Origin of the sequence: Alkalicoccobacillus porphyridii, assembly GCF_007293315.1 — a bacterium.
Taxonomy (GTDB): Bacteria; Bacillota; Bacilli; order Bacillales; family Bacillaceae_D; genus Alkalicoccobacillus; species Alkalicoccobacillus porphyridii.
Genome location: NZ_VLXZ01000013.1, coordinates 56671 through 114341 on the forward strand (window position 1 = coordinate 56671; position 57671 = coordinate 114341).

46 protein-coding genes (1 of these 46 running past the window's edge) are annotated in these 57671 nt (G+C 40.7%); 6 read left to right on the forward strand and 40 right to left on the reverse strand.

Annotation, left to right across the window (positions count from 1 at the left end):
- Positions 1 to 319: 319 nt before the first annotated feature.
- Complete coding sequence (locus tag FN960_RS17395; protein ID WP_143850135.1) at positions 320 to 718, reverse strand: thiol-disulfide oxidoreductase DCC family protein; 399 nt, start codon at positions 716 to 718, stop codon at positions 320 to 322.
- A 215-nt stretch (positions 719 to 933) separates the two neighbouring features.
- Between FN960_RS17395 and mreBH the strand changes: the two genes are divergently transcribed.
- The gene (gene mreBH / locus FN960_RS17400) at positions 934 to 1941 is read left to right on the forward strand and encodes a rod-share determining protein MreBH (RefSeq protein ID WP_143850136.1); all 1008 of its coding nucleotides are present in this window, start codon (positions 934 to 936) and stop codon (positions 1939 to 1941) included.
- A gap of 19 nt (positions 1942 to 1960) precedes the next feature.
- On the opposite strand, the gene FN960_RS17405 is transcribed toward mreBH, so the two are convergent.
- From FN960_RS17405 to FN960_RS17550, 30 genes are all read right to left on the reverse strand, one after another.
- Positions 1961 to 2218: a protein YuzH gene (locus tag FN960_RS17405; RefSeq protein WP_143850137.1), complete on the reverse strand. Its 258-nt coding sequence runs from the start codon at positions 2216 to 2218 to the stop codon at positions 1961 to 1963.
- A gap of 120 nt (positions 2219 to 2338) precedes the next feature.
- Positions 2339 to 3265, reverse strand: coding sequence for an ectoine hydroxylase (gene thpD, locus FN960_RS17410; RefSeq protein WP_143850181.1), 927 nt, complete (start codon positions 3263 to 3265; stop codon positions 2339 to 2341).
- Positions 3266 to 4025: 760 nt separating this feature from the next.
- Positions 4026 to 5921, reverse strand: coding sequence for a PTS fructose transporter subunit IIABC (locus tag FN960_RS17415; protein WP_143850138.1), 1896 nt, complete (start codon positions 5919 to 5921; stop codon positions 4026 to 4028).
- A gap of 40 nt (positions 5922 to 5961) precedes the next feature.
- Positions 5962 to 6873, reverse strand: coding sequence for a 1-phosphofructokinase (gene pfkB, locus FN960_RS17420; RefSeq protein WP_143850139.1), 912 nt, complete (start codon positions 6871 to 6873; stop codon positions 5962 to 5964).
- The gene (locus FN960_RS17425; RefSeq protein WP_143850140.1) at positions 6870 to 7625 is read right to left on the reverse strand and encodes a DeoR/GlpR family DNA-binding transcription regulator; all 756 of its coding nucleotides are present in this window, start codon (positions 7623 to 7625) and stop codon (positions 6870 to 6872) included. Before FN960_RS17425 ends, pfkB begins: the two co-directional genes overlap by 4 nt.
- Before the next feature lie 154 nt (positions 7626 to 7779).
- Positions 7780 to 9669 carry an ABC-F family ATP-binding cassette domain-containing protein gene (locus FN960_RS17430; protein ID WP_143850141.1) on the reverse strand — a complete coding sequence of 630 codons (1890 nt, stop codon included), beginning with the start codon at positions 9667 to 9669 and terminating at the stop codon, positions 7780 to 7782.
- Between the two features lie 21 nt (positions 9670 to 9690).
- Positions 9691 to 10764 (reverse strand): nitric oxide synthase oxygenase, encoded by a 1074-nt coding sequence (locus FN960_RS17435; protein WP_143850142.1) that lies wholly within the window; start codon positions 10762 to 10764, stop codon positions 9691 to 9693.
- A 90-nt stretch (positions 10765 to 10854) separates the two neighbouring features.
- Positions 10855 to 11331, reverse strand: coding sequence for a glutathione peroxidase (locus tag FN960_RS17440; RefSeq protein WP_143850143.1), 477 nt, complete (start codon positions 11329 to 11331; stop codon positions 10855 to 10857).
- 74 nt (positions 11332 to 11405) lie between these two features.
- Positions 11406 to 12131: a trehalose operon repressor gene (treR, locus tag FN960_RS17445; protein WP_306461626.1), complete on the reverse strand. Its 726-nt coding sequence runs from the start codon at positions 12129 to 12131 to the stop codon at positions 11406 to 11408.
- A 19-nt stretch (positions 12132 to 12150) separates the two neighbouring features.
- Positions 12151 to 13830, reverse strand: a complete 1680-nt coding sequence (treC, locus tag FN960_RS17450; protein WP_143850145.1) for an alpha,alpha-phosphotrehalase — start codon at positions 13828 to 13830, stop codon at positions 12151 to 12153.
- Positions 13831 to 13902: 72 nt separating this feature from the next.
- Positions 13903 to 15324 (reverse strand): PTS system trehalose-specific EIIBC component, encoded by a 1422-nt coding sequence (gene treP / locus FN960_RS17455; protein WP_143850146.1) that lies wholly within the window; start codon positions 15322 to 15324, stop codon positions 13903 to 13905.
- A 1306-nt stretch (positions 15325 to 16630) separates the two neighbouring features.
- Positions 16631 to 17740, reverse strand: coding sequence for an ABC transporter permease (locus FN960_RS17460; protein WP_143850147.1), 1110 nt, complete (start codon positions 17738 to 17740; stop codon positions 16631 to 16633).
- A complete protein-coding gene (locus tag FN960_RS17465) occupies positions 17737 to 18963 on the reverse strand; it encodes an ABC transporter permease (RefSeq protein WP_143850148.1) in 1227 nt (408 codons plus the stop codon). The genes FN960_RS17460 and FN960_RS17465 overlap by 4 nt, the downstream gene beginning before the upstream one ends.
- A 12-nt stretch (positions 18964 to 18975) precedes the next feature.
- Positions 18976 to 19905: an ABC transporter ATP-binding protein gene (locus tag FN960_RS17470; protein WP_143850149.1), complete on the reverse strand. Its 930-nt coding sequence runs from the start codon at positions 19903 to 19905 to the stop codon at positions 18976 to 18978.
- A 148-nt stretch (positions 19906 to 20053) separates the two neighbouring features.
- Positions 20054 to 20686, reverse strand: coding sequence for a response regulator transcription factor (locus FN960_RS17475; protein WP_143850150.1), 633 nt, complete (start codon positions 20684 to 20686; stop codon positions 20054 to 20056).
- Complete coding sequence (locus FN960_RS17480) at positions 20687 to 21808, reverse strand: sensor histidine kinase (RefSeq protein ID WP_185971089.1); 1122 nt, start codon at positions 21806 to 21808, stop codon at positions 20687 to 20689.
- An 87-nt stretch (positions 21809 to 21895) separates the two neighbouring features.
- Positions 21896 to 22165: a DUF6171 family protein gene (locus FN960_RS17485; protein WP_143850152.1), complete on the reverse strand. Its 270-nt coding sequence runs from the start codon at positions 22163 to 22165 to the stop codon at positions 21896 to 21898.
- Positions 22166 to 22177: 12 nt separating this feature from the next.
- Positions 22178 to 23641, reverse strand: coding sequence for an alpha-N-arabinofuranosidase (locus tag FN960_RS17490; protein WP_143850153.1), 1464 nt, complete (start codon positions 23639 to 23641; stop codon positions 22178 to 22180).
- 553 nt (positions 23642 to 24194) lie between these two features.
- Positions 24195 to 25526: an oligosaccharide flippase family protein gene (locus tag FN960_RS17495; RefSeq protein WP_143850154.1), complete on the reverse strand. Its 1332-nt coding sequence runs from the start codon at positions 25524 to 25526 to the stop codon at positions 24195 to 24197.
- Positions 25527 to 25641: 115 nt separating this feature from the next.
- Positions 25642 to 26190: a glycerol-3-phosphate responsive antiterminator gene (locus tag FN960_RS17500; protein ID WP_143850155.1), complete on the reverse strand. Its 549-nt coding sequence runs from the start codon at positions 26188 to 26190 to the stop codon at positions 25642 to 25644.
- Between the two features lie 28 nt (positions 26191 to 26218).
- Entirely contained in the window at positions 26219 to 27859 is a 1641-nt protein-coding gene (locus FN960_RS17505; RefSeq protein WP_143850156.1) for a glycerol-3-phosphate dehydrogenase/oxidase, read from the reverse strand.
- Positions 27860 to 28063: 204 nt separating this feature from the next.
- The gene (gene glpK / locus FN960_RS17510) at positions 28064 to 29569 is read right to left on the reverse strand and encodes a glycerol kinase GlpK (RefSeq protein WP_143850157.1); all 1506 of its coding nucleotides are present in this window, start codon (positions 29567 to 29569) and stop codon (positions 28064 to 28066) included.
- A 25-nt stretch (positions 29570 to 29594) separates the two neighbouring features.
- Positions 29595 to 30416: an MIP/aquaporin family protein gene (locus FN960_RS17515; protein ID WP_143850158.1), complete on the reverse strand. Its 822-nt coding sequence runs from the start codon at positions 30414 to 30416 to the stop codon at positions 29595 to 29597.
- Between the two features lie 693 nt (positions 30417 to 31109).
- Positions 31110 to 32372 (reverse strand): ATP-binding protein, encoded by a 1263-nt coding sequence (locus FN960_RS17520; RefSeq protein ID WP_143850159.1) that lies wholly within the window; start codon positions 32370 to 32372, stop codon positions 31110 to 31112.
- Positions 32373 to 32571: 199 nt separating this feature from the next.
- Positions 32572 to 34404 carry an ABC transporter ATP-binding protein gene (locus FN960_RS17525; RefSeq protein ID WP_143850160.1) on the reverse strand — a complete coding sequence of 611 codons (1833 nt, stop codon included), beginning with the start codon at positions 34402 to 34404 and terminating at the stop codon, positions 32572 to 32574.
- A 2-nt stretch (positions 34405 to 34406) separates the two neighbouring features.
- Entirely contained in the window at positions 34407 to 36122 is a 1716-nt protein-coding gene (locus FN960_RS17530) for an ABC transporter ATP-binding protein (RefSeq protein ID WP_143850161.1), read from the reverse strand.
- 252 nt (positions 36123 to 36374) lie between these two features.
- Positions 36375 to 37361 (reverse strand): sensor histidine kinase, encoded by a 987-nt coding sequence (locus FN960_RS17535; RefSeq protein WP_143850162.1) that lies wholly within the window; start codon positions 37359 to 37361, stop codon positions 36375 to 36377.
- On the reverse strand, positions 37358 to 38062 hold the full coding sequence (locus tag FN960_RS17540) for a response regulator transcription factor (RefSeq protein WP_143850163.1): 705 nt from the start codon (positions 38060 to 38062) through the stop codon (positions 37358 to 37360). The genes FN960_RS17535 and FN960_RS17540 overlap by 4 nt, the downstream gene beginning before the upstream one ends.
- Before the next feature lie 43 nt (positions 38063 to 38105).
- Complete coding sequence (locus FN960_RS17545) at positions 38106 to 40034, reverse strand: ABC transporter permease (protein WP_185971090.1); 1929 nt, start codon at positions 40032 to 40034, stop codon at positions 38106 to 38108.
- The gene (locus FN960_RS17550; protein ID WP_143850165.1) at positions 40006 to 40776 is read right to left on the reverse strand and encodes an ABC transporter ATP-binding protein; all 771 of its coding nucleotides are present in this window, start codon (positions 40774 to 40776) and stop codon (positions 40006 to 40008) included. Before FN960_RS17550 ends, FN960_RS17545 begins: the two co-directional genes overlap by 29 nt.
- A gap of 631 nt (positions 40777 to 41407) precedes the next feature.
- Here FN960_RS17550 and FN960_RS17555 point away from each other — a divergent pair.
- The 3 genes from FN960_RS17555 to FN960_RS17565 are packed head-to-tail and all read left to right on the forward strand — an operon-like array spanning position 41408 to position 44364.
- On the forward strand, positions 41408 to 41983 hold the full coding sequence (locus tag FN960_RS17555) for a TetR/AcrR family transcriptional regulator (protein WP_143850166.1): 576 nt from the start codon (positions 41408 to 41410) through the stop codon (positions 41981 to 41983).
- An 18-nt stretch (positions 41984 to 42001) separates the two neighbouring features.
- A complete protein-coding gene (locus tag FN960_RS17560) occupies positions 42002 to 43348 on the forward strand; it encodes an MATE family efflux transporter (RefSeq protein ID WP_143850167.1) in 1347 nt (448 codons plus the stop codon).
- A 50-nt stretch (positions 43349 to 43398) separates the two neighbouring features.
- On the forward strand, positions 43399 to 44364 hold the full coding sequence (locus tag FN960_RS17565) for a D-2-hydroxyacid dehydrogenase (protein WP_143850168.1): 966 nt from the start codon (positions 43399 to 43401) through the stop codon (positions 44362 to 44364).
- A 266-nt stretch (positions 44365 to 44630) separates the two neighbouring features.
- On the opposite strand, the gene glsA is transcribed toward FN960_RS17565, so the two are convergent.
- Both glsA and trhO read right to left on the reverse strand, forming a co-directional pair.
- Positions 44631 to 45632, reverse strand: a complete 1002-nt coding sequence (gene glsA / locus FN960_RS17570; protein WP_143850169.1) for a glutaminase A — start codon at positions 45630 to 45632, stop codon at positions 44631 to 44633.
- 149 nt (positions 45633 to 45781) lie between these two features.
- Positions 45782 to 46756: an oxygen-dependent tRNA uridine(34) hydroxylase TrhO gene (gene trhO, locus FN960_RS17575; RefSeq protein WP_143850170.1), complete on the reverse strand. Its 975-nt coding sequence runs from the start codon at positions 46754 to 46756 to the stop codon at positions 45782 to 45784.
- 240 nt (positions 46757 to 46996) lie between these two features.
- Here trhO and FN960_RS17580 point away from each other — a divergent pair, with 240 nt between their 5' ends.
- Positions 46997 to 48112, forward strand: a complete 1116-nt coding sequence (locus FN960_RS17580; RefSeq protein ID WP_143850171.1) for a glycerol dehydrogenase — start codon at positions 46997 to 46999, stop codon at positions 48110 to 48112.
- A gap of 182 nt (positions 48113 to 48294) precedes the next feature.
- On the opposite strand, the gene gucD is transcribed toward FN960_RS17580, so the two are convergent.
- The 7 genes from gucD to FN960_RS17615 all read right to left on the reverse strand — a co-directional run bounded on the left by gucD (position 48295) and on the right by FN960_RS17615 (position 57061).
- Entirely contained in the window at positions 48295 to 49731 is a 1437-nt protein-coding gene (gucD, locus tag FN960_RS17585; RefSeq protein ID WP_260682050.1) for an alpha-ketoglutaric semialdehyde dehydrogenase GucD, read from the reverse strand.
- A 21-nt stretch (positions 49732 to 49752) separates the two neighbouring features.
- Complete coding sequence (gene kdgD, locus FN960_RS17590; RefSeq protein ID WP_143850173.1) at positions 49753 to 50679, reverse strand: 5-dehydro-4-deoxyglucarate dehydratase; 927 nt, start codon at positions 50677 to 50679, stop codon at positions 49753 to 49755.
- Positions 50680 to 50829: 150 nt separating this feature from the next.
- Positions 50830 to 51525: a FadR/GntR family transcriptional regulator gene (locus tag FN960_RS17595; RefSeq protein ID WP_143850174.1), complete on the reverse strand. Its 696-nt coding sequence runs from the start codon at positions 51523 to 51525 to the stop codon at positions 50830 to 50832.
- 127 nt (positions 51526 to 51652) lie between these two features.
- A complete protein-coding gene (locus FN960_RS17600) occupies positions 51653 to 53005 on the reverse strand; it encodes an enolase C-terminal domain-like protein (protein ID WP_143850175.1) in 1353 nt (450 codons plus the stop codon).
- Between the two features lie 97 nt (positions 53006 to 53102).
- The gene (locus tag FN960_RS17605) at positions 53103 to 54044 is read right to left on the reverse strand and encodes an aldo/keto reductase (RefSeq protein WP_143850176.1); all 942 of its coding nucleotides are present in this window, start codon (positions 54042 to 54044) and stop codon (positions 53103 to 53105) included.
- A 24-nt stretch (positions 54045 to 54068) separates the two neighbouring features.
- Positions 54069 to 56039 carry a TRAP transporter permease gene (locus FN960_RS17610; RefSeq protein ID WP_221936815.1) on the reverse strand — a complete coding sequence of 657 codons (1971 nt, stop codon included), beginning with the start codon at positions 56037 to 56039 and terminating at the stop codon, positions 54069 to 54071.
- A gap of 20 nt (positions 56040 to 56059) precedes the next feature.
- Positions 56060 to 57061, reverse strand: a complete 1002-nt coding sequence (locus FN960_RS17615) for a TAXI family TRAP transporter solute-binding subunit (RefSeq protein WP_143850177.1) — start codon at positions 57059 to 57061, stop codon at positions 56060 to 56062.
- A 167-nt stretch (positions 57062 to 57228) separates the two neighbouring features.
- Here FN960_RS17615 and FN960_RS17620 point away from each other — a divergent pair, with 167 nt between their 5' ends.
- Positions 57229 to 57671 carry the beginning of a mandelate racemase/muconate lactonizing enzyme family protein gene (locus FN960_RS17620; RefSeq protein ID WP_143850178.1) on the forward strand. The gene runs 760 nt beyond the window's last position, so 443 of the gene's 1203 nt are visible here — the first part of the coding sequence; it begins with the start codon at positions 57229 to 57231; the stop codon falls past the right edge of the window.

A 57671-nucleotide genomic window follows, 5' to 3' on the forward strand; every position in this document is an offset into this window, starting at 1 on the left:
CAAGGCTACTGAAAAACGATCTTTAGTAAGACTGCGAACGTTCTTCAATTGTTTAAGTCAGAACGGTTAGCGGAAGGAGAAACCGTAGACTCCTACGGAACAGAACGCGTCTGAAGACATTGAAGTGGCGCACTTCCACTTCAATGGCTGAGGCCGTTCCCGTGGAAAGCGTAGGTTTCTCCTGTAGCGGCGCCATTCAGCTCATTCTTACATTACTTTTTCAGTGGTCTCCTTTTTATCCCGCAGGTGTCTACCCTCCTATTTTGTCCGCTTGTTTTAGGATAGGCATTTGTTTGCATAATAATTTTGAACTTAACAATTAAAGAAATAGTTCTTTTTCCTCCTGAGTTGGCAGTCTACATGATTCTTTTTTGCCGAATAAACGGTATCTATTTCGCGCTAACCATTTATAGAGCTTATGCCTCCAGGTTGGGGGAAATGCATACGCAATTAAAAACACTCTCCACCCAAAAGGTAGTTTTGGAATAATTTTCAGCACGGCTTGATCATGAATATATGCACGCTCATTTTCAATCACAACAATTGAATCTATTTCAGCTGAAACTCCATGCTTTTCCAGCAGCTCTTTACCTTTTTCAGATTGCAATGACGCAAAGTGGTAGTATCTTTGATGATCTCTTTTAATAATAAAATCAACCGCATTGTTACAAAGGTTGCATACCCCATCAAATAATATAACCCCACGTATCTCGTTCATTCCTTACACCAACCATCTGCTTTAGAGTTAATTTAAGTATAACAAAATTACCTTTCATATCCGAATTCTATTATTCACTCATCATGACCTATGAAAATATCCTCAGTTAATCTCACATTCTTACATAGTAGATAAGCGTTCCGACCCTTTTTTTGCGTGTCATAAATTGATAGAATGAAGCCTAATGAGTATTTCTAAGAAAAGTTGGTGAACGAATGTTTTCAAATGCAGAGATAGGAATTGACTTAGGAACTGCAAATATTCTTGTTTATAGTAAAGATAAAGGGATCATATTAAATGAACCATCTGTAGTAGCGCTTAATACTGAGTCGCGTGATGTACTGGCAGTTGGAGCAGAAGCTAAAAGTATGGTTGGAAAAACCCCTTCACATATTGTTGCTGTACGTCCACTTCGCGATGGAGTTATTGCAGACTTTGATGTAACAAGCAGTATGCTTAAAGCCATTATGAAAAAAGCGAGTAAACAAATTGGTTTATCTTTACGTAAACCAAATGTGGTTGTATGTGCCCCATCTGGCTCTACTTCGGTTGAACGACGTGCCATCCTTGATGCCGTTCGCAGCTGTGGAGCAAAAAGTGTTCATATCATTGAAGAGCCCGTTGCAGCAGCTATTGGTGCTGACCTACCTGTTGAAGAACCTACTGCTAACGTGGTTGTTGACATTGGTGGAGGAACAACGGAGGTAGCGATCATTTCATTTGGCGGCGTTGTTTCTTGTAATTCGGTTAGAATTGGTGGAGATAAACTAGACGAAGCCATCATTCAACATGTTCGCAAGCAATACAATGTTTTAATTGGCGAGCGAACAGCAGAACAAATTAAAATGGAGATTGGTTATGCACCGATCGATCATGACATTTTAAGCATGGAAGTGCGGGGTCGTGATTTAGTGAACGGGCTTCCTAAAACAGTGGCTCTTCAATCTGACGAAATTCGTCATGCGATTAGTGAGCATCTTCTTCAAATTCTTGAAGCAATTCGTTCAACATTAGAGGATTGTCCCCCTGAGCTAAGTGGCGACATCGTTGATCGTGGAGTTCTAATTACTGGAGGCGGAGCCCTACTTAAAGGAATGCAGGATTGGTTATCGACAGAAATTTCTGTGCCTGTTCACCTTGCTCCAAACCCGCTTGAATCCGTTGCTATTGGTACGGGAAGATCTCTGAAATTTATTGATAAGCTACAAAAAGCGACAGTATAACGATTGAATTCAGGATGATTTAGACATAATAATCGTCCTGAATTCTTTTATTTTTTCTTTTTAAATACAATTCTTCGGTACCCATCTCTCTATTGAGCAAAATCTCCATTTCTGTTAAATCAGACCTCATCACGATAGGATCTCCCTCTGACCATTTCACATAATAAATAAAATAAAAACCATTTATCTTTCTAAATATTGCAGGAGACGCTGAAAAACGATCATATATTGCCTTCATACCGCCCTTTTTTTGATAGGAATAAGAAATCAGCCTCATGTAAGTCCCTCCATGATTACTCTTATTCCCTGAGAATTCGCCATTCTAACCCTTTTCTCGTATTTCCCGGGCAAGAAAAAGAGAGGTATATCCAGTATACCCCTCTAATAGCTTTATTTCCTAATAGGTCTTTTGTTTTTGTAGAAAATCTGAAGGTACAGCTTCGATTGGCTCAATACGTTCTCTATTCGCTACAAATTCTGGTCTCGGTTCTTGACCTGAATAAGGTTTTCCTAAGGGATTTTTGATTGAATTAAAAACAAAAAATACATTGCTGCGCGGATACGGTGATAGATTCCCATTTGAACCATGCATCGTATTGCATTCGAAAAATAACACAGATCCCGCTGGCCCTGTAGCTCGATCAATACGACCATCTGCTTGTTCCGTTAACCAGCTCAAGCTCTCATTATCTGGTGTACCAGCCTCTTGTTTTTGCAATGAGGACTTAAAGTTATCGTCAGGTGTGCTTCCAGCGCAGGAAACATACCATTTGTGTGATCCCGGAATGAGCATTAACGGCCCATTAAATTCATAATTATCCGTTAAGATGATGGAGCAGCTTACAGCACGCATATGCTGCATGCCATCCTCTACATGCCACGTTTCAAAGTCCGAGTGCCAATAAAATTCCTTACCTTTAAAGCCGGGTTTAAAATTAATTCTTGATTGATTAATATAAACCTGACTACCTAATAACTGTTCTGCAATTTTTACGATACGTTCGTTTTTAGATAGCAATTCAAAAAAACCACTGTCCTTATGAATTTCAAAAACGGAACGGATTTCATTACTTCCAGGTTCTTTAATCACATCTGCTGTATCTTTAGATTGGTTATCTTTCATTGTTTTCTCGAGCTCTTTTGTCATGAGCTTAACTTCTTCATCTGTAAACAATTTTTCTTTCATTAAATAACCGTTGTCTTCGTAAGATGTTAGCTCTTCTTTATTAAGTGGTCCTTCACCATTAGAATGAATGATTGGATCTTTTCTTTCTTTTATTGTAGCCTTATTACTTACTCTTGAAGGATACAAATCAATGTTCATGTCCATTTTACTTACCTCCTAGTAAATTCACGAGCTTGGTTAGAAAAATAATTTATCGTTCGTTTTACTTCTCGTTCATTTAAAGCACTATTTAACAGTAAAATTGCTTGTCGTCACTGCTAAAATACATAGCAGCACCAACACATGTACATTGCGCAATCCCTCCTCACACTTAATACACTGTATACAGAACCCTTTTTCTAGAGGGAGTAAACATGCTTTTTTGACAAAAAATGCTGTAAGTACGTTCATGGTTGAGCAACAGCATTTTAAAATTTTTTGTAACTAAGCGGTTTCAGTAAATACACTCTTACTTTTCATCGAGGCCACTGAGAAAGTCATGTAAGAATAAGCTGAATGACGCCGCTACAGGAGAACCCTACGCTTTCCGCGGGAACGGCCTCAGCCCTTGAAGTGGAAGGGCGCCACTTCAATGTCTTCAGACTCGTTCTGTTCCGCAGGAGTCTACGGGTTCTCCTTCCGCTAACGTTCTGGCTTAAACAATTGAAGAAAGTTCGCAGTCTTAGAAAGATCGTTTTCAGTGGCCTCCTTTTCATCCCTTAGGTGTTGGCCCTACATTTTCGTCCGTTACCCTCTATTCTCTATTCAAAGTAAATTATCAAAAGCATTGGGTCTATTAACTCATAACGCCGGAACCAGTGTTCTATAGCAGGAGCGCTGGCAATACTGCTCACGTACACAAAAAAGCTTGTCGAGAAAGTTTGTACTTTCATCGACAAGCTAGTTTACGTATCGTTATTTACTCTTCAATTACTTTCTTCTTTAGAATACCAAGCAGAATGGCTGTTAGGGCTGCGCCTAATATAACTGCTAGCAGGTATAGGAAGGCGTATGGCCAGATTTGGTTTCCACCATTAACAAAAGTGAATACAAACAATCCGCCATGAGGCACTGGTAAAAGAATACCGAAAAATGCAGTGAGTCCACCAGCTAGAGCAGATCCGGCGATTGCCGCGGGAATGACACGTGCTGGGTCAGCAGCAGCAAACGGAATAGCTCCTTCTGTAATAAATGATAAACCTAAGATATAGTTTGTTAAACCAGATTGACGGTCCTTCTTTGAAAACTTACTACGGAAAAAGGTTGTAGCTAAAGCAATACCAATTGGAGGTGCCATGCCTCCGGCCATAACCGCCGCTTGAGGACCGAAGTTGCCAGCCTCAATCATAGCAATACCAAAGGTAAAGGCTGCTTTGTTAACAGGTCCACCCATATCAACTGCCATCATTCCACCTAGAACAATACCTAATATAATCATATTGGCTGTACCTAATCCATTCAGCCAGTTCTGAAGTCCAAGGTTCACACTCGCAAGTGGGGCGACTAGGACCAACATCAACATTCCGGAAATAAATAAATTCAAAATTGGCGTAAATAAAATGTTACCGATTCCTTGAAGCATCTGTGGAAGCTTATTAATTAGCATACGAACGAGGAGCGCAATATAACCAGCTAAGAAACCTGCAATTAATCCACCTAGAAATCCAGTTTCTCCATTCATAGCAATCATACCAGCCACTAAACCAGCTGCAAAACCAGGTCTATCAGCGATACTCATAGCAATAAATGCCGCTAGTACAGGCACTAATAAGCCAAACGCCGTTCCCCCACCAATTTCTGCAAGCATCTGAGCAAATGTACCTTCCTGTTCATATCCTCCAAATAAGAAGGAAAGGGCGATAAGAATCCCACCACCAATAACAAATGGTAGCATATTCGACACACCGTTCATGATATGCTTATAGATACCCAATCCTTTTTTCTCTGATTCCGGTGAATTTGATCCAGCTTCTGATTTTCCAGATCCGTTATAAATGGGCGCATTCTCAGAAAGTGCACGATCAATCAAATCCTTGGGTTTACGTACCCCATCTGAAACCGGTGCCTGAATCACTTTTTTGCCAGCAAAACGGTCCATCTCAATTTTTGTATCCGCCGCAACAATAATTGCATCAGCTGCCTCAATTTCAGAGGCTGTTAATTTATTCTTTGCCCCTCCAGAGCCATTGGTTTCTACCTTAATAGAAATGCCAAGCTCTGCTGCTTTGTTTTTTAAGGCATCAGCTGCCATATAGGTGTGAGCAATACCAGTTGGACATCCTGTTACACCTAGCAGGCGAGGGCTGTTTGTTTGAGTTTGTTCCGTCTCTTGTGCCTCTGCCGCCTCTTCTTTTTCTTTCTCTGCATCCTTTTGATCAATAGCTGCGAGAATTTCGTTTTCAGATGTCGCATTTAAAAGCGTTTGGCGGAAGCTCTCATCCATTAAGAAGGTCGTTAAACGAGATAATGTTGCTAGATGCTCATTATTTGCCCCTTCACTTGCTGCAATCATAAAAAACAAGTGGCTAGGCTGACCATCTAATGCATCATAGTCGACACCTTGTTTTGAACGACCAAAGCTAATAGATGGCGTGCGAACTGCTGATGTTTTGGCATGTGGTATCGCAATTCCATCACCTAAACCTGTGGTACTTTGTGCTTCTCTCGCCAATATGGCTTCCTTATAAGCGGCTTTGTCTGTTAGACGACCCGCACGATTAAGCTTATCAATTAGCTCATCAATCACTGCTTCCTTCGTTGTTGCGCGTAGGTCTAAAATCATCGTGTCCTTTTTTAGTAAATCAGAGATCTTCATATAGATCCCCCTTCCCCCAATTTGTGTGAAACGTTTCTCTTTACCAAGTAGATATAGATATCTGCTTGGTTAATTCTTGTACATGCGTTAGTTCACAAAACCCTTTTGAAAAAGCAGTTGAGCTACCGGCTGCCACCGCAAAACGGAAGGCATCCTCTAGTGAGTCATTTTTCTCTAATGATGCAAGAAAGCCTGCTAGCGTCGAATCTCCTGCTCCAACAGAGTTTATAACGGTGCCTTTAGGCGTTGTTGCAAAAAGTACCTTTTCCTTTGTCCCTAGAAGTGCGCCATCACCTGCAAAGGTTACAAAAACATACTCAATTCCTTCATTTACTAGTTGCTTGACGTAGGGAAGAGCTTCCTCAGGTGTTTGTATAGCTACCCCAACCAACTCTGATAGTTCATGATGATTCGGTTTAATAAATGTGGGCTTTGCATTAACCGCATCAATTAATGGCTCACCACTAGTGTCGAGATAAACTTTCACACCATTTTTCTTCACGCGTTGAATCCATTGTGTATAGATTGTTTTATCAAGCGTTCCAGGCACACTTCCTGCTAGAACAAGCGTATCGTCTTTTGTTAAATGGTCCATTTGGTCCATGAGCTGGTCCAAATGATTCTTTGTTACTTCAGGTGAGCTCCCATTTAACTCGGTTTCCTCCGCTCCCTTCATCTTGATATTAATTCGAGTGTCTCCATCAACTTGAACAAATCTTGTAGCAATATCCTCTTGCTCTAAAGTGTTTATGATGTAATCACCTGTAAACCCTCCAATAAACCCTAACGTTTCACTGGAATGTCCCAAGCGCTTTAATACTCTAGAAACATTTATTCCTTTACCTCCAGGAGCTTTGTGCTCGCCCTTTGAGCGATTCACCTGTCCAGGCTTCAACTCATCCAGCTCCACAAAATAATCAACTGCTGGATTGAGCGTAACCGTGTATATCATATTGAAACCACCTTTATATCTGTTAACTCTTTTAATTTCCTTTGGATTTGCTCATCAAGATATGAGCTGGTGATCAATGTCACTTCATGGATCTCAGCAAACTTCGAGAAGGATAGATCGCCATATTTTGAATGGTCGGCTAACACGTAACAATTTCTTGATCGCCTCTTGGCATAGGATTTAACAAAAGCCTCTTGTGGATCCGGCGTTGTATAACCATCTTCAAGTGTGATTCCATTTGCCCCCAAGAAAGCCAAATCAAAACGGAATGACTCCAACGTTTCAATTGCACTTCGCCCAACAAAAGCTCTTGTACCAGGTTTCACCTGGCCACCAATTACATGGGTTTCGATACCTGCCTCAACGAGTTTTACTATATTACTCAGTCCATTTGTGACGACAACTACGTGTTTATCTTTAAGAAATGGAATCATTTCTATTGTTGTTGTACCAGCATCTAAAAAGATACAATCACCTTTTTCAACAAATGATGCTGCGTATTCAGCAATTCGTAGCTTTTCCTGACTGTTTTTGAGTGTTTTCTCCGCTACAGTTGGTTCTGAACTTTTCTTTTGAAGGAGTGTTGCCCCTCCATGAATACGCTTTAATTTCTTTGCATCTTCAAGCTCTGTTAAATCTCTTCGAATAGTAGATTCAGAAGCACCGGTTGCTTCAATTAGTTCAATAAGCTTAACAACCTGTTTTTCTTTTACTAGCTGCACAATGATTTCTTGACGCTCCAGAGTTAACACTGGCTTCACTCCTCTCTCGTCAAACATAGTATACCTTTAAAAACATTCATAATCAATCATATTTAATCAAAAACATTCAAAATACCAATGATTACATTGAACAATTAAAAAACCTCTTACACGATCCAAACGTGTTAAGAGGTTAAGAGCCGATCTATTCATTTGCTGCTTCAACAATTTCTGCGAGTTCACTCCAGCGGTTCATTGTGCTCTCGAGTTCATTTTCCAAACGTTCTTTCTCTGCTAATTGTTTTTCAATGAGTGTGTAGTCACTACCCGCTTCGGCAATAAGTAGGTCTGCTTCTGCAATTTGCTGCTCAAGCTTCTCCATCTTATCTTCAATGCCTTCCCACTCTTGTTTCTCCTTATAGCTGAGTCTTCGTGGTTGAGGCGATTTTACTTTACCTTTATCGTGATCCTTCTTTACCAACTCTTGTTCTACCCTTTTTTGTTGCTGTTGATGCAAGAACTCACTATAATCTGCCTGATAGCTTTGCGCGTAACCAGAGCCGTCTAAATAAAGGAGGCGATCAACGGTTTTGTCGAGAAAATATCGATCATGCGACACGGTAATAACGACACCAGGAAATTGATCGATATAATCTTCTAATACAGATAGGGTTTGGATATCAAGATCGTTGGTTGGCTCATCTAAAAAAAGGACATTGGGCTCCCCCATTAGAATTTTAAGTAAATATAAACGGCGTTTCTCTCCACCAGATAAGCGCCTAATATAGGTCCATTGCATACTTCTTGGAAATAGGAAGCGTTCAAGCATTTGCTCTGCAGTAACTGTTTGCCCATCTGACGTATAAACAACTTCTGCGATTTCTTTAATGTACTCAATGACTTTTAGATCGCCATCAATTTCTTCATCTTCTTGTGTATAATAACCAATTCGAACCGTACTGCCTTGTTTGACTATGCCATTGTCAGGCTCTGTTCTTCCAGCCATGATGTTGAGAAGTGTTGTTTTTCCTGTGCCATTTGCGCCGATGATCCCAAGTCGCTCAAAGGGCACGACCAAATAGTTGATTTGTTGAAAGAGGTCTTTGCCTTCAAAAGACTTGCCAATCTCCTGAAGCTCCAGAACATCATTGCCAAGACGCTTTGAGCCAATTGAAAAATCGAGATTAGATTTTTTAGATAAGCCATCCTGATCTCTTAAGCTCTCTGCTCGCTGAACACGAGCTTTTTGTTTGGTTGTGCGGGCTTTAGCTCCTCTCCTTAGCCATTCTAACTCACGCCTAAGAAGATTCTGTCTTTTATTTTCCTGCTGCACTTCTAACTCTTCACGCTCAGCACGTTTTTGTAAATAAGTTTCAAAATTACCCTCGTATTGATATAGCTTTCCTTGATCTAATTCATACATTTGATTGGTTACACGGTTCAAGAAATAACGGTCATGCGTAATCACAATAAGTGCACCCTTATAGTTAGCTAAATACCCCTCTAACCATTCAACCGTTTCATGATCTAGGTGGTTTGTCGGTTCATCCAAAAGGAGCAAATCAGCGGGTCTGATCAATGCTTCTGCAATGGCCACTCTTTTTTTCTGTCCACCAGATAAGGCACGAATTTGCTGGCTTACATCCTTGATTCCTAATTTGGTGAGTATGGTTTTTGCCGTAGTATTAGCCTCCCATGCAGATTCCTGGTCCATTTTTTGCTGAGCCTGCATAAATTGCTTTTGAACCTTAGAGTCCTCTGGTTGCTTTTCCAGGTCAATTAACGCTTGCTCATACGCTCGCATAGTTTTCATAATCGTTGATTCACCATGATAAATTTGCTCTAAAACCGTTCGATCTTCCATTAATTCAGGTTGCTGCGGAAGATAGGTAACATTAAAGTCATTTGCATGATAGAGCGTAACATCCTCGGCTCCCTCAAGACCTGCTAACACTTTTAATAACGTTGATTTACCCGTTCCATTTACCCCAATTAAACCAATTCGTTCTTTAGCTTCAATGGTAAAAGTAAGTCCATCAAAAAGCGTTTTCTCACCGAACGTTTTTCTCAAATTCTCTACTCTCAGTAAACTCATGAGGTTTAACCTCCTTATTCTTTATTCATAGGGCTTAGGCTGATAGAGATAATTAGGCAGCACCTTTTGATCCTTATACCCTTTGCGGAAGATGTGTGTGGTAGCTGGGCTAACAGGTGGAATCAGCCATGACCACTTCCCTGTCACTTCTCGCCCTGCTTTCAGCTCTCTCTCTTCAAACCTTGCAAACTGTTTGGCAGCGGTGTGATGATCAACTATGCTGACTCCTGCCTTTTTGTAAGAATAAAGGACTGCTTTATTTAACTCTACTAATGCTTCATCACGCCATAGGGTAGACTCTCTCGTTGTATCTAATTGAAAGCATTCTGCGACCTTTGGAAGCATATTATATCGATCCGTGTCAGCTAGATTTCTCGCACCAATCTCTGTGCCCATATACCAACCATTAAAAGGAGCAGCCGGATACTCAATGCCACCAATGTTCAATTTCATATCTGAAATAATTGGAACAGCGTACCATTTTAATTGTAACTGATCAAATGTTGGTTCACTTGGATGAGTCAGCGTTACTTCTTTAACGAACTCAGGCGGTATAGAAAAAAAGCTAGGGGCCTTGTCCCCTATTTGAATGACAAGAGGCAGGATATCAAATGCCCCTCCTTCTCCCTTCCAACCTAAGGACGTACATACCTGAGTAAAATCAAGGGAAGCCGGGTCACCAATAATACTTCCATCCGCTGATCTATACCCCGCATAACGAACTAATTGATGATTCCAAATACGAACAGAAGAGGGTAGCGCCGTTAGAATCGGGACGACGTTTCCGTTATTTGTCGCTTGTTTTATATGCGTAATAAGGGCGTCTGCAATCGCTGCCTCGTCCTGAAGTCCTCTACAGTCATAGACTTTTAACGTCTCCCAAAAAAAGCGTCCAATGCAACGGTTACTATTCCTCCAAGCCATTCTCGACCCATGAACTAATTCTTCATATGTATGTGTATACGTGCCCGTTTCACGTATCTCCTGACCCACTTCTTCAAGGCGCTTTTCTAACAACTCCGATGGTATCTCTAACTCATGATAACATTGAATCAAAAATTCTTCTGCCTGTTTATATTGTTCACTTACGTTCATCCTGATGACCTCCAACTATACTTGGCTCCACCCTAGAAAAAAGCTGTGCTTTCACCTAGGGTGTCCGCACAGCCATTCACCTATCAATTTTTATTTTAGCAGCTTTTCAATTTCAGGTTGAATCTTTTCAGGCTTTGTTGTGGGAGCAAACCTCTCAATAACCTCGCCCTGTTGATTAACAAGAAACTTGGTGAAGTTCCACTTAACATCTGACCCAATCGTGCCTTTTTGTGACTTTTTGAGATGTTGATATAGCGGATGGGCGTCACTTCCATTTACATCAACTCTGGCGAATAAAGGAAAATTCACACCAAAGTTTACTTTGCATACATTCTCCATCTCATCATCTTCAACTGGCTCTTGATTCATGAATTGATTACAAGGGAAGCCAAGTACTTCAAATCCTCGGTCCGCATAATCCTGATGCAGCTTTTCCAGACCATCAAACTGTGTAGCAAATCCACATTTTGTAGCTGTATTTACAATAAGCAGTGCTTTTCCTTCGTATTGCGACAATGAGATCTCTTCGCCTTTAGAGGATTTTACGGTAAAGTCATAGACAGACATAAGCAAGCCTCCTAATAGTATCAAGCATTTACTTGCATTATACCGCTTATTAAGCCTATCTACTAACGATTTGCTTACACCTGCTCTCTTCTAGCAAAGTTCACAAAGCGAAATTTGTCTGGTCGGTGCCGGGATTCAGTATATTGAAAGATTTTTGCATCATCTAGATACGTTTGTCCTCTAACCACAACCACATTAGAAAAGCCGTCCAAATCTAGAAGAGCTCGGTCTTCTTCCGTAGGTTCTTCCACCACAATCTCTTTTCTTGCAAAACTGATCACTAACCCAAGCTGGTTCTCAATGTATTCGTAAATGGAGTTTTGACTAATATCAGCCGTTAACCCTGGAACCACAGAATGGACAAGATCATCCTTATCAAGGATAACCCTCTCGCCATCTACCTTACGCACTCGTTTGATGCATATAGCAGATTGCTCGCTTGTTAGTTGCAGCTTGCTTTGCAGTTCAAGATGGGCTTTCACTTCATCAAAGGCCACCACTTCAGTTTCAACCTTCATATTCATTCGCTCACTTAGCTCTTTGAAGCTTGATACTCCTGAAAAGGGAAAATCAATCTTGGAGCGATCAAGGACCACGGAACCCTTGCCTTGAATCTTCTGAATGTATCCTCTCTCAGACAACAGCTTAAGGGCTTTACGAATAGTCTCCCTGGAAGCATGATACTGCTTAACTAACTCTAGTTCTGATGGAAGTAGCTCTTCTGGCTGCCATTCTCCTTTTTGAATCTGATGAGCCAGCTCTTCATACACCAATTGGAATTTGCTTTTCAACAAATACACCGCCTGTACTTAAAACTTATTAGGAAGAAGCAGGAATGTGGTAGACAACCGCTTCATAAGGACGAAGCGTTAATTCCTCTGCCGGTTCGTTTGCTTGCTGATAATTCGTTACCAAGATATTGGCATTGTTCTCTGCTAAAAGTGCTGGAGCTGTAAACAACGTCTCTTCTTGCGTGAAATTTGTAACAACCAACAGCTTTTCCCCCTGCCATTCTCTTACGTATGCAAAGATACGTGGGTCATCCTCAAGCAACAACTGGTAGTCTCCATAGGTAATAATATCATGACTCTTTCTCAGTTCAACCAAAGTTTGATAAAAATAGAAAATAGAATCTGGATCTGCTAGCGCATTCTCCGCATTAATGTGCTTGTAATTATTTGCGGTATGAATCCAAGGTGTTCCTGTGGTAAACCCTCCATGAGCTTCATCATTCCATTGCACCGGGGTTCTTGAGTTATCACGTGATTTCTGCTTAATAATCTCCATGATCTCAGAATGATCCAATTGCTTCTCACGCAATTCCTTGTAGATATTTAACGTTTCTACATCGCGGTACTCTTCTATCGTTTCAAACTTAGGATTGGTCATCCCAAACTCTTCACCTTGATAAATGTATGGCGTGCCCTGCATCATGTGAATCACTGTTGCTAGCATTTTGGCGGATTCTTTGTGATAAACTCCGTCATCTCCATAACGAGTGACTACTCTCGGTTGATCATGATTACACCAAAATAGAGCATTCCAGCCTCCACCTTGATGCATACCAACCTGCCATTTAGAAAGAATTTGTTTTAACGCGTAAAAATCTACCTCGCCTAAAGCCCATTTCTCTCCGTTTGGATAATCAACTTTTAGATGATGGAAATTAAAGGTCATGCTTAATTCATTGCTATCGGGGTGAGAATATTGAACACAATGCTCTAGAGTTGTAGACGACATCTCGCCAACTGTCATCGCCTGATACGGTGCGAGCACCTCTTTATTCATCTCTTGTAAAAACTCATGAACACGCGGGCCATCGGTGTAGAATTTACGCCCATCTCCTGGAGCAACGGAGCCATCATCATTCGGAAAGTCTTGATCCTTAGAAATGAGGTTAATCACATCTAAACGGAACCCATCAATGCCTTTCTCAAACCAGAATCGCATCAATTCATAGACTTTTTCACGAAGCTCTGGGTTCTCCCAGTTTAAATCACCCTGAGTTTCATCAAACAAATGAAGATAATATTGTTCTGTTTTCTCATCCCATTTCCAAGCAGAACCACCAAATTTAGAAATCCAATTTGTAGGCACTTGTCCATCCACAGCATCCTTCCAAATATAAAAATCTCGATACTGGTTATCTTTAGAGGAAGATGCTTGCTTAAACCATTCATGCTCTGTGGACGAGTGATTCACAACAAGGTCCATAATCAGCTTCATACCCCGTTGATGCGTCTCATCAAGCAATGCTTGAAAATCCTCCATCGTACCGTACTCCTCGTGAATATTATAATAATCACTAATGTCATAACCGTTGTCACGCTGCGGGGATGAGTACACTGGAGTAAGCCAAATTACGTCCACTCCTAGTTTTTTTAGGTAGTCCAGCTTTTGAATAATACCTTGTAGATCACCCACACCATTACCCGTCGTGTCATTAAAGCTCTTCGGATAAATTTGGTACACTACAGATTTTCTCCACCATTCGTTCATGTGTAACACCCTTTCAATTTAAGAAAGCCGCCTTTGCAGAGACATTCTGCTAAGCGGCTTTGAAGTTTTGATTTATCTATCTTGGAAATCTTTTTGGAAACGAGAAACAATGATTGTAGCGACAACTGGGATGATAATGGCTAGCCCCATGCCGATGGCGAAGTTGATGATGTTCGCTCTAGTACCTACAATTGAGAATATTCCCGGAAGTCCTCCAACTCCAATTGCTGGTGCAAGGATACCCATTACAGCAACATAACCTCCTGCTATGGCTGCACCAATAATCGCACATATAAATGGAAAACGGTAGCGTAAATTCACTCCAAACAATGCAGGCTCAGTAATTCCAAGGTAAGCTGAGATAGCTGACGTTAGAGAAAGACCTTTCATCTTTTGGTTCTTTAGAATAATATACATCGCAAGTGCTGCAGACCCTTGAGCAATATTAGACATAACTAGAATCGGCCATAAGAATGTAGCTCCTTCACTTGCAATAAGCTGAAAGTCTACCGCTAAGAATGTGTGATGCATGCCTGTTATAACTAATGGAGCATAAAACAAGCCATAAATCGCTCCACCAACAAGTGCAAACTGTTCAAATAAAGTAACAAAAACTCCTGTAATGCTATTACCAATTGCAAATGTAATAGGACCTATGATAATAAACGCCAAGAAACCAGTAATTAAAAGTGCAACAGGTGCTACAACTAGCAACTGGAATGAATCTGGCGTAATTCTCTTCATAAACTTCTCTATTTTAGCAAGCACATATGAAGCTAATAATATTGGAAGTACTTGTCCTTGATAACCCATTGCAGCCACATCAAAACCAAATAGATTCCAATATGGTACAGTGCCATCTCTCAAAGCCCCTGCATAGTCATTCGCATTTAACAGCCCTGGATGACAAAGGATCAAACCAAGAACAATACCAAGCAGTGGATTTCCACCAAACTTCTTAACAGCCGACCAACCAATTAGTGCAGGTAAGAAAACAAAGGCCGTGCTAGCAATTGTACTAATGATATCAGCGAGTCCTGCCCATTGAGGATACAATTCAATAATCGGTTGCTCTGTGAACAACGCATTTGTAAGTATATTATTTAGACCGAGTAACAAACCCGCCGTGATAATAGCCGGCAAGATAGGAATAAAAATGTCAGATAACCCTTTTACTGCTCTTTGTAGCGGATTCATTTTCTTAGCAGATTCCTGCTTTGTCTCCTCTTTTGTTGACTCAGAAATACCAGCCTCAGATACAAACTCCGCATACACCTTATCAACAAGCCCCTGACCGAGGATCACTTGGAACTGATTGTTAGCTGAGAACGAACCTTTCACTGGATCAATGTTCTCCAGCTTCTCCTTATCTACTTTACCTTCATCATGTAACACTAAACGTAGTCGCGTCACACAATGTGTAGCAGAAGAAATATTCTCTTTGCCGCCTATGGCTTCAAGTATATCTTTTGCCGTCTTACGATTATCACTCATCGTTAGTTCCTCCCAATAAACACAATTTCAAATCATTTTCCTTATATATTCATTATGATTTCACAACATGTATATACAAATGATTACGTTTTCAGGATAACTTGTATATACAAATTAGTCAACTGAAATATTTTCCTTTCCGGTAGTTTTATATAAAATCACTGTTCCTATACCCTATTGGCACAGAGAATAAATGCTTGAGATAGTAATAGCGGCTCGTTTAACGGGATATTTGTTTGTAGTTTTTGGTTTGGAGGTTGTTCTTGGTTTTGAGTTGTTCTTTCTTGGTAGCGTGGGTTGGCTCTTGGTATGGAGGTTCTTCTTCTTGGTGTTGGGCTGTTCTTTCTGGGTGGTGTGGATCGGTTCTTGGTGAAGAGGTTCTTCTTCTTGGTGTTGGGCTGTTCTTTCTGGGTAGCGTGCCTCCGCTCTTGGTATGGAGCTCCTTCTTCTTGGTGTTAAGCGATTCTTTCTGGGTAGCGTGCCTCCGCTCTTGGTAAGGAGTTCCTTCTTCTTGGTGTTAAGCGATTCTTTCTGGGTAGCGTGCCCCGCTCTTGGTAAGGAGTTCCTTCTTCTTGGTGTTAAGCGATTCTTTCTGGGTAGCGTGCCGCCGCTCTTGGTATGGAGCTCCTTCTTCTTGGTGTTAAGCGATTCTTTCTGGGTAGCGTGCCGCCGCTCTTGGTATGGTGCTCCTTCTTCTTGGTGTTAAGCGATTCTTTCTGGGTAGCGTGCCGCCGCTCTTGGTATGGAGTTCCTTCTTCTTGGTGTTAAGTAATTCTTTCTGGGTATCGTGCTTCCGCTCTTGGTATGGAGCTCCTTCCTCTTGGAGTTAAACCATTCTTTCTTGGTATAGTGCCTTGGCTCTTGGTAAGGAGCTCCTTCCTCTTGGAGTTAAGTAATTCTTTCTTGGTTTCGTGCCTCCGCTCTTAGTAAGGAGCCCCTTCTTCTTGCTGTTGAGCCGTTCTTTCTTGGTTTCCCTCCTTGGTGTGGGTGCAGTCCTAATTATTGTGAAAAGACTGTTCCAATACCTACCTAAACAAGCGGACGAAAATGGAGGGCCGACACCTGCGGGATGAAAAGGTTCATTGAGATAAAAGGGCAGAGCCCGTTAGCTCAATACCTTCCCGCGGTAAGCGTGGCCCCATTTTCGGGAGCGGCAGCCGAAGAACCAAAACATTATCCTATTCTAGTTTTGATATCTGCGCATCTTGCCTCTGCTTCCACGCACTCTCATGACTCAGCTCATCCGCTTCACACAAAAAAAGAGCCTAAACTTCTATAAGTTCAAGGCTCTTTCTCATCATTATTTCTACGACACACTTCGTCTTTCTACTAAATTTAATCCAATACCCATAAAAACCGTTCCCATAAAAAAGAGTATGGAGCCTGGGAGCAGAAATTGTTCAAAGCTCCAATTGTATAAGGTAGCTCCTTTTAACATCTCCATGCCATAGGTGATTGGACTTACATATGAGAGGACAAGTATAGCGTTTGATGAGACGATTTCGATGGGCCAAAACGCTCCACCCAGCATGGCAAAGCTCACCGCCAGAAATGGAACGATGGCATCAAGCTGTCTTATTGATGTAATCAGGCCACTAAGTAAGACTCCAAATGAGACTATGGCAAACACATAGGGAATGACAACAATGAAGCTTATCCATAGTCCCCCTCGGAAATCATATTGAAAGAGACTTGCAAATAGCAGGAAGACGATGAGGATTTGAACATAACCTAGTAGAAATCCAAATACTAAGTTTCCCGTGTAAATACTTGTTTTGGAGGCAGGTGATAAAATTAATCGATCCCACACCCCGTTTTGCTTTTGTTCAATAATTGATGTAATGGAGAAGGTGATCGTATAGATTACAAAAAACAAGGTGAAGCCAAAAATGGTTTGTAGCGATTGATCATAGATCCAATTCGTGTCTTCCTCAATAGTGAAGCTTGATGTTGAAACAGGATAGCTTCCATTGTCACTTTCGATGATGTTTCTCAGTTCATTTGGCTCTCCCGCTTCTGCCAATGCTGCCTCTTGGACAAATCCTTCTTTTGAGTAGTAGGATGAGATAGCCGACTCTACGATCCCAATTTCAAAGGCATTTCTAGCCTGATAGATATCGAATCGATGCTCCTGTAAATGGACAGCTGCGGCTACCAACTGACGATTAATGATATTTTGTACATCTTCACTTTCCACACGATAAAACTCAACACTCTGGTCTTGATTCAAAAGATCAACTGCTTCGTCTACCTGAGATTGGCTCATTTCCTCCGAATACACGGGTACACGGATAGCCTGACTAAAATCTGTTTGACCAAGTAACAGGGTAAATACAATGGTTAGCATATACATCGCGATGAGCGCCCAGGGATTTCGGATCGAATCACGCATTAAGCCCCAAACTATACCTTTCATTGATGACCACCTCTTTTCGGAAAATAGAGTATGGCGATGCCTACTAAGATAACGCTGTAACTTAATAGGATAAGTAAATTAGGAAGGATCGAAGTCAATTCCCCGCCCTGAAACGCTTGGAAATAAGCAGTCATGGTTACTCCATTCGGTGTGTACCTCCCGAAAAGTCCAATGATTGGTGATAACATATCTGTTTGAACAAAGCTTCCTCCTACAAATGCAAGCAGCGTGACAAATATATTTGAGAAAATAGTGGAGGCTTTGTAGCTATCCAATCTGAAATTAATGGATGTTAGCAATACCGTTAATCCACCAACAACCAAACTAATCGTTAGGGTGACCAGTATAAATTGAAGTAAGCTACCCCACGTGACATTAAAGGCAAAATAAGAAATTAAAAAAATGACGCTTAATTGAAAGGCTGCTACGATCGTTCCCGTGATCCATTTGCTTGTGACGTATAAATAACCTGGCGCTCGTGTAAGGATCATTCGATTAAATACTCTTGTCCGTTTTTCATCTGTTGCATACCTGGCCACCAAACCAGCTGTATATAGAACAAACATACTTGCCATGCCAACCGTAACATAATGAAAAATATCAATTGGGTGCTCCTGTGTTTGAATGATGTCATAGTCCACTGGTTCTATGAAGGCTGGTTGGGGAAGGTCCATATCACTCGCTATACTTTGCATACGTAAGGTTTCATAAAAAGAATGGATCATTGAATCTATGATTAAAGCGTTAGTTGATTGTTCTTCATTCAAATAAAGAAGCAGTTCTTCTTCGTTATCTTGATTTAGCATGATAGAACTCCATACACTTTGTTGATAGCCCTCAGGAAATTCAATCACTGCTGCAAACTCTTCATTTTCAAGAGCTTCATCACGGGTGATACCTGTTTCTATCTGAATGCGTTCTCCAATGTCCGCTGCAAAGACTTCATCTATTATGATATCTTTCACATTGAACTGGTTCACAAGCTCTTCCGCCGCTTCTCTGGGAATCCCTTGAGCCTCCGCTTCCTGTAAAAAATAATTAACTTCTTCCTCTTGGGTTTCTGCATTAATAACAGCAATTGAAAAAGAGCCCATCTCATTACCGCCAGATTGTGCAAAACCAAGGATGCTAATTAAGCCTAAAGGCATTATAAACAGTAAAATGAGAACGGATTTTTCTTTTTGCATATGGAGTAAATCTTTTTTAATTAATGCCCAAAGCATATTCGCTCCTCCTCAATCTCTCAGCTTGCGTCCTGTGAGATGTAGAAATACATCTTCAAGTGACGGTGGCTTCACCTGGATTCCCAAGAGCTTCACCGACGTTTCGTTAGCCATGTTAAAAATCTCATCAAACAGCTCATCCTGATGCGTCACAATCGTGTATTGATTAGGTTCTGCTGCGACAGATGTGATGTTAGGATGAGCTTTCAATCGTTCTTCAAACAGTGGACTCGTATGGCTGACCTGAATACTAATGGATTGCTCTGTTCTCAGAATGCCTTTTACTTCATCCTTGGTTCCGGCAGCAATGATTGATCCGCGATCCATAATGTACAGTCGATCACATACATACTCTACCTCTTCCATATAATGGCTTGTGTAAAGGATCGTCATTTGTTCTTCGCGTTGCAGCTTACGAACCATCTTTAAGATAAAGCTTCTCGACTGTGGGTCAATGCCAACTGTAGGTTCATCCATAATCAGAATTTGGGGTTTATGGATCAAGGCTATTGCAATATTTAATCGCCTTTTCATCCCACCGGAAAAGCTTTTCACCTTGTCTTTTTTTCGTTCGTCTAGACCAACTTCAATTAAAATCTCCTCTACTCTTTTCTTGAGTTCTTTTGAGGGGAGATCATACATTTTTCCGAAAAAAAACATATTATCCTCTGCAGTCAGCTGGGGAAATAGTGCAAGATCCTGAGGCACAAGTCCAATGGCAAGTCTAAGCTTTTTGGGATGTTGAACCATGTTTTCTCCTACATAAAGCACATCTCCCTCGGTAGGTTTTATTAATGTAGAAATCATGGAAATTGCCGTTGACTTCCCTGCTCCATTTGGACCGAGGAGCCCTACAGACTCGCCTTTTTCCAGATAGAGATTCACACTTTTCACCGCTTCAATCTGCTTAAAGCGTTTCGTCAAGTTCACAACCTCGAGCATGGTCCTGCCTCCTTTTCTATTATTCTTAGTGTACGCGATCGAGTGTAGCCTGCGTATTCTCTTAGGTCATGAATTTAGTAGATATCTTATGACTTGAGTCACAAAAAAACAGCGTTACAACACGCTGCTTTAAGTGGATAGCTCCTTATTACACTACATGATTTCTAATTGCATAAATGGCAAGTTGAGTGCGGTCTCGAGCTTCTACTTTTGTAAGGAGCTGACTTACGTAATTTTTAACCGTTCCGACCGAAAGAAATAATTCAGCCGCAATTTCTTGATTGTTTTTTCCTGCACCTATTAATGCGAGGATACTACGTTCACGCTCTGTTAAGTCATGAGATTCAGAAGAACCCCGGTTATGTTCAAGTAGCTTGGGTAGAACAGAAGCAGCTACCTGGTCGTCGAGGCTTAATCCACCTCTTAAAGCACTATGTATGGAATGTAATAGCTTATCGTTATCTGCATCTTTTAAAATGTACCCGACTGCTCCTAGTCTTAGCGCTTCAAACGCATATTCATCGTCAGCAAAGGTTGTTAAAATAAGGATTAATGCATCCGGATGTTGACTACGAATTTTTTCTGTAGCTTCTAAGCCAGTCATGACCGGCATCCGTATATCCATCAAGACTAAGTCAATGATTTTTGAATTAAAGGCTTCCACTGCTTCTAAGCCATTACTCGCCTCACTCACAACCTGCAGAGCTGGATCTTGTTCAATCATCATTTTTAGTCCTTGCCTGACAATACGCTGATCTTCTGCTAATAATATTTTGACCATTTAAACTTCACGTCCTTCATTCATTCGTTTTATAGGAAACGATCCTCTGATTTCAAATTGGTCTCTTTTTATACCTGCCTGGAACTGTCCATTCAATGAGATAAAACGAGCACGTAGATTTTTTAGACCAAAGCCTTCCTTCCATATTGCTTGATAAACACGGTTAGACATTCTCAAGCCATAGCTATGCTCTCCTATGACTTCTAATGTTAGCTCCACTTCACGCGTGTGAGCGTGTCGCATCGCATTCGTCAAGCCTTCTTGGATAAAACGGTAGACAGCCACGTTTTGCTCTTCGTTCAGAATAATAGACATTGCCTGAGGTTTAGTCACTAGCTGAACTCTGACATGACTTTCTGCTTCAAGCTTCCGAATCAACTGTATGACAGCTTCAATCCCTTTTACGGACTCAATTTGCAAAGCATGTACCGATTCACGCATCTCCTGCAAGCTCTGCCGTGCCATATCTTTAGATTGCTTTAATAACCTCTGTTGATCAGGCATTGAACTTAACTGGAACTCCACCATTTGTAGCTGCATCATTAAAGCCGTTAATTGGTGACCCACTGAGTCATGTAAGTCTCGTGCGATGCGGTTTCGCTCTTTTGCAGCAGCGCTTTGCTCCTGGTCTCTTAATTGGCGATTCATTTTTCGGTATTCGCTTAGATAGGCGTGGTGATCAGCCTGATATTTTTGATTAGAGATTGTGAGCTTTTTTATCAAATAGAGAGTGGACAAAAAGATAACGTATTGCATAATCATAAACAAGGCAAAAGCTAAATCAAAAGAGAAATACAATGCGTGTGTACTAAGAAGAAATCCACTTAGAATAAGGGGGAGAATGCTAGCATGGTTCTTATCTAAGCTATACATGATGGCAAATATATAATACAGAATATATGGACTATAAATAGCTGGCGGGAGAATGAACAAATGAATACATCCAAATATACTTACAAGAATGCTAAAAAAAATGATAGGTGACGTCCAAAGGCGTTTCGAGCTAAAAAAAGCAACAAACACACCCATAAACAGCCAGAATTCATAGGATACGATCATGCTTGTCTGCTCTAGGATCATACAAATTATAGCTAAAGCCATTCCACTAAATGAATATTTCAACTTTTCACCTCCCATATCCTTCCTGCTCTATTTTACGTTATCACACTATTCATTGTTCGTTAACAAAAATAAATAAAAAGGCACCCATCAATTGGAATTGATGAATGCCTTCCATTTGTTTTGCCCTGGAAACGGACAGCTTTTATATGCTAATCTCGCTCTAAATTGAACGAAGCAGCCGCAATGCTGGCAGGTGGTTTCATGTGATAATGAAGGGCACTGCTCGCATTCGCGTAACCGTTGTTGATAGACATCATCATTCGTAAGATCTGTCTCAAACTTCAGCTGCTCTTCAACTAGCTGCTGTACCGTGGTATTTTGTAATTCTTCCTTTAACAAACAACCTTTACATGCCATTGAATCAGACCTCTAGGTTAATTTGATGACAGAAACAGACATTGGAGGAATACTTACTGATAATTTACTATCCTTTATCGTTATACCTTCAAGCGTTTGAGGTTCCACATCATTTGGATTCTCAAACGTATTCCGGCCATTCATGGAATCTGCCGTGAGAATGGTGCCTTCCGCTTGATCCGGAGCTGTCTCCCACCCTCTTAATTCAACATCAAACTCAGCCGAATCCTTTAAACCAAAGTGGCAAATGGATAAATGAACCTCACCTGCCGCATTTTTAGAGGCACTGACATGAAGGTTCTTATCTAGCGAAGCTTCATGAATTTGAATAGACGTCGCGTCCTTATGAACCTTATACATATTAAATACATGGTATGTCGGCGTTAGAACGATTTGGTCTCCTTCTGTTAAGACCACAGACTGAAGAACATTCACAGTTTGAGCAATATTCGCCATACGAACTCGGTCTGAATGATTATGGAATATATTTAGAGTTACACCAGCTACTAGTGCGTCACGAATGGTATTCTGCTGAAAAAGAAAACCTGGATTTGTTCCTGGCTCTACGTCATACCATGTTCCCCATTCATCAACAATTAAAGCGACTCTTTTCTCGGGATCATATTGATCCATGATAGAGCTATGTTTTGTCACTAATTCATCCATATAAAGCGCCCGTTCCATTGTTTTTTCCCATTCAGCTTCTGTAAACTCTGTAGCTGAGCCTTTTTGATTCCATTCAGGACCTGGAATTGTATAATGGTGCAGCGTAAGCGCATCCATAAATCTAGTAGCCTCTTTCATTAAGACCTCTGTCCAATGATAGTTATCTACATTTGGTCCGCAGGCAATTTTGAAAATTTTATTGTCGCCAAAATTTCTTACGTACGTTTGAAATTGACGATATAAATCTGCATAGTATTCTGGTCGCATGTTTCCACCGCAGCCCCAGTTTTCATTGCCGACACCAAAGTAAGTCATAGACCATGGCTTTTCCTGTCCGTTTTCACGTCTCAGGTTAGCCATCGGTGATTCTCCATCAAATGTAATGTACTCGACCCATTCCTGCATTTCTTGAACCGTGCCACTACCTACGTTCCCATTCACATACGGCTCAGCGCCAAGTAGTTCACACAAAAGGAAAAACTCATGCGTACCAAAATGATTGTTCTCCACAACTCCGCCCCAGTGTGTATTAACCATCCGCTTTCTTCCTTCTCTAGGACCAATTCCGTCCTTCCAATGATACTCATCAGCAAAGCACCCACCTGGCCAGCGAAGCACAGGAATCTCAAGATCCTTTAATGCCTGCAGAACATCATTTCTAATTCCTTTCGTATTAGGGATGGAGGAGTCCTCGCCTATCCAGATTCCTTCATAAATACATCTTCCTAGATGCTCAGCAAAATGTCCGTGAATATTTCGGTTAATCACAGCTTTTTCTACATCAGCGTGCAATACAACTTTGTTTGTCATTCAACATCCCCCTAAACAGCACTAAATAATAGCGCTTACATTTTATATGTCTATCTTATACGTACAACTTCCATTCGTCTAGGACTTTCTATCTTTTTATGAAACTAATTTTAGTAAGAGGGTTGGATTGGGCCGACTCCTGGTGAAGGGCGGATGTGGAAGATGCTCGGATTATGGACCCCCTTGCTCGTTTTTGAGAAGTAGATGCGCGGAAATACCGATTATGCGCGATACTAGTGTTTGCATGCGCGATTTTAGCCTCCGCGTGCGCAATTTTTTTCAGGATGCGCGGAATCGACGTTTACATGCGCGATAACAACCTTCCACTTCATTTGTTATGGAGGGGAGGCACCAGATTAGGCCGATGCGCGGAATATGGACCCTTCTGCTCGTTTTTGAGGTGCATCTGCGCGGAAAAATCGATTATGCGCGATACTAGAGTCTCCATACGCGATCTTTGCCTCCGCGTGCTCGATTTTTTTCAGAATGCGCGGAATCAACGTTTCCATGCGCGAACTTAACTCCCCCCTCCCCAAAAAAAAGCTCCACTCACTTAGCTCCACCGTTGCTTTCTCGATTGGGTTAAGATTAGCGTTAAGCCTAGCTTTTCTGTGATGGTTACATAATGCATGAGGGTAAGTAAAACGGCGCCTACATTCATGCCGATGATGATTCCGTGCATTTGCAGGGAGGGAAGAGATCCTAGTGTAAACATGAGCAAAAAGGAAACACCTGTTGACCAGACTGAATGCATAAAGGCCTCTCGGACCAATCCAATCCCGATGAGATAGGCTTGCATTGGGATGGCAAAGTAATGAAAAAGAAAATAAGGTACAAGTAACGTTAAATAGCCTGATGCTGGAGAATGCTCAAAGAATAAATCAGTCATAGGCTCGGCCAAAAAATAGAACGTCATAACCACAGGTAAGCTGTAGGCTAGGGTTATCCCCATTGCCTGGCGGAGCAATTTCGCAAGGGAGGGAAAATCGCCCTTAGCATAGCCTGAGGAAACAAGTGGCACCATGACTGTGAGAAGAGAGTGTGCGATAAAGGCTGGGAAGAACCCAATGGTAAAAGCCACACCGGCAAGCTTTCCATATTGAATGAGTGCCATGCTCTCTAGTAAACCGGCTTTAGAGAGGGCCGTTGTAATTAAGAAGGGTTTGATGGCAAATGTGATCGCATGAAATACACGTAATCCCGTGGTCGGAAGGGATACGGAGAGGATTGAGCGATACATTTCCTTTGCTTGAATTTCTTCTTTTGGCTCCCTCCTTAATCGATGGATCTGTAGAATAAAGGCGGTTCCCATATAAAATAAAACAAGAATTTCGCTTAGAACCACTGTACCTAATGCAACAAAGATAGCCGTTTGACTTTGAAACTGGAATAATTGAAAGATTCCATATAGAAATAACAGCTGTGCTCCTCGTTTCAGTAAATTAATGACGGCGATTTTTTTTGTATGCTGAGCCCCTACAAAGTAACCTCGAGCTACTGATGAAAATGTGACTACTGGTACAAGCAATATAAGGAGCCACTTCACCATGGGATGATAGGGATCAAGAACTGATAGATTTGGAAGCACGATGAAGGCGGCTGTTAAACAAGTGAGAGCTACAATGATTGCCAGCCTTAATGCTGCTTTTAATAGACTGATATGCTGATTGACAGGGCGTTCCGCCACCATTTTTGATACAGAGACCTGCATTTCTAGGCTTGAGAGTACCACCACAAAAACTAGTGTAGGCAGAATGGCCATATACAATCCAAAGTTGTGTTCGCCCAGCTCATTGGCGAGAACAACGTTTATTAGAAATTCTAAGGATTCACCTGCAAGCGCGGCTCCGCTTAATAACAATGCTCCACGAAAAAAAGGGTTCATGCACATGTCCACTCCTTTATCCATCTCTCCTACTACATATATGAGTGGAGTTCAGTAAATATGGTACAACCCATAAATAAAGAAGTATTTCACGTGATAAACCCTTTTTAAAGTATTAATTTATATCCCATAGCTCTTGTCTTGAGGTTGTGATCGCATGAGCTCCTGAAGCGAGGGCACGATCAATTTCGTCCTTTGATTCAATGAGTCCACCTGTGATAATGGAAATTCCAGTTGCAGTTTGAACTCTTTTTATTAAATCTGGAACGACGCCTGGCAGCACCTCAATGAGGTCTGGCTGGACTTTATCAGCAAGCCTGTAGCTCGTTTCCAAGGCAATCGTGTCTAAGAGAAATAAACGTTGGATCGCGAGTAATCCATTTTTTTTTGCGGTTTTGAGCACATCTGCTCGCGTTGAAATTAAGCCAGCTGGACGCACGGTCTGACACAGAAATTCCGCCGCGTATTTATCACTCTTTAATCCTTGAATCATATCTGCATGCAGCAATAGCTTTTTTTTCTTAGCCTTTGCATACTTTGAAACCACGACCAGCTGCGAGATGTGAAGGTCAAGTATGACAATATAGGTATAGTTGCTCTCCAGCACCTTTTCAAAGTCTTTCATTTTCTTAATTGCCGGCAGAATGGTTTGACCATCAAACATTGTACAGCTCTCCTAATCCATATACAGTCTAAACGGAGTGTTTAAATGAAACGGCCTCAATTTGCTTGTCCAACTCACTTGTAAATTGTTGTGTTTGTTCAGGACTCCAGCCTAGCTGTTTCTCCATTTCATTCATCACCGTGCTCTTATATGCTAACACCTTATCTATATGAAAGTATAGATAGCCCGTGCGACGAACAAAGAAATCCAGTGGTGTAGCTGTCATTTCATGCTCAAGTGCATATCTTAATGAAGCGTATAAATACCTTGGCATCTCGGATTCATCTGCCTCTTTAACGTATTCAAACACTTGTTCAATATTTGAGCCGTATCGATGAACCAGCTCTGTTGCTTCCCCTTCGTTTAAACCTAGCTCCATGCCTTTTTCTGATTGCTCTTTTACAAAGGTTTCAAATTGATGTGAGCCCCCAACATCTCCTCCTGAAAGGAGCATTTTCTCTGTATTACAGTCAGGATAGTCTCCCGATAGCTCTTTTGTTACCATGCTTACGACGCTATCAGCCATTTTACGGTAGCCGGTCAGCTTTCCACCTGCAATGGTAAACAATCCACTTTCAGAACGAAAGATTTCATCTTTACGTGAGATATCAGATGGATCCTTGCCTTCTTCGTGAATAAGTGGTCGTAGCCCAGACCAACTTGATTCCACATCTTCTGCGTGCAAATCAAGCTCCGGAAACATTCCATTTGCTGCACGCAGAATATAATCTGCGTCCTCTTTTGTTACTCCGGGCTCTGCTTGATCTCCTTTGTAGTTTGTATCTGTTGTTCCAATATACGTCTTACCTTCACGCGGAATCGCAAACATCATTCGTCCATCCTTAAAAGGCGTGTCAAAATACAATGCGCTTTTGAGCGGGAATCTTTTTCCGCTCACAACTAAGTGAACACCTTTAGTTAAATGAATGGTTTTACCTTTTTTAGAGTTATCCTTCTCGCGTAATAAATCAACCCAAGGTCCAGTGGCATTCACTATTTTTTTTGCATAAATGTCGGTTTTTTTCCCTGTGATTAGGTCTGTTACTTGGACACCTACAACCTTTTTATCTTTATACAGGAAGTTCTCAGCCTTAACATAATTTGAAACGAGAAGTCCTTTTTCTTCCGCTTTTTTCATTACCTCTATTGTCAGCCTGGCATCGTCTGTGCGGTATTCAACATATAAACCAGCGCCCTTTAAGCCCTCTTTATTAAGTAAAGGCTCTTTAGCAATGGCGTTTTCCGTTTTAAGCATGTTACGTCGTTCTTCCTTTTTGACGCCCGCAAGAAAATCATAGACCTTCAAACCGAGGGAGGTCGTGACATAATTAAAGGTTCCTCCTTTGTAGAAGGGTAACATCATCCATAATGGCGTAGTCACGTGAGGTGCATTTTCGTAAACAATGGCTCGTTCCTTTCCCACGTCTGCAACCAGTTTAATCTCAAATTGTTTTAGGTAGCGCAGACCTCCATGGATAAGTTTCGTGGAACGGCTGGACGTACCTGCAGCAAAGTCCTGCATTTCAATGAGTCCCGTTCTTAGTCCTCTGTCTGACGCATCAAGTCCAATACCTGCTCCCGTTATACCTCCTCCGATGACTAATAAATCTAATTCTTCATTGGCCATGTTTTCTACATTGTTAATGCGCTGTTCGTATGAAAATCCCATATTCTCCACTCCCCAATCAATGTATCTAAGAAAAAACAAAAGGAGACCACAGCAAATTCCAGTCCCGTTTTGTGCTCAGGAACATTGGAATGCTGTGGCCTCCTCATCATCTCAGACCGTTATTAACTTATCTAGAATTATAATCCACTTACAGTCTTTCGTAAAGCATTATGCTCGAGGAGGATTCCGATCAACCTGGCGAATTTACTTGACGTTTGGCTTAAAACCCATCGTAGCATCTACCGCTTGCTTCCAGCCGTCATATAGTACTTCTCGTTCTTCTTCATCCATATTGGCTTCATAGGATTTTTCGACCTGCCAATTTTTCGCGATTTCTTCTTTGCTTTCCCAGAAACCGGTAGCGAGTCCTGCTAAATAGGCTGCTCCAAGTGCAGTCGTTTCATTTATAACGGGGCGCTCTACTGGAATATCTAGCAGGTCGCTTTGAAACTGCATGAGGAAGTCATTTTTGACAGCTCCACCATCTGCGCGTAGCTTTTTCACTTCAATGCCTGAATCAGCTACCATCGCGCGCATAACATCCTTTGTTTGGTATGCCAGTGACTCTATCGTCGCACGAACAAAGTGTTCTTTTGTTGTACCGCGAGTAAGACCAAAGATTGCACCACGTGCCTCGCTATCCCAATAAGGGGCGCCTAGACCTACAAATGCAGGTACCATATAAACACCGTCAGTACTAGATACTCTTTCTGCATACTTTTCACTATTTTTCGCATCATTAAACATTCTTAAACCATCACGTAACCATTGGATAGCTGAGCCTGCGACAAAGATACTTCCTTCTAAGGCATATTCAACCTTCCCATCAATTCCCCATGCAATGGTTGTAAGGAGTCCATTTTCCGATTTTACGGCTTCTTCTCCCGTATGCATAAGCATAAAACAACCTGTTCCATACGTATTTTTGACCATACCAGGCTCGTAGCATGCCTGACCAAATAGGGCTGCATGCTGGTCACCTGCAATGCCTGCAATAGGCACATTCTCGCCAAAGAAATGATAACCTACTGTCTCACCATAGACTTCAGAGGAAGAGTGTACTTCGGGTAGCATGCTTTTTGGCACCTCAAGAATCTCTAGGAGTTCATCATCCCACTTTAAGTCGTGAATGTTATACATTAATGTACGTGATGCATTTGTATAATCAGTAACATGCTTCTCTCCACCTGTCAGCTTCCAAATTAACCACGTATCTATGGTACCAAAAAGCAATTGGCCGTTTTCTGCCTTTTCACGTGCACCTTCTACATGATCTAAGAGCCATTTAACCTTGGTTCCTGAGAAGTACGCATCAATTAATAATCCAGACTTCTCTCGGATGACATCCTCGTGTCCAGCTGCTCGAAGCTCCTGACAGATATCATCTGTTTGACGGGATTGCCAAACAAGTGCATTATAAATGGGTTTGCTTGTCTCTTTATCCCAAATAACGGTAGTTTCGCGTTGATTTGTGATACCTATCGAAGCGATTTCCTTGGCAGAGGCACCGGATTCAGAAAGAACGCTTGCAATAACAGCTAGTACCGATCCCCAGATCTCATTAGCATCATGCTCTACCCAACCTGGCTTTGGAAAATGCTGTGTAAATTCTTTTTGAGCCGAATGAACAATTTCCCCTTTTTTGTTAAATAAAATAGCTCTTGAACTTGTTGTTCCTTGATCCAATGAAAGAATGTACTTTTTTTCCATGTTTGACGCCTCCTACTTTATAATATTACTGATTAAGTGTGTCAGTTTCATTCTTCTTACTGAATGAAAACAAAGATGAAATAACGATTAAAACTCCAATCGAAGCGATGCCAACAATAGCGCCAATGATTGAGCTTTCCAGAAAAATAAACTGATAAAAGACAGCCCCTAGCACTCCTCCAAGTACGGGTCCAACAATTGGGACCCATGAGTAACTCCAATTAGATGAGCCCTTATCATGAATTGGTAAGAGGAAATGAGCCAATCTCGGACCAAAATCACGTGCTGGATTGATAGCATAACCTGTAGGACCCCCAAGAGAAAAACCAATCGCTGTTATTAACAATCCAACGATAAAAGGGTTTAATCCTTCTGCAAATTGATTTGCTCCAATAGCAAGTAGTCCAAATATCAGCATGGCTGTGCCAATGGCTTCACTAATGACATTAGACGGAGAGTGAGGAATAGCAGGATCTGTTGCAAAGACACTAAGTTTTAAATCTTTATCCTTTGTTTCCTTCCAGTGTGGTAAATAATGAAGATATACAACACATGCTCCGATGAAGGCCCCTAGCAGCTGTCCTGCGATATAAGCTGGCACCATGCTCCACGGAAACTCACCAATGACTGCAAAAGAAAGGGTAACAGCCGGGTTAATATGAGCATCACTCACTGTTCCCGATACATAAACGCCCATCGTGACAGCTAAACCCCAGGCAACACAAATGGCTATCCATCCTGCCCCTTCAGCCTTCGATTTTTTAAGTAGATTTCCAGCGATGACACCGCCACCCAAAATTAACAATACCATGGTTCCAAACATTTCTGCCAAGAATTCTGCTAACATGTATCTTCCTCCTTGATGATTAACTACCCTATAAAGTGGCATTTGTAACGCAAAAAAGAACAGCTTCCTACCTCAATAGTGTGTTCACTACTGAGGTAAAAAGCTGCTCTCATTGGCTCATCAGCTTGGCTTTATAAACTTACCCCCACTATAACGTACTCAATTATTTTTGTAAACCCTTTCTTGGACTGTGTCCAAGTTTATATGTTAATAAGTCTGGAAGATTTATGGGCAGAGGGTTGCTCATGATTTTATTTCTTCGTCCGTCGCTCCCAAAATTGGGGGCACTTACCCGAGGCAAGGTAATGATCTAACCCAACTACGTCTATTTATCTCAATGTACCTTTTCATCGAGGCCACTGAATAAAAAGTTTTTTGTTGGTCATTTGTCTAATCGGTAACATGAGCGGAAGGAGAACCCTTAGACTCCTGCGGAACAGAACGAGTCTGAAGACATCGACGTGGTGGTTTTCCACTTCGAGGGCTGAGGCCGTTCCCGCGGAAAGCGTAGGGTTCTCCTGTAGCGGTGCATACGAGCTTAATTCTAGTTGACAGATGACTTTTTCAGTGACCTCCTTTTCATCCCGCAGAAGGCGGCCTCTAAATTTGTTCGCTTGTTTTAGGGTAGGCATTAGTATGACTATTTAAATATTAATAAGTACTTTACCCTTTCTTGTACAACAGAAGGGTTGACTACGTCATTATGGGAAGGAGGATTTGCACCGAGGTCCCTTCGTTCTCTTTACTATCATATGTGACCTTTCCACCCATCTTCTCAATTAATCGAATGGATACCATTGTCCCAAGACCAGTGCCTTTTTCTTTTGTAGAATAAAAGACCGTACCGATTTTATGTAGCTGTTCTTTTGTCATACCTTTGCCATTATCCGCTATTATTATCTGAACCATCTTGCCTTTTGAAGTAATATCAACATCAACAATACCTGTTGGAGCAGAGGCCTCAATTGCATTTTTTATAAAATTAATTAGGGCTTGCTTAAGCTTAGAACGATCCGTCTCAATGAAGTACTCCTGCGTAGCTTCTGGTCCATTCAATAGAACGCCTTCTTTGTCCGCATATGGTCCTAGAAGTGTGGTAATGTGAGTCACACACTCATTAATAGGGACTCGCGTTTGGTTACCAAGCTGAGGCTTTGCAAGGTTTAGATACTCATAAATAATATTCTCTGCTCGGTTTAATTCACTTAAAATCAATTGATAATATTCCGGATTTACGTTATTTTTATTATCCTCTTCCTTCATTAATTGTAGAAAACCCTTTACTACAGTAAGAGGATTCCTAACTTCATGAGCAATAGAAGCGGATAGCTCACTAATTGATTGTTGCCTAACAGCATAAAGTAGCTCTTCCTGCATTCGCTCACGCTTTAAGAGCATCTCATATAGCATTCCTGCCACAACAGTCGAACCAACTAATAAACCCGCAAAGACTACTGCTGAGTATAGAAGCTCCAGCCCTTCAGAAGTTATTAAATCCTCCACCTGAAACGTTATACCAGCAAGAACGATTTGAAGGATAACAGGGGAAAGAATACATATCACTATGATCTTTAAACGATTACTTTTCGCATGATTATCCTTAATTAAATATGTCATCCCATAAAAAAATGATGAATTAACGATAAGACCAATCACGCCGTAGATTAACATATCTCCACCGACATATATTCGCACTAGAAGCGTCGCTACACTGACAACGATCCCAGCTGTTCTACTTCCATAAATAAAGGCTATGACAATAGGAACAAACCGAAGATCCCAGAGGATACCGAAGTCGGAAAAGGGCATGATCACACACAAAAAAGAAGAGATTGTCATAAACACGATGAGAACAAAATTATTTCTCTTTTCTGGTTTACCTTCATATAGAACTAAGTAAATGATGATTGGAGATAAAACAATTAAAACATGCAAAAATAATTTTTCAATTATCACGATGCTGCCGCTCCCTATGCTTAATCAGATCATTTGCATGTTCTAATTATTCGACATTAATATCCTAATCCCTTTGTTAAAATGGAAAAAATGAACACAACGAATACATTCAATGATATCGCTGGCTTATTAGAAGGGCGGCCGCCTTTGCTATCACAAGCAGAAATTGCAAAGAATGTGCATATGCCCGCCCCCATCATTATCCCGTTTGCTTCTCAAGCTTCTGGTGAAGTCCGTAATAAAAACCCTTTTGATTCATAAGATCTTGATGACTTCCACTTTCCGTAATCTGCCCTTCCTGTAAAACAAAAATCCGATCGGCTTGTTCAATGGTATTTAAACGGTGGGCAATCATAAAGCTTGTGCGTCCCTCCATTAGACGTTTTAACGCTTCTTGAATCCGCATTTCAGTAATTGTATCAATACTAGAAGTCGCTTCATCCAAAATTAAAATAGAAGGATTGGCAAGAATAGCTCGAGCTATTGATAAGAGCTGCTTTTGCCCTTGGCTAATCCCGCCCCCATCCTGCTTCAGCTTTGTATGATAACCATCAGACATCCTACATATGAAATCATGGGCATTAGCCATTTTTGCCGCCTCTATGACTTCTTCATCCGTTGCATCTAGGCGACCATAGCGAATGTTCTCGATAATACTTCCTTGAAAAAGAAACGAATCCTGCAAAACAAAACCCATCTTCGTTCGTAGGCTTTCTTTTTGAATCTTTTTAGTATCTTGACCATCAATCAAAATTCGTCCTGCATTTACCTCGTAAAAATAAGACAGTAGGTTGATAATCGTTGTTTTTCCAGCTCCTGTTGGACCAACAAATGCTACAGTCTCTCCTGCTTTTACATCGAGGTTAATATCGTTCAGAATCAGCTCATTGTCATAGGAGAAACTCACACGATCAAATTGGACATGCCCCTCAATGTGATCAATTGGTTTAGCTCCCTCTTTATCTTGATCAAGGGGTTCATCAATTACTTCAAATACTCTTTCTGCACCGGCAATAGCGGAGAGCAAGGTATTAAATTGATTCGCTAAATCATTTAACGGTCTTGTGAATTGTCTAGAATACTCCGCAAATATCACGATCGTTCCCACAGTCACTCCTGCTTGCGGATTTAAAGCAAGTAATCCACCAACTCCTGCAATGACCGCAAAGCTTGCATTATTCAATACGTTCATTAGCTTCGGAATAAAACCGGAATACGTCTGAGCCCAAAATCCAGCTGTTCGAAGCTTTGAATTACGTACCTCAAAATCACGAATTATTGGTTCTTCTCGAGAGAAGGTTTTGACCATTGCCTGACCAGCTATCGTTTCTTCAATATATCCATTCAACTCACCTAGATGACGCTGCTGTTCTTTGAAGAAGATAGAGGTACGTTTGGTAATCCACTTCATGCCTATCACCATTAATGGAATAACCATCAGAGTGACAGCTGTAAGAAGAGGACTTAGCCAAAGCATAACAGCAAGAATTCCTATAAACGTGATGGCACTTGAGAGTAATTGAATAATAGAACTGTTTAAGGTGTTACTGACGTTCTCCATATCATTTGTCATACGACTCATTAATTCCCCATGCTGCCTTTTGTCAAAATAAGCGAGAGGTAAACGTTGAATATGCAAAAACAACGTTGTTCGAATTTCTTGAACGGTTTGTTGTGAGATTCCAATCATCCAATAATTTTGAAACCAAGTAGCAAGTGAAAGGAGAACATATGTCACTGCCAACACTACTAGTAAGGACGGTAAGCCTTCTAAGCTCTGAGTTATAAAATAATCATCAATCGCCATACCTACTAAAAAAGGACCGAGTAAGCTTAGGGAGGAACTAAGTACAGCCATTACGACAACAAGGAACATTTTGAAACGGTAAACCGATAGATACGACCAAATTCTTAGCAGTGTACCCTTCCAATCCTTTGCGGTTTTGTCCTTTCGTTGCGATTGTAAGTTTTGATGCTTCTGTTCTATATCAATTCGATCGTATTGAAAGGGCTCTTTCAGCCAGTTTGACATCGTCAGGCCTCCTTCCCATATTGTGATGAGTAGAGCTCTTGATAGAAAGTCGAATTCGAAAGCAACTCCTCATGCGAGCCCTCAGCAAGTAATTCCCCATGTTCAAGTAACAGAATTCTATCTGTGGAAGCAGCCGTTGAGAGCTTTTGAGTAATAAGAATGGTGGTACATGGATACTGTTCTAATGCTCTTAAAAAAGCTGCCTCCGTACGATTATCAAGCGCACTTGTGCTGTCATCTAATAATAGGATTTGAGGCTCCCGTATCAGTGCACGAGCAATAGCAATCCGTTGCTTTTGCCCTCCCGATAGGTTTACACCCCTCTGTCCAATTCTTGTCTCATATCCGTCTGGAAGCTTTTGAATGGTTTCATGAATTTGTGCAGCATCTGCCGCCCTGACGATTTCATTCAGATTAGCTTCTGGTTTACCCCATGAGATATTCTCACGTATTGTGCCTGAGAACAGCATGGTTTGCTGTGACACATATCCAATGGATTCTCTAAGTACTTTTAAATCAAGCTCTTGGATATCTACATCATCTATTCGAATCATTCCCTCTTGCGGCGTGTAAAGTCGAGGGAGTAATTGAAGCAAAGATGACTTACCTGAACCAGTGGCTCCAAGAATGGCAATGGTTTGCCCGGATGAAATGTTAAAGGATACCTTCCTTAAAACCTCCTGCTCTGTTTTCCCATAGGAAAAAGAAACGTGATCAAATTTAATATTTCCTCTCAGGTAGGTTTCGGGATTAGCATCTGTAACCATTTCATCTGCATCACAGGTCGTTAATACTTCTTCAATTCGTTCAGCGGAAGCTTTAGCTCTTGAAAGAAACATGATAATCATAGAAAGCACAGTCAGTGCCCCCATAATACGTGTCGCATAGTTTACAATAGCCACAATTTCTCCAACCTGTGCATTGCCTGTATTCAACTGAAAGCTGCCAAACCAAAGCACTGCAACAATGGATCCATTCATTAGTAATAATAAAACAGGCTGAGTAATTTCCATTAACCTTAAAGCCTTTACGGTTTGGTCCTTGAGCTGCGTATTATTAGTTACAAACCGTTTCGCTTCATGACCACGTCTCACAAACGCTTTCACTAATTTCATTGCCATGAGATTCTCTCTCGTTACATGATTAACCTGATCCAATCGCCTCTGAACCCAGCCAAAGGAAAGAGCTCCTTTTTTCATAAGGATGGTTATAGTCAAGACCAATAAGGGGATAACAACGGCAAATACAAGAGCTAGGCGAGCATTAATAAAAAAAGATAAAACGACGCCCCCAATAATTAATAACGGGGCTCTCATCATGATCCGTAGTCCCATAAACACCGTATTCTGAATCTGGGTCACATCGTTTGTTAATCTCATAATCAGTGAAGATGTCGCAAAATCCTCAAGCTTTGCAAACGATGAAAGCTGGATGCGACGGAACATGGCCCCTCTTAAATCCAAACCAGTGCTCTGACCCGCATGGGCAGCATAAAAAGAGTTAACAATACCAGCAAGAAAGGCTACTAATGAAGAAGCCATTAAAATGATTCCCCAAAAAATCACCACATTTAAATCACCTGCAACAACTCCATCATCTATAATTCGAGCCAAAATTAGAGGTGCAGTTAATTCCACGGCTAGCTCTACTAGCATCAAGAACAATGCTACGTACACAGCCAACCGATATGGCTTTAAATATGAAAATACGGTCCTCATGACATCTACTCCCACTGTATCTTTTACCTTGGTGATTATTTCGTTTACCTAATTATATCTTATTTTGAATTGAATGACGATTATGACCGTTAACAAAATTTAAAAAGTGGAGAGAGAAAACGAAGGTTGATGATTAGGGGAAAAGTGGGAGGTTGATGATAAGGGGACCACTCTGCATTTCCATTGAAGCATTCCTCAGCAAATTTAATGCTCCAATGGTTTGAATGGACGAACTCTGAGCGTAAAATTGTTTCAGCTCCTATCCTGAACAAAGATTAAGCTCGCTGTTGTTCCTTTTCCATACTCGGATTCAATTAAAAATTGTATACGAAGTTTTTCGCAAAGCTCATGTACTAAATGTAGCCCCATTCCCGTGGACTCTCCATATTTCCGACCATTTTCACCTGTATAGAAGGGACGATGAATCATTGGTAGGTCAGCGGATTGAATGCCTACCCCTTGATCAATGATTTGAATAGTAGGATTCCCTTCTACTACATTCGCTTCGATCGATAATTGCTTCCCATGATCACGAGTATATTTAATAGCATTCACCACTAATTGATCAAGCATAAAGAGCAACCATTTTGGATCTGTGGAAACATATAGATTTTGATCAATTGTTAGCTTGGGGTACAGCTCCTTTAAGATAAATAGGCGTTTATTTTCTTGAACGACCTGCTGAATGATTGTTTGAACATGAACAGATTTCACCCTAAAATCCTGTTCAAACTGTTCAAAGCGTGCAGTATGTAATGCTAAATCCAAGCCTTTTTCAAGTCGCTTTAGTTCCGTTCGTAAGGCGGGGAATTCCTCATTTTCCTGTTCATTTTGTGTGATTAAGTTCATTACAGACACGGGTGTTTTCATTTGATGAACCCATTGGGTCATAAATTGTACTTGTTGATTTTTTCGGATCTCTAATTGATGCAGCTGGGCTTGGTGTTGATTATAGTGACGAGTCATAAGCTGATTATGAGCTACAATCATTGGATGACTTCCATCAATCTTAAAGTCATGATGATGTGAGGTATCATCATTAAGTTTACGGTAGTACGGAGCTAAGACAATAAACCTGTATATCAAATATCCTGTTAATAAAAGAAAAGATAAAAAAATAGCATAGAATACACTTGATGCTTGCGTTCCTGGATCAAGAAAAAGAATCGATATTAATATCAGCATCTGAAGAATGTAAACCGTAATTAGTAAGGTATGATCACGCCAAAATAACTTCATGCATTTCCACTCCACGTAATATGCATCCGGTACCCAGCTCCCCTAATCGTCTCGATCGCGCTTTGTATACCAAGCCGCTGTAATTGCTTTCGTACTCTAGCCATATTCACATTCACTGTATTCTCGTCAATGAATTCCGTATCATCCCATAGTTTGTCTAAAATCGCTTGCCTAGTTACCACATTCGGATAACTTTTGATGAGCAGCTCTATCAACTGACATTCTCTTTTCGAGAGCATGACCGACTCTTGGCCGTAATGAAGCTCCATACGGTCTGGATGATAGCTTAAACCCTCCAAGCTTAGCTGCTTGTCTTCCGGTGTTGCCGCATACTCCCCATACGCCCTTCGCATATGACTGCGTACCTTGGCGACAAGGATATCTGTGTGGAAAGGCTTGGCTAGATAGTCATCGCCCCCATGTTCAAGGGCCATTACCTGATCAATTTCATTACTACGAGCAGATATAAAAATCACAGGGCAGGTTGATTTCTGGCGAATTTGCCTGCACCAGTAGAACCCGTCAAAGGTTGGCAAATTAATATCCAATAGAACAATTTTGGGTTGAACCTCTTCAAAATAATGAAGCAGATCAGACTCTCCGTGATGTAAAAAGACGGAGAATCCATAGCGTTCCAGCTTCTCCCTTAACACCTCCGCAAGTTTTTTATCATCTTCAACTATAAGTACAGCTTCAGTCATCTTCTCACCCCAGGCTCATATTGGTTTGATTATAAGCTGACCCTCAGCTCTTTTCAATCATTCTCATTAGGCTGTTCAAATACTGCTTCCGCATAAGCAGAAAATAAATAAACTGAGCGAACACAAACCCACTTATTACAACAAGAACATGTATAAGAATATTTGGCCTTTCAATAATCATTGATTGAAGCGCAACAAAGGCTACAGCTGAATGAATCAGTGAGACGATAAATGGCCCAAAAAACAAAATCATCATCTCTGCTGTTACAATCTGTCTCATCTTTTTGTAAGACAATCCTAATTTTCTTAAAGTAGCAAAACGAGCGGCATCCTGAGGTAGATAATTTTGAATTCGATAATAGAGGAAGCTACCCGTAGCAATAAAAAAGACAACCCCAATGACCGACCCCATAAATAACATAGTTTGATACATACTAATTGTTAAGATATATCTCAGTCCGCTTGAATTAAAATTAAACATTCTAATTAAAGGTTGACCATCACCGTATACCTCTTGAGACCGCTTTATCTGCTTTTGCTCAATCTGGTATCCGATAAATTCTGTACTTTGCCAATCGTCAATGTTGTATCCATAGAATATTTGATTATCGTCCATGTGGATTTGGTTATACAATTCATTGCTCACAACAATTGGATTCATTGAATATAGCATCGTAAATAGATTTTCCTCAGGTGCTTCTAAAGTGGTCACAGCTCTCTCTCTGCCAGAGGATAAAGGCAGCTCCTTAATGCTTAGAAAGCTGTTATGAGTTGGGAGCACTTGATTTTCATTAAGCTCGTAGGTTGGAAAACCACTTAGTTTGGCCAATTCATTATAATCATCTTGAGATACGATGTTGTAGATTTGTTCATACACCGTATCTAACTCCGCATCATAGGCCTCTGTTTCTACTACCTTTATTGTAAATTGATACAAATCATAATTTATTTCTGCGTCATTTAGCTCGCGGACCAGTTCTTGATTATCACGATTAGCTTCTTCGTGATTATATGATACATACGTCATAGCCAATGGCGTTTCAAAATCCCGTTCACCCCAGACCCCAAACGTGGCAATCGTTCCTGTGGCACAAATGGCAATGGTTGATACAATCGACACAAGAAAAAAGATTCGTGCATTGTCCTTTATCCTGTACATCAAATTAGAGCGACTGATCAATCTTGTCCCTTTCCAATTTTTATCAGGATTTCGTTGGAGCCATTTCATCATAAATACACTTAACTGTGTAAACAAAAAATAAGTACCAACGATCACAATGAATGTTACAGGTATAAACCTAAAAACAACCTGCTCTTCTTGGGCTGATATAGAAAGCCAATAGCCATAACCAATAAGCAAAATAGCTAAGCCGCTTAAAAACTTTGATGCCGTAGGTGAAGATTTTGGTTTCATTGAGCCTTTAAGCAGGTCTACTACTTTAGACGTTCGTACCACAAATGAAGTGAAAAATGAAATAGTGATAAACAAAAGTGTAAATGAGAGGATTGTTAAACCAAGTGCCTTCCACGGCATATAAAAAGGCATTTCATCAAATAGGATAATTCTGCTGACAGCCATCAAAAATAGTTTTTCAAAAGCTAATCCTAATGATATTCCTATCAGGATGGCTCCAAATCCAATGAACGTGTTTTCAAAAAACAGTAGTTTTCGTAGCCTTCGTTTAGTTAGGCCATGTAGGATTAATAAACCGAATTCTTGTTTTCTAAATGAAAGAAATGAGCTCATTGAGTACAGCACAAAAAGAAACGAAAAGCTGAAAATAACAATTTGGGAGACCATCATACCCGATACAGCTAATGTGGTAATGTTTCCATCTTCCACACTTGGATGAAACACAAACACCGCATATACAAAAAAAACAAACACTGAAAACGCGCAGCTTAGCAAAAATGCAGCGTATGTTCGTTTATTACGAAGAATATTACGGTAAGCGAACTGACGAAAGGTCACGATTATCTCCCCCAAGTAATGAAAGAACCTGTACAATATTCTGGTAGAAGGACTCGCGGTTATCTCCCTTATATATCTCATTAAAAAGTTTTCCGTCTTTGATGAAAAGAATACGGTCACAATAACTTGCCACCACTGCATCATGTGTGACCATTAAAAGGGTTGTGCCTTCCTCTTTGTTCATTTTATGAAGCAGTTCCATGACATCCCCCGTCGCCTTGGAATCAAGGTTTCCTGTTGGTTCATCAGCAAGAACAAGCTTTGGTTTGTGAATAAGCGCCCGACCAATTGCCGTGCGTTGGAATTGACCACCGGATAACTCATATGTACGCTTATCAAGTAAATCATTCAAATGTAGCTTCTCAGCAATGGATTTTACCTTTTCCTGCATGCCAGAGATCGAAGTTTCACCTGCTAAAGTCAAGGGTAAAACGATATTTTCAGCGACTGTTAATGTATCAAGTAACTGAAAATCCTGGAACACAAAGCCTAAATTGCTAGAACGGAAGGTGGACAGCTCTTGTTCTTTTAATTGGTGAGGACTCTTACCATCTAGTAATACCTGACCCGAGGTAGGGGCATCAATGGTTGAGATGATATTTAAAAGCGTTGTTTTTCCGCTACCAGATGGCCCCATAATCCCTACATACTCACCCTTCGCTACGTCAAAGGAGACATCCTCTAACGCTCGATAGGCAACTTTCCCACTATATGTTTTTGAGACATTTGTTACGGTCAACATGCTCCATTCCTCCTTAGTAAGCCTGAACAGTTCCAGCGGCAATCATTAAACTAATGACCCCAATAATAAATGTTGCCGACATAATTTTAATTCCTAGGCTGCCTCTCACGAGATCAACTCCTGTTATTAGTATACCCATAGTGTACACTGTGAATAAAGGATCAGAAATCGATTATGCTTTCAGAAATCTTACATTCATGTAAGATAAGCAAAATCAAAAAACTCGACATCCTAACGAGGATCCCGAGTTTCTATATTATGAGGCCATTAACCCCTTATTATTTATTAAGGCCTCGTCCGCCATTAGGAGGAAGCCTGTACACTTGCCATAATGACCATACCTATAACACCTGCAAGAAAAACTACTGAAATAATTTTAATTCCAAGACCGCCTTTCACTTACCTCTGACCTCCTATTATTTTTATATTTTCATGATTACTTTGTAACTCTTGGTGACTTCAACTAGTTATCTACATTTCTAGTATAAACAATTTTATAGATAAATAGACCTGATATTTTCTTATTTTTCTGTGACAATCTTGTGTCTAGTACCTTAGTAACTAATACTAGACCATTTAATAAGAGCTGTGTTATTATTCCCTGACGAACGTTCGGAAGGAGTGGTCGCCTATGACTGCCAATGACATTAAACAATCTGCCTTGTTTTCATTTGGACGCAATGGATTCGAAGGAGCCTCCCTTGCAAAAATTGCAGAAGAGGTAGGCATAAAAAAACAATCAATTTACACGCATTTTAAAAATAAGGATGAATTATTTTTAACAGTACTCGAGCAATCATTAGATGAAGATTTTGCTTATATTAAAGAGTGGTCCGAACAATATCAGTACCAATCTCTTCACGACTTTTTATTAGGCTATCTTCAACTAATTGGAAAACGTTTCTCAGGGGAAGATAGCTATCGTTTTGGATTGCGAATATCATTTTTCCCACCAGATCATTTGTACAAAGAAGTGATGGAAAAGGTATATGCAAACGAAGCACGATGTGAGCAGCTATTTCTTTTAAGATTTGAAAAAGCGATAAAAGAAGATTCAATGATGATTAAAGATATGCGTTCAGCTGTATTAGCCTATCTTTCTATTCTTGATGCTATTTTTGTTGAATTAATTTATGGAAAACCTGAACGTGCTGAGTTAAAAATGAAGTCACTATGGAATATTTACTGGCGGGGAATTACAAGCTAGGTAATTGGAGATGGAAACATGAAAACAGAACAAGAAATCAACACAAACCCATTAGACACACAGCCTATTGGTCGTACTTTTATAAAATACCTAATACCCTCCTTAGTTGGTATGCTGCTTATGGCATTAAACTTTGTGGTGGACGGGATTATGGTTGGTAATCGCTTAGGACATGTTGCCTTAGCAGGAGTGGGAATTGCAGGTCCGGTCTATACTATTTTTGTCGCCATGTCCCTGTGGATTGGCATAGGCGGAGCCACCTTATTTTCTCAATCAATGGGTGCTAAAAATGTAAAACGTGCGCATTTAATTTTCACGCAGTCGCTAGTATTGATTTTTTCGGCAACACTTATCATAGGGATCATTGCCTTTATATTTCGTGAACCCTTAGTATATGCTTTGGGCGCAAATGAAGAAACCTATCCTTTCGCCTCAGCCTATTTGCAGGTCATGCTTTTGTTTGGATTTGTTTTCACGATTGAAAATGCGTGCAGTGTGTTTGTTCGAAATGATCGCGGACCTAACCTAGCTATGGCCGCCTTGATTGTTACCGCCGTTTCAAACGTCATTTTGAATTATATTATTTTATATATCTTAAATCTTGGTGTTGCTGGTGCGGCAGCAGGTACTATTATTTCCGCTGCACTTGGAATTCTCGTTTTGAGCTTGCATTTCTTTAAAAAGAGCAGCCAGCTACGTTTGGTTCGTTTAAGATTTGACTGGAAGCTATTATCAACGGCGATCCTCCTTGGTTTCCCAAGCTTTCTAGCAGAGGTTGGTATTTCAGTATTTACCATCTCTCATAATGTAACACTTGAAAGATTAGCCGGTACAGATGGGGTTGCGGCTTTTTCAGTCTTAAACTATGTTCACAGCGTCATGCTGCTAATGTTCCTTGGTATGGGATCAGCGGTACAGCCTTTAGTTAGCTATTATCATGGGGGCAAACAGCTATCACGAAAACTGCAAACCATCAGAATTGCTCTTTGGACAGCCACAGGCGCAGGTCTCTTATTCTTTATCATTGGACAAGCGGCATCTAGACCGATTGTTTCTATTTTTGGTCAATTTGAAACAGAGGTAATCGAGCTTGCCACCTCTGGTATACGGATATTCTTTTTTGCGTATTTATTTATGGGAATCAACTTTGTGATGATGACCTACTATCAATCGATTGGAAATGTACGCATGGCCACATGGATTACCTTTGCCAGAGAAATTCTCTTTATGTTAATCATTCTATTCATTCTTCCTGCTTTTATTGGTGTAACTGGTGTATGGCTTGCCATACCTATAGCTGAACTCCTTGTTTTAATTAGTATTCTTTTTTATATAAGGCGTTATCCTCTTATTTCAGGAAGTTAACTGAGAAATCTGATACACTAACTAAAAAGAAAAATATCGGAGGGACCAACATGACAACTAACAATCAGCTAGTAATTACTCACAATCTATCAGATGAATCCGTAGAAAAAATAAAGCAGATTATCCCTGAGTGGACCTTGCTATACGGTAAAGACGCGAGCAATTGGGAAGACCAATTAGAAGCCTCCTCTATTATTGTTGGTTGGAACAAACAATTAAAGGAATTTAACTTCGCTCAACCTAAGAATTTAAAATGGCTTCAAACATGGAGCGCAGGTGTCGACACTCTCCCTTTAGAGGATTTAGATAAAGGCAATGTCTATGTTACCAGCGCAAACGGAGTTCACGCATATCCTATATCAGAAACCATTTTTGCTTTAATGCTTGGTTTCACTAGACGAATTCATGCCTACGTCCGTAACCAACAAACGAAAACCTGGCATCATGAAGACCTAAAGCTAGAAATTCATCAAAAAACAGTCGGTATCATCGGAGTTGGTGAAATCGGAAAAGAAACCGCGAAAATTGCCAAAGCCTTTGGCATGAAGGTACTTGGGGTCAGACATTCGGGGAAAGACACCGAATGGGTGGACGAGATGTTTACACCTGATCAATTAGATCAGGTCCTGCCACAATGTGACTATGTTGTTGTGACTCTGCCACTCACACCAGACACAAAACATTTATTTGATAAAAAAGCCTTTAAACAAATGAAAGAAAATGCCTTTTTTATCAACATAGGCAGAGGCGAAATCGTAAAAGAAGACGACCTCGTGGATGCATTAGAGCAAGGTTGGATTGCCGGAGCAGGATTAGATGTATTTGAAAAAGAACCACTCAGCGAAGACAGCCCCTTATGGGAAATGGAAAATGTAATCATCACCCCTCATACAGCCGGTGCCACAGAGCACTACCAACAAAGAGTAATTGAGGAAATCTTCATCCCTAACCTAAAAGACTTTATTAATGGAGATAAACCATCGATTAATTTAGTTGATTATTCTAAAGGCTATTAAGATTAATGTATGATGAAAACTCTCGGATGGGATCATCCGAGAGTTTTTTTAGTGGTGGTTTTTGAAGTAAATTGATTGGGTTTCTTAGTAAAAGTGGTGATTTATTTGATGGTTGGGTTAGGCTGCTTGGTCGAGAGCGGCGGTCTTGGTAAGTGCGGCTTTCTTCTTGATGGTGTGCTCGGTCTTCTTGGTAATGCGCTTCGCTTCTTGGTAAGAGTGGCTTTCTTCTTGATGCTTTGCTCATTCCTCTTGGTAACTACATCCTCTTAATCCAATTCCTTCCGCTTGCCGTTATTCCCTTTTAAATCCTTCCCATCTTTACCATCTTCATTTTTACTAAAGATACTAAGCTGCCATTTGTCTGAGATCTTTTTCAGCATTCTAATGCCTGCAATGCTGTTACTATATTTATTTAGATCTGGTCCCATGACCCCGATGCCGAGTTTGCCTGGTATGGCGGCAATGATGCTTCCTGATACTCCACTTTTTGCCGGGATACCTACCTCCACTGCAAAGGCTCCAGACTCATCGTACATACCACATGTCACCATAAATGATTTTAACGTGGTGACCACATCAGGAGGTAATAGCTCTTTTCCGGATTGCACACATGTTCCATAATTAGCAATGACGGCCGCCATGTTTGAAAGCTCTTCAATCGTCACCTCAATAGAAGTCATCTTCCAGTACACTGGCATAACATCTTCAAACTCCCCTTCTATGTATCCATTATGTCGGTTGTAATAAAATAAAGATCTATTTAGATCTTGATTTTCTGCCTGATAAACTTTTTCGTTATAGGTCAGCTCTTTATTTCCAGTCAGCTCTCTAGCTAGGGTCAAGATTCGTTCAAATTTCTCGTCCGCAGACGTCCCTTTCATTAATCCACACATAACTATGGCTCCCGAATTTACCATTGGGTTTAACGGTTTCTCTTTTTCCTGCATTTCCATTTGAATAAGAGAATGATAAACGTTTCCGGTTGGAGCTTTTCCCGTGTACTTAAAGACCTCTTCACTACCATGATCCATTAAAGCTAATGCTAATGGAAAAAGCTTAGCAATACTTTGAAGTGAAAACCTGCCTTCGTAATCACCAGCTCTTACGGTTGTCCCATCAATTGAAGTGAGCGCCACTGATACTGCACCATGATCGTCATTATCAACAGCTTCTATATAATCAGGTATCTCCCCGCTTCTAGCTACTTCCTTTTCTTCTTCAATTATTTTTTCTAGATAGGATAAGATATCTTTTTGCATAGTGTTCATTAGAATCAACTCCCTTTTAGTACTCCATTCCCTTTCATTCAAAATATATGTCGTAAAACTTATGAGAGTATTACGAAGCGGTGAATATTAATATTTGTTCAATAAAAAAAGCCACATGGAGAGTCTACTCTCTCTTGCAGCTTTTCTCATTAAATATTCACTTCACGCTTCTCACCAATTGCAGCAAGACGAGCTTCAATTTCAGCTTCCGTCAAGCTCTGTTCCTTAATATATAAATTACGAGGGTGCACGCGGCACTTAGCCGTACAGCCACGCATATATTTGTGCTCATTTTCTTCAGAAGATAGGATTTGTCGGTTACACTCCGGATTCGCACAGTTTACATATCGTTCACATGGCTCGCCGTCAAAGTGATCCTTTCCTACAACAACGTGTTCAGTGCGATTAATGGGTACAGTTAGTCTCTCATCAAATACGTAGCACTGACCATCCCATAGTTGACCTTTAGCTTCAGGATCTTTTCCATAGCTAACAATCCCACCGTGCAGCTGTGATACATCCTCAAAGCCTTCACGCTTTAACCAGCCAGAGAATTTTTCACAACGAATTCCACCTGTGCAGTAAGTTAAAATCTTCTTCCCTTCGAGCATCTCTTTGTTTTGACGTACCCAGTCCGGAAGTTCACGGAAGGTGCGGATATCTGGTTTGATTGCTCCACGGAAGCGACCAACCTCATATTCGTAATCATTACGCGCATCAATGACTACTGTATTCTCCTCTTGCATTTGTTCAAAAAATTCCTTAGGCGCAAGATATTGTCCTGTTTGTTCTTTAGGATTAATATCATCCTCTAGAGAAAGATTTACTAACTCTGAACGCGGGCGCACATGCATTTTCTTAAACGCATGCTTGTCTGCTTCATCTATTTTAAATATCATATCAGCGAACATTGGGTCCGCATGCATCTTCTTCATATACGCTTCCGTTTGCTCAATACTTCCTGAGACCGTTCCATTAATTCCTTCGTTTGCTACAAGAATTCTACCCTTTATACCTAGCTCTTTACAGTAGGCTAAATGTTCTGCCGCAAACTCTTCAGGATCCTCAATTGTAACGTACTGATAATACAACAGAACTTGATACGTAGTATTTACTTCATTCATTTTTTGATAACCACCTATACATTTATATTTGCAGGATACAAATCTTAGGCTCGCAGAATCAATGGATTCATGCTCTCTAATCTTAATTCCTTGACCGCATTATTTTATCAGATTTAGTCGTAAGAATCTAGAGGGATGCTAGTTTTGAATTAGGGTTATCCTAAAAAGCAGGAATTCAATGTTTTGAATTACCAAAATCGAGGAATAAGAGTTTTGAACAGATTATTAGGAGGATGAACCATGGAGAAAGTATTTATTAGCCCAAGTCGTTATGTACAAGGAAAAAACATTTTGGAGAGTAATGCTAGTCAATATATTAGCAAGCTTGGTCAACACGCTCTTCTCATTGCAGATGAGTTTGTCTGGGATATAGCTGGTAATCAATTGGTTGATACCCTAACAAAGGATGATATAAAAAGTGAACAAGTGACATTTGGAGGCGAATCCTCCCTTAATGAAATTGATCGTATCATTCAAGTTGGCAAAGAAAGTGATGCTGATATGGTAATTGGCCTTGGAGGCGGGAAAACACTAGATACGGCAAAAGGAGTCGCAGACAAACTAGGTTACCCGATCGTTATTATACCTACAACAGCTTCAACAGATGCCCCTACTTCAGGCCTATCTGTTATTTACTCAGATGATGGAGTGTTTGAGGATTATTCATTTTATGATAAAAACCCTGACCTCGTTATTGTTGACTCTCAGATTATTGCTAGTGCCCCACCACGCTTTTTGATATCAGGTATCGCTGATGCGTTAGCTACTTGGGTGGAAGCCCGTGCAGTTTTACAATCTAATGGGCAAATTATGTCTGGTGGTCAACCTACCATTGCCGGTCAAGCTATCGCTGAAAAGGCGGAGGAGATTTTATTCGAGTACAGTTTGCAGGCTGTTGAGGCAAACAAAAATAAAATTGTTACACCTGCCCTGGAGTCGATCATTGAAGCAAACACCCTGTTAAGTGGACTTGGATTTGAAACAGCAGGACTTGCTGCAGCACATGCCATTCATAACGGATTTACAGCCATTCACGGTGAGATCCACAATTTGACTCACGGTGAAAAAGTCGCTTACGGCACCATTGCTCAGCTTGTTTTAGAAAATAAAAACCTAGAGGAACTGGATCGTTATCTTGAACTCTATATCGAATTAGGCCTCCCAGTTACTCTAGAAGAACTTCACTTAGCTGACGCTTCAGATGAAGATTTATTAAAGATTGCAGAACTCGCTACCGCCGAAGGAGAAACCATTCACAACCTTCCACAAAAAGTGACAGCTGACGATGTTGTACAAGCAATCAAAGCTGTAGATATTTATGCGAAGAGCTTTAAAAAACGTTATGGGGTTGAATAATCTTTAGAACAAACAAGGTCCGCCTGATCACTTTTTCATCAGGCGGACTTTTAAATGTGCACATAGCACCTCAATAATAATTATGTTGATTTTGTACAGGTTCATTGTTCAATTGAATCTAAGACCAAGTTTATCCTAATCTAGAAGTACCTCTAAAATGGTATGGCATTTTTTCTCTCTCTCTATTTAACAAACACTGTTTTAATAGAAGTAAAAAATTCTTTAGCCGCTTCGCCTTGTTCTCTGGAGTGCGAGCTTGATTGCTTCATTCCGCCAAATGGAGCCTGGAGCTCTACTCCGGCACTTTCTGCATTAATTCGAACGAGGCCCGCATCCATATCTTTGATGAAGCTTAGCATGGAGCTGATATTGGTTGTAAAAATGGATGCACTCAGACCGAATTCAACATCATTGGCTAGCTCCAATGATTGTTCAATTGAGGCTGTCTTAAATAATGCAATGACAGGTCCAAACACTTCTTCCTGAGCAATGGTTTGTGAATGGTCTTCGCATTCAAATATCGTTGGCTCGACATAAAAACCCTCATCTGAAAGAATTTTATTACCACCAGTGAGTAAGGTCGCCCCTTCTTCTACACCCTTATTAATGTAGTACATGCAGTTATCGAGCTGTGCTTTTGAAGCACATGGGCCCATCCATGACGAGTCACTTAATGGATCACCGACTTTAAGCTCAGCTGTTTTCTTTAATAGCAAGTCTTTAAATTCATCGTACAGCTCTGCTTCGACAAACACCCTGCTGGTTGCCGTACACTTCTGTCCGGTTGATTTGAAAGCTCCACTTATTGTCGCGTCCACGGCTAACTGAAGGTCAGCATCTTTGGCTACGATGACCGGATTCTTTCCACCCATTTCGAGTTGGTACTTAGCGCCGCGGCTAAGTGCTTGCTTTCCTATTTCTTTTCCAACTGAATTAGATCCAGTAAATGTAATGCCGTTTACATCCGGATGTTCAGCCAATCCTTGCCCAATAACAGAGCCACTGCCAGTAATGAAATTAATCACACCCTTTGGCAAATCAGCCTCATCAAAGCACTCAATGATTTTAGCGCATGTTAAAGCTGTCTCTGAAGCAGGCTTTAATACAACCGTATTCCCATATATGAGGGCCGGCGCTGTTTTCCAAATGGGAATAGCAATAGGGAAATTCCATGGTGTAATAACTCCAACCACTCCAAGTGGCACTCGTGTTGTAAACATTAGTGCATCAGCATCCGTAGATGGGATGACATCACCAACCTTACGCAAGCCCTCCCCTGCATAATAACGAAGAATGGCTATACCTCTATTGGTTTCACCTCGTGTTTCTGCGAGGGTTTTCCCCATTTCTTTACTAGCAGTTGTTGCAATGTCATCGATACGTTGCTCCATAATGTCGGCAACCTTGTACAGAAATGCACCACGCTCAGCTCCTGTTAGTTTGGACCACCCTTTTTTAGCTTCCTTTGCAGCCTGTACCGTTTGATCGAGGTCTTCAGCAGTTGAATTCTGATAGAATCCTACTTCTTGTTTTAGATCAGCTGGGTTTGAACTTTCTTTTGTTTGACCGGATCCTGATGCCTTCCAAGTGCCGTTTACATAGTTTAAAGCTGTACTCACAATGAATTGCTCCCTTCTAAGTTAAACGCTCAATTTTGAATGTGGATACTTTTGGTGAGCCTTCTCTAAAATGGCCTCCAATTGTTTATAATGTTCCTTACTTACTTCGACAATAGGCGCACGAACCCTGCCTGAAACCGGTAATCCGACAATTTCCATTCCTGCTTTGATCAATGAAACTGCATATCCTTTGCGTTGCTTCCTAATATCATTAATCGGAAGAATTACATCTCGATAAATGCTACTAACTTCTTCCGTTCGTCCAGCCAATAATGCGTCATAGAACCTTCTTGAAATATGAGGAATATAGTTAGAAATAGCAGAAGAATAGGAATCAAAACCAAGTGGTACATAAGCTGGCATCGTGACTTCAGCCATTGGCATTCCATTCAGCCAGCTGAGACGATCTCCAATCGCCTGAGTTAGGATGATGTTGCTCTCGATATGACCAACTCCATCCTTAAGTCCAACAAGCTGCTCATAACGTAAAAGTGATTCAAGTGCCTTGAGCTGAAGGACAGCGTTATCCCGTTGATACACAATTGCGTTTAAGTTACTAGCTTCAAGAATACGTTCTATATAGCTAACTAATCCTTCTTGCTCTCCCTCAATTAGATATGGAGGAAGAATTAAGTATCCATCCATTCCTTTTTCTTCAGAAATCTTCGCTTGGCTGATAGCCGTGGACAGGTTACCTCCTACTCCCGAATAAATAGGTACTCGTTTTTGCGTAGCGTCTTTCGCAACATCAATCATCGTGCCATATTCTTCATTACTTAAAGATTGAAACTCACCCGAGCCACACGCAATAAAAATGGCCTCTAACCCTTCCTCAATTAAATACGTAATATTCCTGTGTAAAGCGCTTTCATCAATCTTTCCAGAAGATGCTAAAGGAGCAACCGGGAACCCTAGTATTCCCTTAGGTGCTTTTCTAGTTTGGCTCATTGCTTTCTCTCCTTTATATTTTATTGATCTTATTGTAAGACAAATAAAATAATCAGTCAAGGACAATACACCGAATGTAGACAACCGCAGAGAAATAAATTAAAAAATCCAAACAATGATTAGGCTCATCGTTCGGATCTACAGTTTCTTTTATTCTTCTGTTTGTAATACCTTTTCTCTCACAAAGGTAAGGTGATTGTACATTTCTTGATACGCACGCACCGAATCTCGATTTTTTAATGCATCATAAATGGCCAGGTGATGCTCAACCGTTTTCTCTTTTTCTCTAAACTTAATTCTTGTGTTTACTTTAGCATGTGTCAGATGAAGAGAATCCATCATCCCTTGTAGAATTGGATTCGCTACACTTTGGGCGATAATTTGATGAAACTTTAGATCGTGCTCACCATAATTATCATCTTTGCTTTCTTCAATAGCCTGAATTGTTGCTTGAAGCTGATCAAGCTCATTCTCACTCATTTTTTCAGCAGCAAACGTAACTAGCCCAAGCTCCAATGTCATTCTGGCTTCAATTATGGCTTCTATATTTCCACTCATCAAAGAAAGCATTGCGGAAAACGGCTTACTACTAATTTTCTCAGTAAAATACGTACCATCTCTCGTTTTTCTTTTTACAATTCCGAGTGACTCTAATGAACTGATGGCTTCACGCATGACTGGCCTACTTACTCCCAGCATATCTACAAGCTCAAGCTCTGGAGGCAGTTTATCTCCCGGCTTCATTTTATTAGTAATAAGCAAATCAATTATTTTTTCTTCGACTTGCTGAGCTAATGTTTTTCGGCTAACCTTGTTCTCTGAAAAATCAAATTGGTGATTTGCCATTTTGTCCCGCCTATCCTTTATTGTTACCTAATTGTATTACAATTTTATCATATTTTAAACCACTTCATACATATACCCTATTAATCTTCAAAAAGCATGAGCTAAAAAATACTCATGCTTCACATTTTCACCTTACCAAACAAGGTTTCTTTGGATCAAAGGACCATCCTTCAATTAAATATTGCATGGCAACTGAATCATTCCTTGCTCCTAGATTCATCTGATTAAATAGATCATGAGCCCCTTGAACCTTATCTATATCAAGCTCTACTCCGAGTCCAGGTTTATCTGGTACTTGGATAAATCCCTCATTTATTTCAAATGGTTTTCTCGTAATTCCTTGTCCATCCTGCCAAATCCAATGAGTATCAATTGCTGTGATGTCACCAGACGCTGCTGCGGCAACATGAGTGAACATCGCTAACGAGACATCAAAATGATTATTAGAATGTGAGCCCCAAGTAAGACCCCATTCATGACAAATCTCAGCTACCCTCACAGAGCCCGCCATTGTCCAAAAGTGAGGATCAGCTAAGGGAATGTCAACAGCGTGGCTCTGGATAGCATGTCCAAGCTGTCGCCAATCTGTTGCAATCATATTCGTGGCTGTTTGTAGACCAGTCGAACGTTTGAATTCCGCTAAAATTTCTCGACCAGAGAAGCCATTCTCTGCCCCGCACGGATCCTCAGCGTAAGCTAGAACATCCTGCTTACCTGAACATAGCCTTATTGCTTCATCCAAACTCCATGCCCCATTTGGATCCAATGTAATTCTTGAATCTGGAAAACGTTTTGATAATGCTGTCACCGCAGCCATTTCTTCATCCCCAGATAATACACCGCCTTTTAGCTTAAAATCCTTAAATCCATAGCGTTTCTGGGCAGCTTCTGCTAGCTCAACAATCTTTTCTGGTGTTAGTGCTTCATTATGACGCAGTCTAAACCAGTCATCTTCATGTGATTCATCTTCATCATACGCAAGGTCTGTTTTTGTACGATCCCCAATATAAAATAAATAGCCTAATGCCTGCACTTTGTCTCTTTGCTTCCCCTCGCCTAATAGTGAAGCTACTGAAACATTCATATACTTTCCAACGAGGTCTAAGAGTGCTGATTCGTAAGCGGTTACAACATGCACAGCAATTCGTAAGTCAAATGTTTGCAAGCCTCGACTTACCGAACCATATTGTTTATCCAATGCTCTTCTAATAGCCGAGATTAAATCCTTATACGCACCTATTTCTTTTCCTTCCACAAGGGGAATCACTTCATTCATCGCAACTGCAATGGATTGTCCACCCGGGACCTCACCCACACCAACTTGTCCAGAATCATCTTTCAATATTAATAGATTTCGAGTAAAGTACGGGCTGTGTGCCCCACTTAGGTTTAATAGCATAGAATCCTTTCCTGCTATGGGAATGACTTGAATTTCGGTAATTTTAGGTGTTTTTCTAATCATGACACCTGACGCCTTCATTCGAGTTTCCTCCTTTATTTGTATTAATGTTATTCAAAGATTTTTAAGAAGCACTCAACCAAAATAAGTAGGCTGAGTGCATGAATAGGAACGAAGCTTAATTCCCTGTAATATGATCTACCTTTTCAAAAATCTCCTGTAGCCTCTCTCTTGCCTTGCTTGGCAAGGCCTCTCTTTCTGCAGACTGAATATTAGACTCTAAGTGAGCCACATCTCCAGTACCCATTAAGACGGTATGAATACCTGGCTCATCACGACAGAAGCGATACGAAGCATCAATGACACTTTCAGCTCCATATTCATTAACCAAAAAGTCCAGCGGTTTCTCTAATTCAATTCTCTCTGGATCCACTCTTCCTTCTGTGATCAGTTGACTGATTAACGAGCTTAGAACATCCTGTTTGGCTAGTGCTCTTCTTACTGCGAACATTCCTAACACACCAATATCATGTTTTATGGCTTTTTTTAGAACGGGCTGACGTGCACTTTGATTCAGGATATTAAAACCTACCATGATAACATCCCAGTAATTATCTTCTACTGCTAATTCAAGCATAGAGTGGTTTGGCTCTGAATTAAATTGTTCTGTAATACCAATGGCCCGGATAATACCCTGCTCTTTGTACTTAACCAATTGTGGCAAAAGGACATTTACAGCATGGTCATAATCCTTTAGATTAACTGCGTGTAAATGATAAATATCAATATAATCTGTGCGGAGATTAGTTAAGCTTTGAGTTAATTCCGACTCAAGATTTGCGACTGTTTTCAACTGATTCTTTTCGAGAATACTGCATTTTGTTGAATAAAGCAGATCCTGTCTATTAAATGCACTTACCCCTTTGCCAACTAGCTCCTCAGTCCCATATACATTGGCTGTATCAATTAAGTTAATGCCTTTTTCAATTGCTTTTTGTAAAACAACAATGGCATCCTCTTCTGCTTTTTTACTTGTTGTACCTAGTCTACTATGTCCTCCTGAACCAAGACTCATCACACTGACATCCATATCTGTTCTTCCTAGCTTTCTATATTCCATGCTTCCACTCCTCCAATTTACGCTTTACATTGCTTGTCCATGGCTTGGTTGTTTAAACACCCGATTTTTCTGTTTTCTTTTCTGAAGAATAAATGTCAATCCAATCAACACTATTCCTATCGCATCGGTAAACAAACCACTGTAGATTAGTACAACTGAAGCTGCAAACATTAATACTCTTTCAATTAAATTCATATGTTCAATCCAATAACCTATCACCGCAGTACTTAATGCATAAATCCCAACGATAGCTGCTACAATCGTAATAACTATACTAATAGAGAAGTTTGATTGTAACAGAAGGCTCGGTGAATAGATAAAGAAAAATGGTACGATGAACCCGGCTAAGCCAAGCCTGACAGCGGTCCAGCTCACCTGAGTAGGGTTCGCGTTGGCCAGTGCCGCCGCTGTATAAGAAGCCATCGCTACAGGTGGTGTAATATTGGATAGACACGCGTAATAGAACACAAACATATGGGCAGCGATCGGTGCAACACCTAGATTAATAAGCGCCGGTGCTGCAACAACAACGGCGACGATATAGGCTGCCGTTGAAGGTAAACCCATACCAACGATAATACATGCAATCATGGTTAATAATAATGTAAGAAAAAGCTGACCCTGTGCCAAAGCCAATATCATATTAGTTAGTTGAAGTCCAATGCCTGTTAAATTTACAACACCAATTACAAAACCGACAACAGCTGTTGCAATGGCAATAACAACTGTTCCTTTTGCCCCTTCGGCAAGGGTGTGTAATAAATCTTTGAAGCTCATTCTTGTTTCTTTTCTTATAAAAGCAATCAAATACGTTGAGATGATGGCAAAAAAGGCTGCGTAAATTGGGGTAAACCCGTTAAATAGCATAATTAACAGTAAAATAATCGGTGCAATTAAATGTCCGCGTTGTTTTAATATCTTCTTCAGGTCAGGTAGTTGATCTCTTGCGATCCCTTGAATACCCGTTTTTTTGGCTTCAAAGTGAACCATAAACCATACAGCTACAAAATAAAGCAGGGCTGGAATAATAGCTGCTACAATAATGTGCGTAAATGGAATGCCTAGAAATTCTGCCATCACAAATGCTGCCGCCCCCATTATCGGCGGCATAATTTGTCCACCTGTGGAAGAGACTGCTTCGACGCTGGCAGCAAAATTCTTTTTATAGCCAACTCTTTGCATCAACGGAATACTAAAAATACCTGTTGTCGCCACATTGGCAACAGCACTTCCATTTATCATTCCTAGTGATCCACTGGCGAGTACAGATACTTTCGCAGGTCCACCTGGTCGGCTCCCTGCAACAGCTATTGCACCATTGGTGAATAGCGATGACATCCCAGTCCCATTTAAAAAAGCACCAAATAAGACAAATAGAAATACGTAGGTGGCTGAAACCCCTAAAGCTATACCAAATATTCCTTCATTCCCTAAATACATTCTCTCTATTAGAATATCGATACTTATACCTCTGTGACCAAGAACTCCGGGTAAATAGGGTCCTAAATATGCGTACAGTAAGAAAGCAAGTCCAATAATGGGGAGCTGTTTACCCATCGATCGTCTGGCTGCTTCAAGTACTAGAACCATCGTAATAAAACCCATCACTAGATCTAATGTCGTTGTATTAATACCTCTTCGTGCAATATCCTCAAACATAACAGCCAAATAACCAACACCGGCCGCGCCCAAAGCAGTTAGCACATAATCTACTATTGATGGAGCGCTTTTATTTGATTTTTTTGTAGCGGGATAAAGCAAAAAGATAAGAACAATCGCAAAGGTAAGATGAACAGCCCGGTGCTGCATCGAATTCATACTTATAACCCCAGCTGTTAATAAGTGAAACACAGACATGGCGACGGCTATCGCTGCCACAAAAATCCCCATCTTGCCCTTCATCACTCTAAATCTAGAGGAGCTATCAAACTTCTTAGCCAGATCATCTACATCAATTTTTTCTGATTCCATTTTATTGTGTTTATCCTCTGCCACTCAACTCACTCCTTTGCTCTTCAATCTGTTTGATCAATGTCTACACCATGCTCTTCATAGAACTTCACGGCTCCTGGATGTAGTGAAATCTTTGAGCCTTCCTGCGAATTGTCTAAAGTCATATTTTGAATGGCATCATGCAAATTTTCTAGTTTTGCTTCATCCTCATAAAGCGAGTGTAGGACGCTGTAAACGAAGTCATCTGATACATCCGCTCTTGTAATTAACCAATTTGCTTCCGCGTATGTAATTACAGGTTCCGGCTGATTTGGATACGTATTAGCAGGAATTTCATGTTCATAGTAGGTATCATCAGAATGTTCATTAATGGCTTCAAGATGTTCTGGAGAGAATTCTAGTAGCTTATAATCGCCAGTTCCCATCAGCTCTGTAATCATTGAAAAGCCTTGAGCTCCGGGAGCGATGGCTCCGTGTAACTGATTATCTCGTAGCATTTCAGATGCCTGACCACCTGTTACATACTCAGCTGAAACACCGCGTGGGAAATCAATGTCTAGCCCATTAAACATATTTCTAGAGTCGGTCTCTACACCACCTCCAGGCTCACCCACTCCTATTCTCTTGCCAACGATATCTTCTGGCGTTTCAATACCCGCGTTTCTTTTTACAATGAAATGAATCACATTTGGATAGACGTACGTTACACCAGCAATATTCTCTGCGGGTCTTCCCTCAAATTGACCTTCTCCATTTTGAGCGCTTAGTGCAGCACTCGCTTGAACAAAGCCAAGCTCCCCATTTCCAGAATCCACAGTATCAATAATGTTAGGTGTCCCAGCAGTCGATTGTGGAGACGCTTTCATTTCTGGGAAGTCTTCATTTAAAATCTGAGAAATTCCATTTGCAATTAAAAAAAACACGCCCCCACTCGTTCCCCCAACAATACCTACATAACGTGGCATCCCGTCATCAGAGGTCATTACATCTTCTCTTGAACATCCAACGATGATGAGTATCATAACAATGGATATCATTAGTATTTTAATAAAAGGGTTACTCAAGTGAATCCTCCTTTTTCTTCACAGCGATTTTAAGCGCTTTCATTTTTTTTAAATTGTAAGACAATAAAATTGAGTTGTAAAGTACTTTTTGTTTTCAAATTACATTTGTTGACGCTTTCATTATTTTGTCTTACAATTAAACAAAACGTTAGGTTAGGAGTAGATGTATGCTGATCACAAAAATCGAATCATTTAGAATGAAGGACCATCCTCGAGAGCTTTTAGTGCAAATTCATACGGATAAAGGGATTGTAGGCTTAGGTGAAACAAATGCCAAACCAGCCCCTGCCCAAGAAATGATACATACTATCTGTGCGGATCTTTTGATTGGAAAAGACCCATTAGACATTGATCACATTTGGGCTAAGTTCTATCAAACATTTAACCACCATGGTTGTTCTGGTACTGAAATGAGAGCATTAAGTGCAATTAATATGGCACTCTGGGACATTCTAGGAAAAACGTCAAATCAGCCACTTTATCGCTTATTAGGAGGCGCATCAAGAGAGAAAATTAAAGTCTACAATACATGTGTAGGTTATCTATCCAATGATGATCGCAATCGATTTATCAATGAGCCTGAAAAACTAGCAGAAGAATTACTTAATAA

Bases quoted from the DNA above. Each gene is read 5' to 3' on its own strand.
- FN960_RS17565 (WP_143850168.1), top strand. From the start codon at position 43,399: ATGACAACTAACAATCAGCTAGTAATTACTCACAATCTATCAGATGAA.
- glsA (WP_143850169.1), bottom strand. From the start codon at position 45,632: ATGAACACTATGCAAAAAGATATCTTATCCTATCTAGAAAAAATAATT.
- FN960_RS17495 (WP_143850154.1), bottom strand. From the start codon at position 25,526: ATGAACCCTTTTTTTCGTGGAGCATTGTTATTAAGCGGAGCCGCGCTT.
- mreBH (WP_143850136.1), top strand. From the start codon at position 934: ATGTTTTCAAATGCAGAGATAGGAATTGACTTAGGAACTGCAAATATT.
- FN960_RS17600 (WP_143850175.1), bottom strand. From the start codon at position 53,005: ATGAAGGCGTCAGGTGTCATGATTAGAAAAACACCTAAAATTACCGAA.
- FN960_RS17470 (WP_143850149.1), bottom strand. From the start codon at position 19,905: ATGCTCGAGGTTGTGAACTTGACGAAACGCTTTAAGCAGATTGAAGCG.
- trhO (WP_143850170.1), bottom strand. From the start codon at position 46,756: ATGAATGAAGTAAATACTACGTATCAAGTTCTGTTGTATTATCAGTAC.
- FN960_RS17540 (WP_143850163.1), bottom strand. From the start codon at position 38,062: ATGACTGAAGCTGTACTTATAGTTGAAGATGATAAAAAACTTGCGGAG.
- FN960_RS17405 (WP_143850137.1), bottom strand. From the start codon at position 2,218: ATGAGGCTGATTTCTTATTCCTATCAAAAAAAGGGCGGTATGAAGGCA.
- FN960_RS17550 (WP_143850165.1), bottom strand. From the start codon at position 40,776: ATGTTGACCGTAACAAATGTCTCAAAAACATATAGTGGGAAAGTTGCC.
- thpD (WP_143850181.1), bottom strand. From the start codon at position 3,265: ATGAACATTGATTTGTATCCTTCAAGAGTAAGTAATAAGGCTACAATA.
- FN960_RS17595 (WP_143850174.1), bottom strand. From the start codon at position 51,525: ATGGCAAATCACCAATTTGATTTTTCAGAGAACAAGGTTAGCCGAAAA.
- pfkB (WP_143850139.1), bottom strand. From the start codon at position 6,873: ATGATATACACGGTTACGCTCAATCCAGCAGTTGATTATTTTGTGGAG.
- treP (WP_143850146.1), bottom strand. From the start codon at position 15,324: ATGAGTGATAATCGTAAGACGGCAAAAGATATACTTGAAGCCATAGGC.
- FN960_RS17465 (WP_143850148.1), bottom strand. From the start codon at position 18,963: ATGCTTTGGGCATTAATTAAAAAAGATTTACTCCATATGCAAAAAGAA.
- FN960_RS17555 (WP_143850166.1), top strand. From the start codon at position 41,408: ATGACTGCCAATGACATTAAACAATCTGCCTTGTTTTCATTTGGACGC.
- FN960_RS17525 (WP_143850160.1), bottom strand. From the start codon at position 34,404: ATGTCAAACTGGCTGAAAGAGCCCTTTCAATACGATCGAATTGATATA.
- kdgD (WP_143850173.1), bottom strand. From the start codon at position 50,679: ATGAGCCAAACTAGAAAAGCACCTAAGGGAATACTAGGGTTCCCGGTT.
- FN960_RS17605 (WP_143850176.1), bottom strand. From the start codon at position 54,044: ATGGAATATAGAAAGCTAGGAAGAACAGATATGGATGTCAGTGTGATG.
- FN960_RS17440 (WP_143850143.1), bottom strand. From the start codon at position 11,331: ATGTCTGTCTATGACTTTACCGTAAAATCCTCTAAAGGCGAAGAGATC.
- FN960_RS17485 (WP_143850152.1), bottom strand. From the start codon at position 22,165: ATGGCATGTAAAGGTTGTTTGTTAAAGGAAGAATTACAAAATACCACG.
- FN960_RS17515 (WP_143850158.1), bottom strand. From the start codon at position 30,416: ATGTTAGCAGAATTCTTGGCAGAAATGTTTGGAACCATGGTATTGTTA.
- FN960_RS17500 (WP_143850155.1), bottom strand. From the start codon at position 26,190: ATGTTTGATGGTCAAACCATTCTGCCGGCAATTAAGAAAATGAAAGAC.
- FN960_RS17580 (WP_143850171.1), top strand. From the start codon at position 46,997: ATGGAGAAAGTATTTATTAGCCCAAGTCGTTATGTACAAGGAAAAAAC.
- FN960_RS17435 (WP_143850142.1), bottom strand. From the start codon at position 10,764: ATGAACGTAAGTGAACAATATAAACAGGCAGAAGAATTTTTGATTCAA.
- treC (WP_143850145.1), bottom strand. From the start codon at position 13,830: ATGAACGAATGGTGGAGAAAATCTGTAGTGTACCAAATTTATCCGAAG.
- FN960_RS17415 (WP_143850138.1), bottom strand. From the start codon at position 5,921: ATGAAGATCTCTGATTTACTAAAAAAGGACACGATGATTTTAGACCTA.
- FN960_RS17560 (WP_143850167.1), top strand. From the start codon at position 42,002: ATGAAAACAGAACAAGAAATCAACACAAACCCATTAGACACACAGCCT.
- FN960_RS17475 (WP_143850150.1), bottom strand. From the start codon at position 20,686: ATGGTCAAAATATTATTAGCAGAAGATCAGCGTATTGTCAGGCAAGGA.
- FN960_RS17535 (WP_143850162.1), bottom strand. From the start codon at position 37,361: ATGAAGTTATTTTGGCGTGATCATACCTTACTAATTACGGTTTACATT.
- FN960_RS17395 (WP_143850135.1), bottom strand. From the start codon at position 718: ATGAACGAGATACGTGGGGTTATATTATTTGATGGGGTATGCAACCTT.
- FN960_RS17505 (WP_143850156.1), bottom strand. From the start codon at position 27,859: ATGGGATTTTCATACGAACAGCGCATTAACAATGTAGAAAACATGGCC.
- FN960_RS17460 (WP_143850147.1), bottom strand. From the start codon at position 17,740: ATGAAAGGTATAGTTTGGGGCTTAATGCGTGATTCGATCCGAAATCCC.
- FN960_RS17530 (WP_143850161.1), bottom strand. From the start codon at position 36,122: ATGAGGACCGTATTTTCATATTTAAAGCCATATCGGTTGGCTGTGTAC.
- FN960_RS17430 (WP_143850141.1), bottom strand. From the start codon at position 9,669: ATGAGTTTACTGAGAGTAGAGAATTTGAGAAAAACGTTCGGTGAGAAA.
- glpK (WP_143850157.1), bottom strand. From the start codon at position 29,569: ATGGAAAAAAAGTACATTCTTTCATTGGATCAAGGAACAACAAGTTCA.
- FN960_RS17490 (WP_143850153.1), bottom strand. From the start codon at position 23,641: ATGACAAACAAAGTTGTATTGCACGCTGATGTAGAAAAAGCTGTGATT.